Consider the following 51,980-nt stretch of genomic DNA (forward strand, 5'->3'; position numbering starts at 1 on the left):
GTGCTGATGGGCACCTTCGGCGTGCTCGCCGCGTTCGGCTACTCGATCAACACCCTGACCATGTTCGCGATGGTGCTGGCGATCGGCCTGCTGGTCGACGACGCCATCGTGGTGGTGGAGAACGTGGAGCGGGTGATGGGCCAGGAAGGCCTGCCGCCGAAGGAAGCCACGCTGCGCTCGATGCAGCAGATCGGCGGCGCGCTGGTCGGCATCGTGCTGGTGCTGACCGCGGTGTTCGTGCCGATGGCGTTCTTCAACGGCGTCACCGGCGTGATCTACCGGCAGTTCTCGATCACCATCGCCGCATCGATGATCCTGTCGGTGCTGGTGGCGATGACCCTGACCCCGGCGCTGTGCGTGACCATCCTCAAGCCGCTGCACCAGGGCGAGGCGCCGATCGGCTCGCACGGGCGCCTGGGCTGGTTCTTCATCTGGTTCAACACCCGCTTCCGGCACCTGTCCGAGCGCTACCGCACGCTGGTCGAGCGGGTGCTGGGCAAGCGCGCGCTGGGCCTGGTCGCCTATGCGCTGCTGATCGCGGTCACCGGCCTGCTGCTGTGGCGCCTGCCCGGCGCGTTCCTGCCCGACGAGGACGAAGGCATGCTCAACGTGCTGGTCAAGCTGCCGGCCGGCTCCACCCTGGAGCAGACCCTGGCGGTGACCGACCGGCTGACCAAGGCCGCGCTGAAGGATCCGGGCGTGCGCTCGGTGCTGTCCTCGGCCGGCTTCAGCGTCACCGGCGCCGGCCAGAACGTCGGCATGGCCTTCGTGCGGCTGAAGGACTGGGACGACCGCGACGACGATGCCGCGACCATCGCCGACCATCTGAACAAGGCGCTGGCCGACGTGCCCGACGCGGAACTGTTCGTGACCTCGCCGCCGGCGATCACCGGCCTGGGCGACGCCTCCGGTTTCACCTTCGAACTGATGGACTACGAAGGCGCCGGCCATGCCGCCCTGGTCGCCGCGCGCGACAAGCTGCTGCGGCTGGCCCAGCACGATCCCAAGCTGATGAACGTGCGCTACGCCAGCCTGGAAGACGCACCGGTGTACGCGGTCAAGATCGACGACGCCAAGGCGCAGGCGCTGGGCGTGGACCCGGGCGACATCAACGCCACGCTCAACAGCGCGCTCGGCGGCGACTTCGTCAACAACTTCATCTACAAGGGCCGCATCAAGAAGGTCTACGTGCAGGGCGATGCCGACGCACGCATGGCGCCGCAGGACCTGGACCGCTGGACCGTGCGCAATAGCGGCGGCGACATGGTGCCGATGTCCGCGTTCACCCGCTCGCACTGGACCAGCGCGCCGGCCGCGCTGGAACGCTACAACGGCGTGTCGGCGATGGAACTGACCGGCCAGGCGGTGCCCGGGGTCAGCTCCGGCGCGGCGATGGACGCGATGGCCGAACTGAGCAAGCAACTGCCGCACGGCTTCGGCTACGCGTGGTCGGACATGGCCTACCAGGAAAAGCTGTCGGCCAACCAGGCGCCGGCGCTGTACGCGATCTCGCTGCTGTTCGTGTTCCTGTGCCTGGTGGCGCTGTACGAGAGCTGGTCGATCCCGTTCGCGGTGATGCTGGCGGTGCCGGTGGGCGTGTTCGGTGCGGTGCTGCTGATGACCTTGCGCGGCCTGGAGAACGACGTCTACTTCCAGGTCGGCCTGCTGACCACGGTGGGCCTGGCGGCGAAGAACGGCATCCTCATCGTCGAGTTCGCGCGCGACCTCGAGCACCGCGGCGAAAGCCTGCTCGCCGCGACCCTGCACGCAGTGCAGATGCGTCTGCGGCCGATCCTGATGACCTCGCTGGCGTTCCTGCTCGGCGTGCTGCCGCTGGTGTTCAGCAAGGGCGCCGGTTCGGCCGCGCGCCACTCGCTGGGCACCGGCGTCACCGGCGGCACCCTGGCCTCGATCACCCTGGGCCTGTTCTTCGTGCCGCTGTTCTACGTGATCGTGCGCCGCCTGTTCCCTGGACCGGCGGTGGCCAAGTCGGAGGCGCAGGCATGAGCGCGATCTCTCGGATGAGTGTGGCGGTGACCACGCTGCTGGCCCTGTCCGGCTGCACCCTGGCGCCGACCTACGTGCGCCCGGCGGCGCCGGTGCCGGCGGACTTGGCGGCGGTCGACGCGGCACCCGCCGCGGGCACCGCCACCGATACGCTGGCGATGCCGGACTGGCAGCAGGTGTTCCTGGATCCGCGGCTGCGCCAGACCATCGCGCTGGCCTTGCAGAACAACCGCGACCTGCGCGTGGCGGTGCTGTCCATCGACAAGGCGCGTGCGCAGTACCGAATCCAGCGCGCCGCGCAGTTGCCCTCGTTCGATGCCAACGCCAGCATGAGCCGCGGCCGCAGCAGCGCCGCCAGCAACGACGACGGCGTCTCCCAGGTCAGCACCAGCGACACCCTGCAGGTTGGGCTGAGCAGCTGGCAGCTGGATCTGTTCGGGCAACTGCGCAGTCTCAAGCAGGAAGCCCTGCAGAACTGGCTGTCCAGTGCGGAAAACCAGCGTAACGTGCGCCTGACCCTGGTCGCCCAGGTCGCCGCGGCGTGGCTGACCGTGGGCGCCGACCAGGCGCAACTGGATCTGGCGCAGCAGACCCTGGACAGCCAGGCGCAGACCCTGCAACTGACCGAACGCCGCCACAGCATCGGCAGCGCGTCCGGGCTGGATCTGGCGCAGCAGCAGACCAGCGTGGAGTCGGCGCGCGTGGCCGTCGCCAGCGCCGCCACCCAGCTGGCGCAGGCGCGCGATGCGCTGCAATTGCTGGTCGGCGCGCCGGTGGAGGCGGCGCTGCTGCCCACCGCGCAGGCGATGCAGGACAGCGTGGCGCTGGCGCCGCTGCCGGCGCACCTGTCCTCGACGGTGTTGCTGCAGCGTCCGGACGTGCTCGCCGCCGAGCACAGCCTGCAGGCGGCCAATGCCGACATCGGCGCCGCGCGCGCGGCGTTCTTCCCGTCGCTGAGCCTCACCGCGTCCACCGGGCGCAGCAGCGATGCATTGTCCACGCTATTCTCCGCCGGCAGCCGCACCTGGTCGTTCGTGCCCAGCATCACCGCGCCGATCTTCCACGCGGGCGCGCTGAAGGCCTCGCTGGACGCCTCCAAGCTCGGCAAGGACATCGCCGTGGCGCAGTACGAGAAGGCGATCCAGTCGGCCTTCGCCGAAGTGGCCGACGCCCTGGCCACGCGCGACCACCTGCAGGCGCAGCTGACCGCGCAGCAGGCCCTGGTCGACGCCAGCCAGCGCAGCTACACCCTGGCCGAGGCGCGCTACCGCGCCGGCCTGGACGGCCACCTGCCGGTGCTGGATGCGCAGCGTTCGCTGTTCGCCGCGCAACAGGCGCTGATCGCACTGCGCCTGCAGGACGCCAGCAACCGCGTCACCCTGTACCAGGTGCTCGGCGGCGGCGCCGACGCCCAGGCCCAGGCTCAGGCCGCTACCGCGCCCTGAACCGCGATCGAGGCAGGCCCCAGGGCGGGCCTGCGGCGAGCGCGAAGCAGGCCTGTGCGAGCCTGAGCGAGCAGGAGCGTCGCCACGCACGACGCTTCTCTTGTGGGAGGGACTTCAGTCCCGACGCGACGGCAATCGAACGCCTATCCAACCCCATACACCCAGGCAACGCCGCGCGCGCCCTCGCCGCACACAACACGACAGCCCTGCGCCACCGTCTCGATAGCTGAACGCGGCGATGCACCCCGGCGGACGTCGTAGACAAATGCCGGATGCCGCCGCGCCGCCGATCGTTCGTCGCACACGCCGCAGGCCGCGCCGGACGCATCTTCAGCGCATTGGCGACACCCTCGACGCCACAGCGGCATGCCGGGCACTGCACCAGGCTTGGGCCATAATCGCGGCGACTCACTCCAGGTATGCCGCACCCGATGAAGATTCCCCCGAGCCTGCAGCCGCTGATCGACGATGGCGTCATCGACGGCGTGCTGCGCCCGCTCAAGAGCGGCAAGGAGGCCGCGGTCTACGTGGTCCAGGCCGGCGACGACGTGCTCTGCGCCAAGGTCTACAAGGACATGGCACAGCGCAGTTTCCAGGCGCGCGTGCAGTACCAGGAAGGGCGCAAGGTGCGCGGCAGCCGCCAGGCGCGGGCGATCGGCAAGGCCAGCAAGTTCGGCCGCCGCGAGCAGGAAGCGGCGTGGAAGGACACCGAGGCCAACACCCTGTACCAGCTGGTGGACGCCGGCGTGCACGTGCCGCAACCGCGCGGCTACTTCCACGGCGTGCTGCTGATGGACCTGGTCACCGACGGCGATGGGCAGAGCGCGCCGCGGCTCAGCGAAGTCGAACTGGAGCCGGCGCAGGCGCAGGCCTTCCACGCGCAACTGGTCGGCGACGTGGTCAGGATGCTGTGCCTGGGCCTGGTCCACGGCGACCTGTCCGAATACAACGTGCTGGTCGGCGCCGATGGTCCGGTGGTGATCGACTTCCCGCAGGTGGTCAGCGCCGCCGGCAACAACGCCGCCCGCAGCATGCTGCTGCGCGACGTGCACAACCTGCGCGACTGCCTGGGCCGCTTCGCGCCCGAGCTCAATGCCACCCACTACGGCGAGGAGATGTGGGCGCTGTACGAGAAGGGCACGCTGCGCCCGGACAGCGTGCTCACCGGCCGCTTCACCTTCGACAGCCGTCGCGCCGACGTGCGCGCCGTGCGCGCCTCGATCGAGAACGCGCGGCAGGAAGCCATCATCCGCCAGCAGGGCCGCGAAGCCGCCGCGCAGGACGACTGAGCCGCGTTCCGCCACGCAGCGCGCAAGTCCATGCTGCGCCGCAATGTGGCGGCACCGCGTGCGCGCCCGCCGCCAGCGTGTGCCCCAAGCCGCGCAATGCCTCGCCACGCCTGCATCGCACGCGCATCCGCGCCGCGACGATCGGCCGCCTGTCGCTGATCCGCCGCTGGCGCGCACGGGCGTCCCGGTTCGCTTATTTGCGAAAATGGTTATTGAAAATAACAATCTGCCCGACGCCGCTTGCGTAGCCGCCCCGGGAGGGCCACCCATGTATTTCGATCCAGACGTCGTGCGTTTCTTCGCCCAGGCCCAGCAGTCCGGGCAGCCGCCGATGGAGGAACTGCCCTTGCCCCAGGCGCGGGCGATGATGCGCGGCGTCGCCGCGCAGTTCGGTTTCCCGCGCGTGGAGATGGCCGAGCTGCGCGACCTGCAGGCACCGGGCCCGGCCGCCCCGATTCCGCTACGCCTGTACCGCCCGCACGGCCTCGACACGGGGCCGGCGCCGACCTGCCTCTACGCGCACGGCGGCGGTGGCGTGGTCGGCGACCTCGATTCGCACGACGACGTGTGCAGGCAACTGGCTGCGCGTGCCGGTTGCCAGGTGCTGGCGGTGGACTACCGGCTGGCGCCCGAGCATCCGGCGCCGGCTGCTATCGAGGACGTGATCGCGGTGGTGCAGTGGCTGGCCGCGCACCCAGGCGAGGTCGGCGCCGATCCGCAGCGCTTGGCCATCGCCGGCGACAGCATGGGCGGCGCCCTGGCGGCCAGCGCCGCAGTGGCCGCACGCGATGCCGGCATCGCCCTGCGCTGCCAGATCCTGATCTATCCGCTGACCAACCTGCGTGCGGACAATCCCTTCCCCTCGCGCGTGCACAACGCCGGCATCCCGCCGTTGACCGAAGCGGCGATGCGCTTCTTCGACCGTCAGTACCTGCCCGACCCGTCGCTGGGGTCGGACTGGCGCATCTCGCCGGTGGTCGCGCCGGACGTGGCCGGCGTCGCCCCGGCGCTGGTGGTGCTCGCCGAGCGCGACGCGCTGCACGACGAAGGCCTGCACTACGCGCAGCGCCTGCGCGAGGCCGGCGTGGAAACCCTGGTGCGCGTCCACCCCGGCATGATCCACGGCTTCATCAACATGGGCAGCGTGATGCGCGTGGCCGGCGAAACCCTGGACCTGGCCGCGCTGCTGCTGCGCCAGCGGCTGCTGCCGGTGGCCACGTAGGACTGAGCCTCACCGCAGCGCGTACCACCTCCCGGCAATCGCCGCCGGTGCTGGCACGCGCTGCCTCGCCTGGAGCCATGTGCCAGTCGCGCGGATGCGTCGGCTTCCGTAGTCAAAGCCCCTCTCCCCCCGGGAGAGGGGTTGGGGTGAGGGTCCGGGAGCGCAGCGCCGCTCCGGACCTTAGTGCACCATCCGTACCCTCATCCGCCCCTTCGGGGCACCTTCTCCCGAGGGGAGAAGGGAAAAACAAAGGAGCGGCTGGCCGCTTGGTGACATCGGCAGCCCGCAGCGCGGATGCCGTTGATTTGCACGGTGACGCGCGGCCGGTCTGCCGCGCCGCACTCAGCGCGGAGTGATGCCCAGCAGTTGCCGGAACGCCTCGTCCAGCTCGCGCTGGTCGCCGCTGCCCGCCGGCAGCGGCGGTGCGCTGGCCTCCATCCGCTGCAACTCCGCGTCCAGGAAATCGCTGATCGCCGGAATCCGCGGGCCGTCCTCGACCTCGGCCGATGCGCGTTTCTTGTCCAGCAAGGCGTCGATCGCCTCGCGCAGGGCACCGGACGGAACCAGGGCATCCAGCAGGGAGGCGAAGGCCATCGGCGGCATGCCGTGCCCACGTTCGATCCATTGGCAGGCCAGCACGGGCCGCAACACGTAAAGGTACTTCTTGGTGCGGATGCGCTCGCCGCGCAGATAGCCGCGGTAGTTGCCCTTGGCCATGCTGAAGTAATGCCACCAGGTCGCCAGCGGCGAATAGAAGCGTTCGGCCATCTCCCGCAGCGTCGCCACGGCCGCGGCGTCCTGCCGGTACACCACCGGCGACTGCAGCCACTCCAGCAAGGTCGGGTTGGATTTGGACACCAAGCGCAAGGCCTTGCGCAGGTCCCAACCGCTGACATCCAGGTCGCTGTCGATCGGCAGCTCGATCACGTCGCGCTGTGGCTCGCCCGGCCCGGTCCGTTCGTTGACGGTGAGGTACCAGTCCGGCTGATGCACATAGACGAAGCGCGCGTCGTAGTCGCTGTCGGGCGAGGAAAAGCCCCAGCCGCGGCTGCCGGATTCGCAGGCCAGCAGGATGCGGACATCGTGGCGCTGTTCGATGTCCTGCAGCGCGGTGAGCACGGCAGCGCGCTTGTCGGCGGCGATCGGGTGGATCGCCATGTCGGGCGAGGCGGAGGGCGCGGGCGCTGCAACGTCGATCGAAGGCGCCATCACGCCACCCGGCTACGCCGCGCGCGTTCCAGATGCACCAGCAGCAGTGAGATCGCCGCCGGGGTCATGCCGGGGATGCGCTGCGCCTGGCCCACGGTCTGCGGGCGCACGCGCTCGAGCTTCTGCTGCACTTCGGCCGACAGCCCGCGCACCTGCGCGTAGTCGAAGGCGGCCGGGATCGGGGTGTCCTCGTGGCGCTGCTGGCGCGCGATCTCCTCGCGCTGGCGGTCCAGGTAGCCGGCGTACTTGATGCCGATCTCCACCTGTTCGGCCACCTGCGCGTCGGCCACGCCGGGACCCAGCGACGGCACCCGCATCAGCGCGGCGTAGTCCAGCTCCGGGCGCTTGATCAGGTCCAGCACGGTGGTCTCGCGGCTCACCGCCACGCCCAGCGTGGCCGCGACCTCGCGGCCCAGCGCGTTGCCCGGCGTGGCCCACAGCGCACGCAGACGCTCGTTCTCGCGCGCCACCGCCTCCTGCTTGGCCTGGAACCGCGCCCAGCGCGTCTCGTCCACGATGCCCAGGTCGTGGCCGATGCCGGTCAGGCGCGCGTCGGCGTTGTCCTCGCGCAACTGCAGCCGGTATTCGGCGCGGCTGGTGAACATGCGGTACGGCTCGCTGGTGCCATGGGTGATCAGGTCGTCGATCAGCACGCCGATGTAGGCCTGGTCGCGACGCGGCGACCACGGCTCCAGACCGCGCACCTGGCGCGCGGCGTTGAGGCCGGCGATCAGGCCCTGCGCGGCGGCTTCCTCGTAGCCGGTGGTGCCGTTGATCTGCCCGGCGAAGAACAGCCCGGGCATGGCCTTGGTCTCCAGCGAGGCCTTGAGCCCGCGCGGGTCGAAGAAGTCGTATTCGATGGCGTAGCCGGGGCGGGTGATGTGCGCGCGCTCGAAGCCGCGGATCGAGCGCACCAACTCCAGTTGCACATCGAACGGCAGCGAGGTGGAGATGCCGTTGGGATAGATCTCGACCACGTCCAGGCCTTCCGGCTCGACGAAGATCTGGTGGCTGGCCTTCTCGGCGAAGCGCACGACCTTGTCCTCGATCGAGGGGCAGTAGCGCGGGCCGATGCCTTCGATCTGGCCGGTGTACAGCGGCGAGCGGTCCAGCGCGCCGCGGATGATGGCGTGGGTGCGCTCGGTGGTGTGGGTGATCCAGCACGAGACCTGGCGCGGGTGCTGCGCCACCTCGCCCAGGAACGACATCACCGGCAGCGGATCGTCGCCGGGCTGTTCCTCCATCGCCGCGTAGTCCAGGCTGCGCCCGTCGATGCGCGGCGGGGTGCCGGTCTTGAGCCGGTCCACGCCGAAGCGGCCGTCGCGCAGCGCCTGCGCCAGCGCGGTGGCCGGCGGATCGCCGGCGCGGCCGCCGGCGTACTGGGTCTGGCCGATGTGGATCTTGCCGGCCAGGAAGGTGCCGGCGGTCAACACCACCGCGGCCGCCTCGAAACGCAGCCCGGTCTGGGTCAGCACGCCGCGCACGCGCTCGCCGTCCATCACGAGGTCGTCCACCGCGGCCTGGAACACGGTCAGGTTCGGCTGCGCATCGACCAGGCGCCGGATCGCGCTGCGGTACAGGCTGCGGTCGGCCTGGCAGCGGGTCGCGCGCACCGCCGGGCCCTTGGACGCGTTGAGGGTGCGCCATTGGATGCCGGCCAGGTCCGCGGCGTGGGCCATCGCCCCGCCCAGCGCATCGATCTCCTTGACCAGGTGGCCCTTGCCGATGCCGCCGATGGCCGGGTTGCAGCTCATCGCCCCCACCGTCTCCACGTTGTGGGTCAGCAGCAGGGTGCGGGCGCCGGCGCGCGCGGACGCCAGCGCCGCCTCGGTGCCGGCATGGCCGCCGCCGATCACGATCACGTCATGGCGGTAGAAAGAGTCGCTCATCGGGGTTCTCGTCGGCCGGCGCGGGGCCGGCGGCAGGGGGCGGCACGGCGGGTCGCCCAGGGTGTGAACAGGAATTTTAGCGGTTGCATCACAAATTGCAGATCCGGGCCTCAAGTTGGCACGCAATCTGCAGATATTCCCACTGCACCCAACGTGGCAATGCGTCAGGGGCGTATGACTGGAATTGGAACAGGGGCCAGTCACGCGCACGTTGGGGGAGCTGGGGGCCGGTAGTCGGGGGACTACCGGCCCTTTTTTATGCCCGTTTTTCGCCGGTTGCCGGCGCCGCGCCAGCAACGGCAAGGCCCCAACGCGAAAAGCCCCGGCGGACCGGGGCTTTTCGTTGTGAGGCGCCGACGCCCGACAGGGCCGGAACAGGGGGGATCCAGATTTCCCTGTCGGACATCGACATAGACGGTGGGGTCAACCCCTTCGGGTCATAAAGCGACGCAGGCGGTCACCCCGTAGGACGTAGATTGCGTGCTGGGACAGGCGAACGCAAGCCCTTTCTCAGGGTTCGAGTGTGCGACGTGTCCCATTGCTGCGACCCATATTGCCGGGCCGCGGTGCGGGCGGCCGCTGAACCCCCTCGGGACGCTGCATCGCCGGGCGCGGCGGCTGCATCGACTGCGGCCGCGGCGTCGAATTGAGCGCGTCCGGACGGCGCAGGCGGTCCAGGTTGCGCCAGGGCGACGGCACCCGGCCGCCGACACTGGGTGGCGGCGGCGGTGCCGACCCACCGTCGTCCGGCCGCGGACGCGGCGGCGGGCGGTGGCGCGGGCCGTCGTAGCCGCGATAGTAGTAATACGGCACGCCGTAACCGTAGTAGCCGTAGTAGGCCGGGCCGTAACCGTAGTAGGGCACGGCGCCGTACGGCGAGTAGTACTCGGAGTAACCGGGCGGATACCGGTATTCGACCGAGGGCGCGCCACGGTAGTAGCCACCCTCGCCGCCTCCGGCGTAGTCGTAGGTGGCACAGCCGCCCAGTGCGGCCAGCAGTCCAGCGGCGCAGATCAGGCGCAGTTTCATGGCGTTTGCCCTCCAGCAGGCTGGCTGACAGGTTCGGTCCGTTGCATTGAATCCCCCCTTAACTTCCCGCGATGCGCTTGAACGCTTAAGTCGCGCGCAACGGCGGCGAATCTGCGCCGGTTGCGGACGCTGCAGTTTGGCGACGATACGCTACCCTTTCGCGCATGGTCTCACGTTTTCTGCCCGAGTTCGGCGACGTCCTGGCGGCCGCCGCACGCATTGCCGCGCACGCGCGGCCGACCCCGGTGCTGCGTTCGCGGGCGCTGGATGCCGCCACCGGCGCGCAGCTGTACTTCAAGGCCGAACACCTGCAGCGCGGCGGCGCGTTCAAGTTCCGCGGCGCCTGCAACGCGGTGTGGGCGCTGGATCCGGAACAGGCGGCCCGCGGGGTGGTCACCCACTCCTCGGGCAACCACGGCGCGGCCCTGGCTCAGGCCGCGCGCACCCGCGGCATCGGCTGCCACGTGGTGGTGCCGGAAGGGGCGGTCGCCGCCAAGCTCGCCAACATCGCCCGCCATGGCGCCACCCTGTGGCGCTGCGCGCCGAGCATCGCCGCACGCGAGGCGCTGTGCGCGCAGGTGCAGCACGACACCGGCGCGACCCTGGTGCATCCCTATGCCGATCCGGCGGTGATCGCGGGGCAGGGCACCGCCGCGCTGGAACTGCTGGACGCCAGCGGCGGGCTGGACCTGCTGGTGGTGCCGGTGGGCGGCGGTGGCCTGGCCGCGGGCAGCCGCTTGGCCCTGTCGGCGATGGCGCCGCAGGCGCAGCTGCTGCTGGCCGAGCCGGCCGGCGCCGCCGACACCGCGCGCTCGCTGGCCGCCGGCGAGCGCCGCGTGGACATGGTCCCGGACACGCTCTGCGACGGCCTGCGCGGCACCCTCGGCGAACCCAACTTCGCCCTGCTCCACGGCCATGCCGAGGTGCTGGTGGTCGAGGACGCGGCCACCGTGGCGGCGATGCGGCTGCTGTGGCAGGTGATCAAGCAGGTGGTGGAGCCGTCCTCGGCGATCGCCCTGGCGGCGGTGCTGGCGCAGCCGGCGCGCTTCGCCGGGCGGCGGGTGGGAGTGATCCTGTCCGGCGGCAATGTCGACCTGGACGCCCTGCCGTGGGGCGTGGCATGAACGCGCGGCGCGGCTTCCGCTGGCTGCGCTTTCTGCTGCGCCTGGCGGCGCTGCTGGGGCTGTGGCTGCTGGGCGTGGCGATCTACATCGTCTGGGTCGGCGACCGCGACCAGGCGGCGCCGGCGGACGCGATCATCGTGCTCGGCGCGGCGGCCTACGACGCCAAGCCCTCGCCGGTGTTCGAGGAGCGCATCCGCCACGGCCTGGACCTGTACCAGCGCGGCTACGCGCCGACCCTGATCTTCACCGGCGGCTTCGGCAACGGCGCGCGCTTCGCCGAGTCGCAGGTGGCCCGGCGCTACGCGCTGCGCCACGACGTGCCGGCCGACGCGATCCTGATCGAGACGGTCTCGCGCACCACCCGGCAGAACCTGATCGAGGCGCGCCGGCTGATGCGCGAGCACGGCCTGCACCGGGCCATCGTGGTCAGCGATCCGCTGCACATGGCGCGGGCGCTGCGGCTGTGCGAGGAGCTGCAGATCGACGCGCTGGCCTCGTCGACGCCGAGCAGCCGCTTCCGCAGCTTCCAGACCCGCTGGCGCTTCCTGCTGCAGGAGCTGTACTTCTTCCATCGCGACCTGCTGGAGCGGGGCGTCGAGCACGGCGGCGAGACCGTATGATGGGCCTTTCTTCGGCCGGAGGGCGGCAGCCATGAGCAACCACGGAGTTCCTGCGCAGGACCAGGCCATCGCCCTGGTCCAGGCCTATTACGCCGCGTTCAACCGCGGCGACTGGGACGGCATGCTGGGCATGCTCAGCGACGACGTCGCCCATGATCTCAACCAGGGCGCGCGCGAGACCGGCAAGGACGCGTTCGCCGCCTTCCTGCAGCGCATGAACGCCAGCTACCGCGAGCAGCTGCACGACATCGTGGTGCTGGCCGCGCAGGACGGCCGCCGCGCCGCCGCCGAGTACGTGGTGCATGGCGAATACCACCACACCGACACCGGCCTGCCGGAGGCGCGCGGCCAGCGCTACGTGCTGCCGGGCGGGGCGTTCTTCGACATCCGCGACGGCAGGATCGCCCGGGTGAGCAACTACTACAACCTGGAAGACTGGATCGCGCAGGTCTCCGCCTGAGCCGCGCGCCGGCCTGAGGCCGGGCGCGTTCGGCGCTGTCGCAAAACTGTCCGCCGGCCGTCATCTGCGGCCGCAGGCGCGGTGACTATGGTCGCCGCGTCGACCGAGAGGACTGCCGATGCGCGCGCTGCTTCGTTCCCCGGCCGTCGCGGTGGCGCTGCTGGCCTGCACGCTCGCGCTGGCCCTGCTCGGCGCCCGCGGCATCTGGGATGCCGACGAGGGCCGCTACTCCAATGTCGCGCTGAACATGCTGCACAGTGGCGACTGGCTCACGCCCCGGCGCAGCGAGGACGTGGCGCACTGGACCAAGCCGCCGTTGACCTACTGGGCGATCGCCGCCAGCGTCGCCGTGTTCGGGCCGTCGCCCTGGGCGGCGCGGTTGCCGTCGGCCCTGTCCTACCTGCTGTGCGTGCTGCTGGTGTGGCGCCTGGCCGCGCGGCTGTTTCCCGAACGCCCTGAGCTGCCGGCGCAGGCGGCGCTGCTGTACGCGACCATGCTGGCGCCGTTCGGCGCGGCGCAATGGATTTCCACCGACTTCCTGCTCGCCGCCTGCGAGACCCTGGCGGTGTGGGCCTTCGTCGAAGCGCGGGCGCATCCGCCCGGACAGGGCAAGCGCTGGATCGCGGCGATGTGGGCCGGTTTCGCCCTGGCGTTCATGACCAAGGGGCCGCCGGGTCTGTTGCCGTTGCCGGCGCTGCTGCTGTTCAACGCGGTGACGCCGGGGCCGCCGCGGCGCGCGCTGCAGCTCTCCGGCATCGTCCTGTTCGTGGTGCTGGCGCTGCCCTGGTACCTGGCGGTGATCCGCGGCCATCCGGGATTGCTGCAGTACTTCGTCGGCGACGAGGTGGTCAAGCGCGTGGCCAGCGATGCGTTCGGGCGCAACGCGCAGTGGTACGGCTGGGCGGTGGCGTATGCGCCGATCCTGGTCCTGGGCACGCTGCCGTGGACGCCGGCGCTAGCGCGCTGGGCCTGGCAGTTGCCGCGGCAACTGCGGCAATGGTGGCGCACGCCGGCGCTGCGCCTGCAGCAGGCTGCACCGCTGCTGCTGACGCTGTGGCTGCTGCTGCCGCTGCTGGTGCTGTGCCTGTCGCGCTCGCGGTTGCCGCTGTACGTGCTGCCGCTGTTCGTGCCGCTGGCGTTGCTGGCGGCGTGGCAGCGCGCGCAGGAGGGCCGGGTGCCGTGGCGCTGGCCGTGGTTGCTGGCGTGGTGCGGGTTGCTGCTGGCGCTCGAACTGGCCGTGGCGCTGCTGCCCACGCACAAGGATGCCGGCGCCTGGGCGCAGGCGATCGCCAAGCGTGCAGATGCGCCGGTGCGCGAGGTGGTGTTCGTCGAGGACATGGCGCGCTACGGCCTGCGGTTGGAACTGGGCGCGCAGGTGCGCAAGATCCGCCTGGACCCGTTGTCGGACACGCCGCGCTTCGGTCCTGAATACGACGCCGACCTGCTCACGGTGTTGCGGCAACCGCGCGCCGGGCGCGTGTGGGTGTGCAAGCAGGAGGCGTGGCCGCAGGTGGCCGCACGCCTCGCCGCGCAGGGGGCGCAGGCGCAGGTGTTGGGCACGCCCTACCAGGGCCGGGTGATGTTCCGGGTGTTGCCCGACTCAGTCGCCGCGGCGGCGGATCGGGATCGCTGACAGCGGCACCGCAGCGATCTCGCTGCCGCCTTCGCGGATCGGCGCGCCCGGCGGTGGCGCCCAGGCGTGTGCGTAGATCACTTCCCAGGTGCTGGGCAGGGTGCCGTCGGCGCCACGCAGCGGCTCGTAGGCGGCAGTGGCGGCGGCGAACCGGCCGCGCCCGGTGAGGGTGTGGCGGCGCGCCTGCAGCGCGTTGGTAGCGCCGATCGCACGCAGTTCGCGCATCAGCGCGGCAAGGTCCGGATAGGTGAGGTTGAACACGTCGCGGTCCAGCACCGGATCGCGGAAGCCGGACAGCATCAGCGCATCGCCGAACTGCGCGATCGGCGCGAAGCGGCTCACGTGCGGCGTGGTCCGGTCGGCCTGGGCAAAAGCCTCGCGCAGCTCGATCAGGGTGTCCGGGCCGAAGCTGGAGCACAGCAACAGGCCGCCGGGGCGCAGCACGCGGCGGAACCCGGCGAACACCGCCGGCAGGTCCTCGACCCACTGCAGGCACAGATTGCTGAAGATCACATCGACGCTGTGCTCGGCCAGCGGCAGCGCGCGCGCGTCGGCGCAGACGCGGCCGAACGGCTTCCACCAGCCGGCCTGGCGCTTGGCCTGCTGCAGCATCGGCAGGGCCTGGTCGAGCGCGATCACCTGCGCGCGGGGCCAGCGCTTCTTCATCGCCGCGGCGGCATGCGCCGGACCGCTGCCCACGTCCAGCACCACCTGCGGCACGCGGTCGCCGAGGTAATCCAGCGATTCCAGCAAGCGCCCCTGCACCTCGCGCTGCAGCGCCGCGGCGGCGTCGTAACTGGCGGCCGCACGCGCGAAGGCGCGGCGGATGTGCTGGGAGTCGAACGCGGAAGGATCCATCCGCGCATTATCGCCGCCGGCGTCGCGCCGCGGCCAGGGGTGGCGCGGATCACCGCGTTGCGCACTTCGCGCCGATCCAGCGGCGCGAAAGCCGCTACGTCCTCCCGATGCCGAATCCAGCCGGTTCCTTATCGCCGCCTTTCCCTCGCGGCCAGCGTGGTCCGCAGATCATCATGTTCAGCACCTCGCACCGACCAGGCGGCGCGACCGCGGCTGTGCATCCCCACTCCCGAATCCCCAATCCCGGCTCTTCAGAATGTCCCCGGATAGCTGCCGCCATCCAGCAACAGGTTCTGCCCGCTCAGGTAGCCGGCCTGCGCGCTGCACAGGAAGGCGCAGGCCGCGCCGAACTCTTCCGCGGTGCCGAAGCGCCCGGCCGGGATCTGCCGGCGCTTGCGTTCGGCCAGGTCGGTGGGGTCGATGCCCTCGCGCTGCGCGGCGTGGGCGATGTTGCCGCGCAGGCGGTCGGTGTCGAACTGCCCCGGCAGCAGGTTGTTGATGGTGACGTTGTGCGCCACCGTGCGTCGCGCCAGCCCGGCGACGAAGCCGGTAAGGCCCGCCCGTGCGCCGTTGGACAGGCCCAGGCTGTCGATCGGCGCCTTCACCGCGGCGGAGGTGATGTTGACGATGCGGCCGAAGCCGCGCGCCTGCATCGCATCGACGGTGGCGCGGATCAGTGCGATCGGCGCCAGCATGTTGGCGTCGAGCGCGCGCAGCCAGTCCTCGCGCTCCCACTCGCGAAAATCGCCCGGCGGAGGCCCGCCGGCATTGTTGATCAGGATGTCGACCTGCGGGCAGGCGGCCAGTGCGGCGGCGCGTCCGGCCTCGGTGGCGATGTCCGCGGCCACCGCGACCACCTCGCCACCGCCGTCGAGCGCGCGCAACTGCGTCGCGGCCGCATCGAGCCCGGCCTGGCCGCGCGCCACGATCGCCACGTGCACGCCCTCGCGCGCCAAGGCCTGCGCGCAACCCAGTCCCAGCCCCTTGCTCGCGGCGCACACCAGCGCCCACTTGCCGGCGATTCCCAGGTCCATGCTTGCACTCCGGTTCGATGGAACCGCGATGATCGGACATCGGCCCGGTGGCGGCCAGCGTCACATCGCGACGTTGAGGACACGGAGTACGCACGGCAGGTGCAGGAGCGGCTTCGGTGCGCAGCGTTTTGCTGCCATGCGTCGCGACTGAAGTCGCTCCCACAGGGGGGCATCCTTGTGGGAGGGACTTCAGTCCCGACGCCGGAGGCTGTCAGTCGGCTTTCGGCGGCGCTTGTCGCGGCTGCACGACAGTTGAGTCCCAAGGTGGAGCCGCTTGCGTGTTTCTGACGTCGGTGCGGGTCGCGTGATGCAATGTGGGAGTCAACTATCATGCAGCGCACGACGCGCGAAGTGGTGTGCGCTTTCCGATGGCGCAATGCGTCGGGACTGAAGTCCCTCCCACAGTGCACCCGGCGGGCTCGCCGCAAGCGCCTGTAGGAGCGGCTTCAGCCGCGACCAGATGCAGCAGGCGTGTCGCGGCTGAAGCCGCTCCTACGACAGCTTCGTGGAACACGCGGCGCGACGCCGCTAGTCGAGCGTTGCCAGGAATCCGCGCAGTGCTTCGGCCACGGTGTCGGCATGACCGAGGAACGGGGCGTGGCCGCCGCCGGCGACGATCAGTGCGCGCGCGTTCGGCGCCAGCGCCGCGGCGGCCTCCATGCCTGCGGGCGGGACCAGGCGGTCGCGCTGGCCGCCGATCCACAGGCTGGGCACGCGCAGGCCGGGCAGGGCGCGGCGCAGGTCGGTGCGTTCCAGCAGGGTCAGGCCGTCCTGCAGCACGTGCGGATCGGGTGCGCCGCGGGCGTCGAGCGCCTCGCGCAGGGTGCGCAGTTCGGCGCGCGCGTGCGCCGAACCGAGGGTGTCCAGCGCCAGGAAGCGATCGAGGGTGCCGCGGTAGTCCTCGGCCAGATCGCGGCCGAACTGGGCGAACACCTGCGGTTCCACGGCGTGCGGCCAATCGCTGCCGCGCACGAAGCGCGGCGTCGCCGCGAGCATCGCCAGCCCGCGCACCTGCGGCTGCGTGGCGGCGGCATGCAGCGCGAACAGCCCGCCCAGCGACCAGCCCAGCCACACCGCCGGCGGCGTGGCTGCGGCGATCGCGCTGACCACGTGCGGCAGCGCCAGCGGCGTGTCGTCGACGCGGCTGTGGCCGTGCCCGGGCAGGTCCACCAGATGCAGGCGGTACTGCGCCGACAGGCGCTCGACCAATGGCGCGAAGATGCCGCCGTTCAACGCCCAGCCGTGCAGCAGGACCAGATCGGGGCCCTGCCCCAGGGTGTCGATATGCATCGTCGTCTATCGTCGCGAAGGAACAGGAAAGGCCGCGTCGGCCACCGCGTCAGTGCGCCGCGCGCTGCGCCAGCACCTGCGGCAGCAGCAGGCGCCACTGTCGGCGCGGATAGTCGCGGGTGCGCCAGGCGGATACGCGATGCGCACCGCGACGCTGCTCGATCGCCGCGCTCAGCCAGTCGCCGTCGATGCCCTGCCAGGCGCCGGCCGGCGTCAGCAGGTTCGGCGCCAGCCGCGGATGCACGTCCTCGCGCAGCATCTGCCACAGCGCGTCGGTGGCGAACGGCGAGGCGGCGAGTACCGCAGCGATCTGCGCATGCCGCGCGTCGACCGCATCGTCCAGGTACAGCTCGGCCAGCGCATCCCACACCGCGCGTCGCGCGGCGAGGTCGGTTGCGCTCACGCCGGCACGCCGGGCGGGTGCGCGGCCACGCGATCGCGGGCCAGCGCCAGCGCATCCAGCAGCGCCTGCACCTGCGCTGGGGTGTGCAGCGCCGACAGGGTCACGCGCAGCCGCGACTTGCCTTCCGGCACGGTCGGCGGGCGAATCGCCGAGACCAGGTAGCCGGCCTGTTCCAGCGCCGCCGACCACGCCAGCGCGGTGCGCTCCTCGCCGCACAGCAGCGGCTGGATCGGCGTGTCCGAGGCCATCAGCTCCAGGCCGTGACGGCGGGCGCCGCCGCGGAACAGGGCGATCAGCTCGACCAGGCGTTCGCGCCGCCATTGGTCGCGCCGCGCCAGCTTGACCGCGGCCAGCGACGCGGCGGCCTGCGCCGGCGGCAGCGCGGTGGTGTACAGATACGGCCGCGCGGTTTCGGCCAGGTGCCGGATCAGCGTGGCATCGCCGACCACCGCGGCGCCGTAGCCGCCCAGCGCCTTGCCCAGGGTCACCAGTTGCAGCGGAACGTCGTCGACGCCCAGGCCGGCCTCGGCGACGCTGCCGCGCCCCTGCGGGCCGACCACGCCGACGCCGTGCGCATCGTCCACGTACAGCAGCGCCTGTTGCGTGCGCGCCACCAGCGCCAGCGAGCGCAGCGGGGCGACGTCGCCGTCCATGCTGAACACGCCATCGGTGGCCAGCATCGCCGCACCGTCGGCGGCGTGCTTGAGCTGGCGCATCGCGCCTTCGGCATCCAGGTGCGGATAGCGGCGCAGGCGGCAGCCGGCCAGCCGGCTGGCGTCGAGCAGGCTGGCGTGGTTGAGCCGGTCCTGCACGCACACGTCCTCTTCCTCGCTCAGCAGCGCCTGCTGCACCGCCAGGTTGGCGATGAAGCCGCTGCCGAACAGCAGCGCCTGCGGGTAGCCGAGCCAGTCGGCGACTTCGCGTTCCAGCGCCTCGTGCAGCGCGTGGTGGCCGCACACCAGGTGCGAGGCGGTGGCGCCGGCGCCTTCGCGCGCGGCGGCGTCCTGCAGGGCCGCGACCACTTCGAACTGCTGCGCCAGGCCCAGGTAGTCGTTGCTGCAGAAGCCGGTCAGCCAGCGCCCGTCGACTTCCAGGCGCACGCCGTCGCGGCGGCCGATGCTGCGGCGCACGCGCAGGCGCCCCTGCGCTTCGCGCAAGGCGCGCGCGGACTGGATGCGGTCGTGCAGGTCGGGACGGGCCATGGGCGCGGGACGGGCATCTGGCGGGCTAGCGTAGCGCGTCCCCGGCCGGGCCGGACGCCGCCGGCGATGGACGGCCGGATCGGCGGACGGACGCGCGGCGTCAGACCAGGGCGGCGGCGATCGCTGGCGGGGTGGTGATGTCGGCGTGCACGGTGCCGGGATGGTCGTGCGCGTCGGCATCGACCATCACCTGCATCGGCCGCAGCCCCAGGCGTGCGAACAGCGCCTGGTCGCGCTCGGTGTCCGGGTTGCCGGTGGTCAGCAGTTTCTCGCCGTAGAAGATCGAGTTGGCGCCGGCGCAGAAGCACAGTGCCTGCAGTTCGTCGCTCATGCTCTCGCGCCCCGCCGACAGCCGCACCATCGCCCGCGGCATCGCGATGCGCGCAACGGCGATCGTGCGCACGAACTCGAACGGATCCAGCTCGACCGTTCCGTGCAGCGGGGTGCCGGCGACCTGCACCAGGCGGTTGATCGGCACCGAATCCGGATGCACCGGCAGGTTGGCCAGCGCCTGCAGCAGACCGGCGCGCTGGTCGCGCGACTCGCCCATGCCGACGATGCCGCCGCAGCAGGTCTTCAGGCCGGCGTCGCGCACGTGGGTGAGCGTGTCCAGGCGGTCCTGGTACTGGCGGGTGTGGATGATCGAATCGTAGAAATCCGGCGCGGTGTCCAGATTGTGGTTGTAGTAGTCCAGCCCGGCCGCCTTCAGCGCCTGCGCCTGGTTGCCGTCGAGCATGCCCAGGGTGGCGCAGGTCTCCAGGCCCAGCGCCTTCACCTCGCGGATCATCTCCGCCACCTTCGGGATGTCGCGGTCCTTGGGCGAGCGCCAGGCCGCGCCCATGCAGAACCGCGAGGCGCCGGCCGCCTTGGCCTGGCGCGCCTTGTCCAGCACCGCCTCGGTGCTCATCAGCTTCTGCGCCTCCACGCCGGTGGCGTAGCGCTGCGCCTGCGGGCAGTACGCGCAGTCCTCCGGGCAACCGCCGGTCTTCACCGACAGCAGCGTGGACACCTGCACCTGCGCCGGATCGAAGTGTTCGCGGTGCACCGCGGCGGCGCGGTGCAGCAGTTCCGGGAACGGCAGATCGAACAGGACGAGCAATTCCTGGCGTTGCCAGTCGTGTCGGACGACAGCGGACATGGGGGTTTCCTGACGGTCAGCGGCTGGGAAAGCGGGCAGTCTGGTGAGCATGCAAAGTCCTGTCAACTTCATGAGGGCTGGTTTGGTTGACGGAGGCTGGCGCTGGCTGCAGCGCCGCCTGTTGCCGGAACGCTGCCTGGTGTGCGGGGAGCCCGGCGTGCCGGGCCTGGACCTGTGTGCCGCCTGTCGCGACGGCGTGCCCTGGAACGCGGCGGCCTGTTGCCGCTGTGCGCTGCCGCTGCCGGCGCTGGATGCCGAGCAGGTCTGTGGCGGGTGCCAGCGTCGGCCGCCGTTGCTGGAGCGGGTCGCCAGCGCCTGCGTGTACGCCGCGCCGGTCGATGGCCTGTTGCGCCGCTTCAAGTTCCACCAGGACCTGGCGGCCGGGCGCCTGCTCGCCGCATTGATGCAGACACGCTGCGCGGCCTTGTCGCGGCCGCAGGCGCTGCTGCCGGTGCCGCTGCATCCTGCGCGCTTGCGCCAGCGCGGCTACGACCAGGCGCTGGAACTGGCGAAGCCGCTGGCGCGCGCGCTGGACGTGCCGCTGTGCCTGGAGTTGCAGCGGGTGCGGGCGACCGCGGCGCAATCCGAACTGGACGCCCGCGCGCGCCGGCGCAATCTGCGTGGTGCGTTCGCGGTGCCGGCCTCGGCAGTATTGCCGGCACATGTGACGCTGATCGATGACGTGATGACCACCGGCGCGACCCTGCACGCTGCGGCAAAGGCGCTGCGCCGTGCCGGCGTGGAACGAGTCGATGCCTGGGTGGTGGCGCGGGTGCCGTGAGCGTGGTGCGTCTGTCGCACGCGCTGGCACAGGGGGCTCGGCAGCAAAGGACGTGCGGCGCGGCACATTGTCTGTCGTGAGCGCCGACCGCGACGCACTGCGCCGCGCGCATCGGCCGAGGTGCCGCAGGGGTGATCTCTGCCAGAGCGCCGACGCCTTGGCGCATGAACGGTCGGCAGACACGCGCGGCTTTATGCTGGTGAACAGGCCAACAACGAAAGGAGCGTGCGATGCGCTGGAAGGCTTTGGCTCTGTGGACGGCGCTGTGCGTCTTCGGTGTCGCCGGGTGTGGGGCTGGCAAGGCGCCGGACGCCGCCGCTGCCAGCGAGGTCAAGGCGAAGATCGAATGGCGCCTGGCCAGCCATACGCCTATCCACGCCTATGTCCAGGCCGACGACCACGGACAGCCGGTGTACCTGGCACCACAGGCGCTGTTGGTCGTGGAAGAGGCGGCGACCGTCGCGTCCGCCGACAACGGCGATGGCCAGCCTGCGCTGGATCTGCGCTTTCCTGGGCACGGCCAACGGCTGACCCAGGCCACCGCGCAGAACGTCGGCAAGCCGGTCGCCCTGCTCGCCGATGGCCAGGTGCTGACCGTGGCCACGATCATGGCGCCGTTGCCGGGCGACAGCCTGCGGCTCAGCGGATTGCATGACACGCAGGAACAGCAGCGGATATTGGCGCTGTTGACCCGCGCGCCTGCCGCGACCGTGCCGGCACCGGCCGCCAAACGCTAGAACGCATCGGTGCGAGGAGCCGCGGCGGGGGGGCGCGCTGGCTCATCTCGGCGAGCGCCGGAGCAGCGGCCTTTGCGAGGACTTGAAGTTGGTTCCAGCGCATGACGCGCGCTGCGCGTGAGCCCGACAGCTGCTAGGCGGCGCGCAACGCCAGCGCCGTGGCGATGCCGGCGAAGATCGCCAGGCCGACCCAGTTGTTGTGCAGGAAGGCGCGGAAGCAGGCTGCGCGTTCGCGGTGCCGGGCCATGCGGAACTCGGCGGCGACCAGCAGCGCCGCCACGCCCAGCCCGGCCCAGTACCACACGCCCAGGTCCGCGCGGTGGCCGACGAAGGCGAGGGCGACGAACATCAGCGCGTACAGCACGCCCTGGATGACCAGGTCCAGTTCGCCGAACAGGATTGCGGTGGACTTGGAGCCGGCGCGCAGGTCGTCTTCGCGATCGACCATCGCATACCAGGTGTCGTAGGCGGTGGCCCACAGGATATTGACCGCGTACAGCAGCCAGCCCAGCGCAGGCACCTCGCCGCGCACCGCGGCGAAGGCCATCGGGATGCCCCAGCCGAAGGCCATGCCCAGGTAGACCTGCGGCAGGTAGGTGTAGCGCTTGAGGTAGGGATAGCTGGCGGCCAGGAACAGCCCGACCACGCTCAGGCCGATGGTCAGCGCGTTCATCGTCAGCACCAGTGCGAACGCCACCAGCATCAGCACCGCGAACACCGCCAGCGCCTCGCGGCCGCTGACCGCACCGGTGGCCAGCGGCCGGCTGCGGGTACGCTCGACCTGCGGGTCCAGCCAGCGGTCGGCGTAGTCGTTGATCACGCAGCCGGCCGAGCGGGTCAGCCAGACCCCGGCGGTGAACACGAACAGGGTCCACAGCGGCGGTACCCCGTCGGCAGCCAGCCACAGCGCCCACCAGGTCGGCCACAGCAGCAGCAGCACGCCGATCGGCCGGTCGCCGCGCAGCAGTTTCCAGTACTGGCCCAGGCGCGCGCGCGGCGGCAGCGCGGCAGGCGTTTCGTAGCGTTCGTAACCCATCGCGCAAGGGTAGCAGCCGGGTGGTGTGGGCGGCAGCACGCGGTGCTGGGGCGGCTGGCCTGCGCGGTGCACCGGGCGATTGTGACGCCATGGCGCGTGGGCGCGTGGATGGATGCGGGGATGGCCTGCGTGACGCGCTGTTCTGGCCGGCGTCGCGGATCGGGAACGCCCGGTTGGTCGGCATCGGCGTCGCCGGCACGCCCGCCGCGAATCGGGTTGGAGCGGCCGCGACGGAAGCCGCCTGCTTCTTGGGTCGCGCATGTCGCCCTGGTATCGCCGATGGGGGAGACGCGGCCGACGAATGCCGTTAGAATGCGCGTCCGTTGCGCCCGTAGCTCAGCCGGATAGAGTAGTGGCTTCCGAAGCCATTGGTCGGGGGTTCGAATCCCTCCGGGCGCGCCATCCAGTCCTGCCCCTGCGTCCTTCGCATCGCCTTTTCCGACGAGCGCGTGCTCGGTCAACAGGCCCACAGGCGCCGCAGCGCGCATGCCGGCGACGCGGCTATCGTATGCGCATGCCAGCGCTCATCGTTCCCATTCCTGCTCTTGTGCCTGCCCATCCTGCCGCCTGTTGCGCCGCAGATGCCGGCATCGTCGGCCCGTGCCTGCGCATCCGGCGCACCGCGCAGGTTTGCGCTCTGACATGACCATTCCGCGTACCGTCAGTCCGCGCACCGCGTTGCCCAAGCCCGCGGTGCGCAGGTTGGGTGCGGACGATGCGCTGGCCTATCTGCGGGTAGGCGAGGGCGCACCAGTGTTTCTGGTGCACGGGGCGCTGTGCGACTACCGCTACTGGGCGCCGCAGGTGCGCGGACTGGCCGACCGCTTCCAGCTCAGCGCGCTGAGCCTGGGCCAGTACTACCCGCGGCTGCCGTCGGCGTCGCGGCATGCATTCGGCTGGCGCTGGCATGCGCAGCAGCTCGCCGCCTTCATCGCCGAGGAGGCGCGGCCGGTACACCTGGTCGGCCATTCTCGCGGCGCGGCCGTCGCCTGGCAGGCGGCATTGCTGCGTCCGGACGCCATCGCCAGCCTGACCCTGTTCGATCCCGGCGGCACGCAACCGCAGGGCCTGCCGGCCGCGGTGCAGGCGGTCCGCGCGCAGGCGATCGCGTTGCTGCAGGGCGGCCAGGTCGAGGCCGGCCTGGAATGCTTCGTCGATTCGGTCAGCCAGCCCGGCGCCTGGGCGCGCAGCAGCGCGAGCTTCCGGCAGATGGTGCGCGACAACGCGCAGACCCTGGTGCCGCAGATCGCGGATGCACTACCGGCGTACCGACCCGAGCAGGCCGCCACCCTGACGATGCCGGTGTTGTTGGTCGCCGGCGAACGCAGCCCGGCGCAGTACCGCGACAACGCCGCCGCGCTGGCGGCCCGGCTGCCGCGGGCGCGCCATGAGGTGCTGGCCGGTGCGTCGCATGGCATGACCTTCACCCATGCCAGGCGGTGCAATGCCTTGCTCGCCGAGTGGGTGAACGCTGCCAGCGGGTAGGCGCGTATGGCAGGAGATGCGCTCGTCCATCGCTGCCGGGTGCCGAAGAGCGGGACACACCGGCCCGCTGCGGCTTCTTCAACCGACCAGGCGGCGTGCCACGGGTGACGTCGGACCCACGGCGCTCGCCGTCGGCTCGCCCCGGTCCAACTGCCGGTACGCGATGGCCTCGGTCAGGTGCGCGGTGGCGATGGCGTCGCTGGCGTCCAGGTCGGCGATGGTGCGGGCCACGCGCAGGATCCGTTGCAGCGAGCGTGCCGACAGCCGCAGGCGCTCGATGGCCTGTTCCAGCAGCGCCTCGTCGCGCGGTTGCAGGCGGCAGTCGCGCAGCGTTTCGCTGTGGCCGAGCTGGCCGTTGGGCCGGCCGGCGCGGGCCTGCTGGCGTTGCCGCGCCTGCTCCACCCGCGCGCGCACCGCGGCACTGGATTCGCCGGGTGGCGCATCGGCGCGCAGCGCCTGCGGCGGCAGCCGCGGCACCTCCACGTGCAGATCGATGCGGTCCAGCAGCGGCCCGGAGATGCGTGCGCGATAGCGCCGCACCGCGTCCTCGCTGCAGCGACAGCGGCCGCTGGGGTCGCCGGCCCAACCGCAGGGGCAGGGGTTCATCGCCGCCACCAACTGGAAGCGCGCAGGGAACTCGGCGCTGCGCGCCGCGCGCGACACGGTCACCTGGCCCGATTCCAGCGGCTCGCGCAGCACTTCCAGCGCATGCCGGTTCCACTCGGGCAGCTCGTCCAGGAACAGCACGCCATGGTGCGCGAGCGAGATCTCGCCGGGACGCGGATGGCTGCCGCCACCGACCAGCGACACCGCGCTGGCGGTGTGGTGCGGTGCGCGGTACGGGCGTTGCCGCCAGCGCGCCGGATCCACGCCGCGGCCGCTGACCGAGGCGATGGCCGCGCTCTCAAGCGCCTCGGCTTCGCTGGCTTCGGGCAGGATCCCGGGCAGGCGCGAGGCCAGCAGGGTTTTGCCGCAGCCGGGACTGCCGATCAGCAAGAGGTGGTGATGCCCCGCCGCGGCGATCTCCAGGGCGCGCCGCGCCTGCGCCTGGCCGCGGACGTCGCTCAGGTCGGGAAAGGGCGCGGCGACCGCCGGCGGCGCCGCCGCCGCAGGCAGGGTCTTGCTGCCGTTGAGCAATCCGCAGACCTCCAGCAGGGTGCGCGCGGTGAAGGCTTGCACGTGTTGCGCCAGTGCCGCCTCGGCGCCGTTGTCGGCGGGGACGATCAGGGTGCGCCCGGCCTCGGCGGCGGCCAGCGCGGCCGGCAGGACCCCGTCGACCGGGCGCAGTTCGCCGGTCAAGGCCAGTTCGCCGAGGAATTCGTACTGGCCGAGCACCTGCGGGTCGAGCTGGCCGGCGGCGGCGAGGATGCCCAGCGCGATCGGCAGATCGAAGCGGCCGCCCTCCTTGGGCAGGTCGGCCGGGGCCAGGTTGACGGTGATCCGCCGTGCCGGGAACTCGTACTGCGCGCAGAGCAGGGCGGCGCGGACGCGATCGCGCGACTCGCGCACCGCGGCTTCGGGCAGGCCGACGATCTGGGTGGTCGGCAGGCCGCCGGACAGATGGACTTCGACCCGAACCGGAGGCGCAAGCACCCCCGCGCGGGCACGGCTGTGCACCAGCGCCAGGCTCATGGTGGCGGGTGGATCAGGCGTTGGGGCTGGGCGTGGGCCCGCTGCGCACCGCTTCCAGCGCGGCGACGCTGCGCTCCAGCGCTTCGAGCTTTTCGCGGGTGCGCAGCAGCACCGCACGCTGCACTTCGAATTCCTCGCGGGTGACCAGGTCGAGCTTGCCCAGCCCGGCCTGCAGCGCACTCTTGAAGGTGCTCTGCAGCTCGTCGCGGGATTGGCGCAGACCCGGCGGCACCAGGTCGCTGAGGCGGCGGGCGAGGTCGTCGAGATGGTTGAGGTCGATCATGGCTGTGCTCCGGCAGGTGGCGTCAGAGTGCGGCACCGGGAAGGTCGGGACCATCGGGATCGGACGCGGCGCGCTGTCGGAAAATTCCGGCGTTGGGGGCGCGCGGCCATTGAACCCGACGGCCGCCGATCGCGCAACCGCGCTATCCTGAGGCCATTGTGATTGGAGAACGCCGCATGAAGATGATCATGGCCGTGATCAAGCCGTTCAAGCTCGACGACGTGCGCGAAGCGCTCGCCGCGCAGGGCGTGGCCGGCATCACCGTCACCGAAGTCAAGGGCTTCGGCCGGCAGAAGGGCCACACCGAGCTGTACCGCGGCGCCGAGTACGTGGTCGATTTCCTGCCCAAGGTGAAGCTGGAAGTGGCGGTCAGCGAGGACCAGGTGGAGCGCGTGGTCGAGGCCATCGTCAAGGCTGCCGCCACCGGCAAGATCGGCGATGGCAAGGTCTTCGTCTACGACCTGGGCACGGTGGTGCGGATCCGCACCGGCGAACTGGACGCGGACGCGCTGTAACGCAGTCACCGCGCCTGCATCGGCGTGGCATGGACGCGCGGTAGGAGCGGCTTCAGCCGCGAGGGCGCGTTCCTGGTAAAGCCTGTCGCGGCTGAAGCCGTGACTACCGGCGTAGGTTTCGCGCCAGCCGGATAGGCCAGGCACGCTCGCGCCAGGCGTCGGCTCAGACGCCGCCGTGGCCGCGGCGAATGAGGTGATACGGGAATAGTCGAGCGTCGAGCACCGGGGCAGCGCCTGCGATCCGTGGCATCGGCGCACGTCGAGCGCGCGCCGATGCCGAAGAGGGTCGGGGCTTAGCCGCCCAGCGCCTCGGCCACGAACGGCGGCAGCACCTGGGTGCCGGTGTGCAGGTGCGCGCTGTAGTAACGCGTGGCGAACGGCTTGGCCGCGGCGTCGTCCTGGCGGAAGTCGAAGCTGCCCTGCTTGCGCGCCATGGTCACGCTCCACCAGCCGGTCGGGTAGCACGGCTGCGGGAACGGCACGGTGTGGAAGCTGGCGAAGCCGGCCTTGCCCATCTCCGCGCGCATTTCCTTGATCAGGTCCAGCAGCGCCAGCGGCGATTCGGACTGCTGCACCAGGATGCCGTCGTCCTTCAGCGCCTTGAAGCAGCTCTCGTAGAAGGCCTTGTTGAACAGGCCTTCGGCCGGGCCGACCGGGTCGGTGGAGTCGACGATGACGATGTCCACGCTGCCGGCCGGGCAGTTGGCCATGTAGGCCACGCCGTCGTCGAACAGCAGTTCGGCGCGCGGGTCGTTGTTGGAGTCGCACAGCTCCGGGAAGTACTTCTCGGCCATGCGCGTGACCTGCTCGTCGATGTCGCACTGGGTGGCGCTTTCCACGCCCGGGTGCTTGAGCACTTCGCGCAGGGTGCCGCAGTCGCCGCCGCCGATGATCACAACGCGCTTGGGCGCGGCGTGGGTGAACAGCGCCGGGTGGCTGATCATCTCGTGGTAGAAGAAGTTGTCGCGCGTGGTCAGCATCACCGCGCCGTCGATCACCATCAGCTTGCCCCAGTCGGTGGTGTCGTAGATCTCGATCTTCTGGAACGGCGACTGCACCTCGTCCAGCTTGCCGGTGATGCGATAGCCGATGGCCGAGCCGGTGGGCTGGAAGTGTTCGATGTACCAGTTGTCGTTGGCGCTCATGGAATGTCCTAGGAAAGCAAAAAGAATGCAGCGTTTCCTTCTCCCCCCGGGAGAAGGTGGCGCGAAGCGCCGGATGAGGGTCGGGCGCAGCCTCGCGCATCCAGCCCGCACCACGCGCCCACGAACCCGGCACGGCTCCACCAGGAGCCGAGGGCATCGGAACGGCGCGGATTGTAACGGACCCCACGCGTAGCAGGGGTTACAATCCACGCCCTTTTTCCGTCAGCCGAGCCGCCACGATGAGCGATTGGTCCCTCGACCAAGCCCGCAAGACCTACTCGATCCCGCACTGGGCCGACGGGTACTTCGACGTGGACGCGGCCGGCCGGGTGGTGGTGCGGCCGCAGGGCGCCGACGGCGTGGCGATCGCGCTGCCGGAGGTGGTGGACGCCGCGCGCGCGGCCGGCGCCAAGCTGCCGATGCTGGTGCGCTTCCCCGACATCCTCGGCGAGCGCCTGGGCAAGCTGCAGGCCGCCTTCGCCCAGGCCCAGGCCGACTGGGACTACACCGGCGGCTACACCGCGGTGTACCCGATCAAGGTCAACCAGCACCGCGGCGTGGCCGGCACCCTGGCCAGCCACCAGGGCGAGGGCTTCGGCCTGGAGGCCGGCAGCAAGCCGGAACTGATGGCGGTGTTGGCGCTGTCGCGGCCGGGCGGGCTGATCGTCTGCAACGGCTACAAGGACCGCGAATACATCCGTCTCGCGCTGATCGGGCGCAAGCTCGGCCTGCAGACCTTCATCGTCATCGAGAAGCCGTCGGAGCTGAAGCTGGTGCTGGAGGAGGCGCGCGCGCTGGACGTGAAGCCGGGCCTGGGCGTGCGCATGCGCCTGGCCTCGTTGGGCGCGGGCAAGTGGCAGAACAGCGGCGGCGACAAGGCCAAGTTCGGGCTGTCGCCGCGGCAGGTGCTGGACCTGTGGAAGACCCTGCGCGACACCGAGTACGCCGACGCGCTGAACCTGCTGCACTTCCACATGGGCTCGCAGATCTCCAACGTGCGCGACATCGCCAACGGCATGCGCGAGGCCACCCGCTACTTCGTCGAGCTGTCCAAGCTGGGCGCGAAGATCAGCCACGTCGACGTCGGCGGCGGCCTGGGGATCGACTACGAAGGCACCCGCTCGCGCAGCTATTGCTCGATCAACTACGGCCTGCATTCCTACGCCAGCAACATCGTGCAGCCGCTGGCCAGCGCCTGCGAGGAGCACGGCCTGGCGCCGCCGCGCATCGTCACCGAGTGCGGGCGCGCGATGACCGCGCACCACGCGGTGCTGATCGCCAACGTGTCCGAGGTGGAGCAGGCGCCGGAAGGCCGCGTGCCGGATGCGCACGACGACGAACCGGCGGCGATCCGCCACCTGCGCGAGATCCATGCCGAACTGGACCAGCGTCCGGCGGTGGAGCTGTTCCAGGAGGCGCAGCATTTCCATGCCGAAGGCCTCAGTGGCTACGCCCTGGGCCAGATCGACCTGACCCACCGCGCGCGCATCGACGACCTGTTCTACGCCATCGCCCACGGCGTGCGCGCGCGGCTGAGTCACGAGGAAAAGAGCCACCGCCCGGTGCTGGACGAGCTCAACGAGCGCCTGGTCGACAAGTACTTCGTCAACTTCAGCGTGTTCGAATCGATTCCCGACGTGTGGGCGATCGACCAGGTGTTCCCGATCGTGCCGATCGAGCGCCTGAACGAGGCGCCGGCGCGGCGCGGCGTGGTCTGCGACATGACCTGCGATTCGGACGGCATGGTCAAGACCTACGTCGAGAACGAAAGCCTGGACAGCTCGCTGCCGCTGCACGCGCTGCGCCCGGGCGAGAGCTACCGCATCGGCTTCTTCCTGGTCGGCGCCTACCAGGAGATCCTCGGCGACATCCACAACCTGTTCGGCGATACCGACGCGGTGGAAGTGGCGGTGGACGGCGACGGCTACCGCATCGCCCAGCAGCGCCGCGGCGACACCACCGACGTGATGCTGGACTACGTTGGCTACCGCCTGGACGACCTGCGCGCCGCCTACGCCGAACGCGTGGCCGCCGCGCAGTTGCCGGCCGCGCAGGCGACGGAACTGGCCGACGCGCTCGAGGCCGGCCTGACCGGCTACACCTACTTGTCCGACGAACCGCTGGGCTGACAGCGGCGACCCACGCAAGCCCCTCTCCCCCCGGGAGAGGGGTTGGGGTGAGGGTACGCCCGTGCACGCAATCTTGGGGCTGGCCGCCTGGCGCCGCGACTGCATCTTCCAGGCGCGATCGCTTGGGCGTCGGTAGACGGCTGCTGCCGCAACCGGCGATGCAGCCAGTAAGCTGCTCGCTCCCCACCGCCAACCTCCTACGATGCGCTATCCCGGCCTCGACCTGCTGCGCGCCACCGCCATCGTCTGGGTGATGTTGTTCCACTCCTTCGTGGTCGGTGGGCTGGGCCCGGATTGGGAGTGGCTGTCGCGCTATGGCTGGATGGGCGTGGACCTGTTCTTCGTGCTCAGCGGCTTTTTGATCGGCGGCCAGGTACTGGCGCCGCTGGCCCGCGGCGAGCCGCTGCGCTACGGCGAGTTCTACCGGCGCCGCGCCTACCGCATCCTGCCGGCGTACGCGGTGGTGCTGACGCTGTATCTGGCCTGGCCCGGTTTTCGCGAGGCGCCCGGGATCGCGCCGTGGTGGCTGTTTGCCAGTTTTACCCTCAACCTGGGGATCGACTACGCCAACCAGCAGGCGTTCTCGCATGCCTGGTCGCTGTGCGTGGAAGAGCACTTCTACCTGGTGTTCCCGCTGCTGGCGGCGTGGCTGCTGCGGCGGCCGTCCGCGCCGCGTTTCGTGGCGCTGTGCGTGACCGTGGTGCTGGCCGGCATCGCCCTGCGCAGCGCCATCTGGCTGCATGACAGCGCACTGGATCGCATCGGTGCCGGGCTGCAGCGCAACTGGTTCATCGAGGATCTCTACTACCCGACCTGGAACCGCCTGGACGGCCTGCTGGCCGGCGTGGCGTTGGCGGTCCTGAAGACCTTCCGGCCTCAGCAGTGGCAGCGCCTCCAGCGCCATGCCAGCGCCGTGGCGCTTGCCGGGATCGTGGTCTGCGCGCTGGCGATGTGGCTGTTCCGCGATCGCACCGGCCTGCTCGGCAATGCGATCGGCTGGCCGGTGCTGTCGTTGGGGCTGGCGTTGCTGGTCGGCGCTGGCGCCTCCACGCAGGGATGGTGGGGGCGTTGCCGGGTGCCGGGTGCGGCCTGGCTGGCCGCGGTGTCCTATAGCCTGTACCTGAGCCACAAGGCCGCGTTCCATCTGACCCAGGTGTGGTTCGGCGCGCAACTGGACGGCCGCGGCCTGCTCGCCTTCGCCGCCTATGCCGGCATGGCACTGCTGTTCGCGGCTGTCCTGCACTACGCGGTGGAACGGCCGTTCCTGCGCCTGCGCGAGCGACGCAGCGTTCCCGCCCCGCTCGCGCTGTCCGGCAGCTGACACCCTGCGACGGTGCTCATCCGCGCTCTGCCAGCGCCGCATGTGCCGCCTGCAGGCGCTGTTGCACGATCTCCGCCAGCCGTGTCACCGCCGGCGGCGGCGTGGCGACCGCGCGGTGCAGGGTCAGTCCCAGTGCCGGCAGTGTCGGTAGGCCACCGGCGCCGGGCGCCAGCAGGGTCAGTCCGGCCGGCACGCCGGCCGGGGTGCGCAGGGTGATGCCCAATCCGGCGCGGACCGCCGCCCACACCCCGCCAAGGCTGGCGCTGGTGAAGGCGATGCGCCACGGGATGCCGGCGCGGTCCAGGGCGGTGGTCGCGGCCGTCCGCAGCAGACACGGTGCTTCCAGCATCACCAGCGGCAGCGGCGCGTCGCCGCTCCAGGTGGCCGTCGTGGGCAGGCTGCTGCGGTCGTCTGCGGCGATCCAGCGCAGCGGCCACGCCGCTTGCGCCTGCCGATGCGGCGAGGCGGCGCCGGACTCCCAGGCCAGGGCCAGGTCCAGGTGCCCCGCCTCCACCCGCGCCAGCAGTTCCTGGTGGCGGGCGATGCGCGCTTCGATCCGCACCTGCGGGTGGGCGCGGGCGAAGCGCCCCAGCACGTCCGGCAGCATGTGCTCGCCGAAGTCCTCCTGCAGCCCCAGCCGCACCCAGCCCTGCAGCGCCGTGTCCTGCAGGGCCACGACGGCCTCGTCGTTGAGCTCGAGCAGCCGCCGCGCGTAGCCCAGCAAGGCTTCGCCGGCCTCGGTCAGGGCCAGGCCGCGGCCCTGGCGGCGCAGCACCGGCTGCCCGGCCTGCTCCTCCAGCTTTTTCAACTGCGCGCTGATCGCCGAGGTGGAGCGCCCACGGCGGTCGGCTGCCTTGGCGAAGCTGCCCAGTTCCACGCCGGCGACGAAGCTGCGCAGCGCGTCGAGGTCGAAGGTGATGGGGCGCATCTGTCGATCCTGATTTTCCGGATGGTCGTTTCGATATTTTCCGATTTTTCGGAAGGTTGTGCGCGACTAGGCTGTGTCCGTTCCCACGCGAGGCCTGCCCGATGTCCGACCCAGCCATGCCGTTTCCTTCCCCGCAGGCCGCGTTCGGCGACATCGCGCCGGCCTTCGCCCGCCTGACCGACGAGGTGCTGTTCGCCGAGGTGTGGCAGCACCCGGGCCTGTCGCCGCGCGAACGCAGCCTGATCACGGTGGCCACGCTGATCGCGCTGTATCGGCTGGAGCAGCTGCCGTTTCACCTGGCACGCGCGCTAGACAACGGCCTGGACCGCGAGGCCCTGGCCGAAGCCATCACCCACTTGGCGTTCTACGCCGGCTGGCCGTGCGCGGCATCGGCGTTGCCGTTGCTGCGCGCCGCCGACGCGGCGAAGCCGGCCACGATGGAGGCGCGCTGATGCCGTACGCCCGCATCTCGCTACTGCGCGGTCATCCGCCTGCCTACCTGCGCGCGCTGTCGGCCAGCCTCTACCAGGCCATGCACGAGGCCTTCGACGTGCCGGCTGGCGACTGCTTCCAGGTCATCCACCAGCACGACCCGGACGAACTGGTGTTCGACCGCCACTACCTGGGCGGGCCGCGCTCGGATGGCTTCGTGCTGATCGCCATCACCGCCGGTCGCGAACGCAGCGACGCCTGCAAGCAGGCGTTCTACCGGCGGCTGGTCGAATTGCTGGCGATCGCGCCGGGCATCGCCCCGGAGGACGTGATGGTCACCATCGTCACCACCGCGGCGCAGGACTGGTCCTTCGGCGGCGGCCGCGCCGGCATTGCCGCCAGCGGAGCACCGGCATGATCGCCATGCAGTACAGCATCGCGCTGCCGGCGGACTACGACATGGCGATCATCCGCCGCCGCATCGCCGACAAGGGGCCGTTGCTCGATACGCTGCCGGGGCTATTGTTCAAGGCTTACCTGGTCGCAGATCGCGGCGATCCGCTCCTGCACGCCCGGCAGAACCTGTATGCGCCGTTCTATCTGTGGCGCGATGCGGCAGCGATGCATGCGTTTCTCGCCGGTCCCGCGTTCGCCGCACTGTGCGAGGCCTTCGGCCGCCCGCCAGTGCAGTCGTGGATGGTCGGCACGGCATGGACGTCCGCGGCGCTGCGCACGGCGCGCTACGCCACCCGCGTACTTCAGGCACCAGCGCCTGCCTTGGAAAACGACAGCGACGACGACATGCACGCGCCTGACGAACGCGTGCTGGCCACGGTGCACGGTTACGAACCGCAGGGATGGACACGGCTGCGGTTTCATCTGTGGCGCGACCTGCCGCCGGCGGACGACGATGCGCACTGCTATGCGGTGCATCACCTCAGCGCGCCCGACGCGATCGACGCAGACGGGTGAACCGGCGGCGTTGCGCGCTCAGTACATGTTCTTCTTGTAGTCGGCCTGCAGTCCTTTGCGGACCATGCCGGGCACCGAGACCGCCGCGCGCAGCAGCGTGGCCTGGGCGCCGCGCGCGCCGCTGCGCCTGACGTGGTCGCGGAAGATCGTCGGCGGGTCCAGGTCGTGTGCGATGGCAGTGGGCGGCCAGTGGTCGAAGCGGCGCAGCGCAGGACTGTGGATGTCTTCGAGCACTGCCGGCAGCACCCGCACCGCAAGATGCGGAACGCGTCCATCGACCGCGAGCGCGCTGCGGATCGCTGCATCGGTGCTGGGACGGGCGAGCCCTTCGATGCGCACGCAGCGCGCGCTGCCGGGGCGCAGCGCCAGCAGCGCGATCTGCGGCCGCGCCAGCAGATTGCCCAGGCTGTCGACGCGGCGATTGCCTGGGCGGTCGGCGAACCACCAGGCGTCGCGGTGGGCTTGCAGCAAGGCGCCGGCGCGATCGCCGCGCGGGCTGACATCGACGCGGCCTTCGGCATCGGCGGTGGCCAGCACCAGCAGCCGGCAACTTCCCAGAAATCCATCCGGCGTCTGCGGTGGCGCTTCGTCGGTGGATTCCGCGACCTGCCACCAGTCGGCACGGAGCAGGGCCTTGGCGCAGTGCAGATAGCATTCCTCGACGGCAACGAACAGGCGCGTGCCGTCGTCGCCGGCGATGCGGCCATTGATGCGCAGGGTCTCGCCCAGGCCGGGCACCAGGAACAGCGAGCCGAAGCCGGCGCCGACAGGCGTGTGGGCCGCATCCAGCGCCTGCAGCGGGATCGACAGCAGGTGCGGGGTGTCCCCGCGCGCAAAGCCGGGCGCACCGCTGCCCACGCTCAGCGCCAGTCGCTGAGCCGCGACGCCAGCGAACAGCAGCGGGCTGGCGGCCAGCCAGCGCAGCGCGTGCGCGTCCAGATGGTCGATCACCTTCATGTCGCGCGGACCAGGCAGACGGCCCACGCAATCCTGCAGCTGTGCCGCGTCTGTAATGAAGTCGGTCATCGTCGCGGCCCCTGCGAGAAAAGGACGGCGCGGTCGAACGGAGAGGGAGAGAGCATCGCAAAGCACTCCGGTGAACGGGCGGAAGGCTTGCGCGAAGGCTGGCGACGCCGGAACCGTACCACATGCGGCGAGGACGTCGCATCCGACGACTGCGCCGCTATCCTTGCCCAGGCAAACACCGCTGCCGGGCACCTCTCACCCCGGGACGTGCCCCATCGGCGCGGTTTCTTCAGACGCGATGGTGGCGTTCGCGGTGAAGCCCGTCGCGGCTGAAGCCGCTCCTGCGCAGCACGCTGTGGCGGATGCAGGTGATGCGAGTTGCCCTACAGCCGCAGTTCGAAACCGAGATAGGCAGAACGTCCGGGCGCTGGCGAAAACATCGGCTGGTCGTTGCCGCCCCAGAAGAAGTTGTCGTACCAGACGTAGGCATAGCGCGCGTCGGTGAGGTTCTTCATCTGCAGGTCGAGGCTTGCGCGCGGGCTGAGCTGGTAACGCACGCTGGCATCGACCACGCGGAAGCCGCCGTACTTGCCCTGCGTGTTGCGTTCGTCGATGTAGTAGTCGCCCTGCGCGCGCGCCTGCACGCCGAACTTCCAGCGCGCGTCGGGCCGGTAGTCGAGGCCGACGTTGCTGATGTAGCGCGGCGTGGAGAACACCTCGCGTCCGCGCAGCGACTCGCCGGCGGCGGTGTAGGCGCTGACCACCTTGGCTTCCTGCAGCGCGTGCGAGATCCACGCCGTCCAGCGTTCGCCCAGTTGTGTGCTCAGTTGCAGGTCCACGCCTTGCCGACGGGTCTGGCCGAGGCCGACCGTGGTGCCGGTGCTGGGCATGTTCGCCACTTCGTCGGTGGCGTTCTGGCGCCAGACCGCCACGCGCGCCTCGGTGCCGGCCACCGGCTGCAGTTTCAGGCCCAGCTCCTTGCCGGTGTTGATCGAGGGCCGGAACGCCGGCTGGCCCGGGGTGAGATAGGCCGGCGCGGTAGAGCCGGTGAGGATCTGGAAGGTGCGGCCCCAATTGGCGTACACGCTCAGCTGCGGCGTCAGCGCGTAGATCACGCTGAGCTTGGGCTGGTCGATCCAGCCGTAGCGCTGCAGCGGCGCGTGGATGCCGCCAGGCAGCGCGGTCTCACCGGAGAAGCGGTCGGCACGGAATGCGGGGACGATCTTCAGCGCATCGCTCGGTTGGATTACCGCCTGCAGGTACAGGCCGAGGTTGTCCAGGCTGTAGCGGTCGTCGTTCTGCACGCGTGCCGGGGCGCGATCGAAATCGGTCGGCACGCTGTAGGCGTAGCGCGAGCGTCGGTAGCGGTTGTCCTGGTGCTCGGCGTTGACGCCGGCTTCCACGCTGAGCAGGTCGCTGGCCTGCCAGGTGACGGTGCTGAGCAGGCCGGTCTGGGTTTCGTCCCACTGCCGACGCTGCCGCGGCGCATTGCCCACCGGGTAATTGGTGAAGGTGACGCGGCGGTCGTCTTCATAACGGTTGAAGTACAGCGTATTGCGCAGGTGCAGGCCGTCGCCGAGTTTGAAGTCGGCATGCACGCTGGCCTGGCGCATGTCGCGGTCGTCGCCGTCGTTGGCGTTCTTCGGCGGCGACTGTTCGCGGCCCTCGGCCAACTCGGTGGCAGTGAGGAAGCCCGGTTCGTCGGCGTCGTGATGGTAGGCGCGGGCGATCAGGCCGATGCGGGCGGCATCGTCGTCTTCGCCATAGAACCATTTGCCGCCCAGGGTGTACTTGCGCGAGCTGTCGTGTTGGCGATAGCCATGCGCGGCCTGCGCGCCGACGAAATAGTTCTGCGCCAGGCCATCGGCCTCATGGCCGACGGCGTACTGCAGTTCGCGGGTGGCGAAGCTGCCATAGCGCAGCCGCAGGTCCTGGTAGTCGCCGCCCTGGCGGGTGGCGATGTTGAAGTTGCCGCCGATGTTGTGCAGGCCGTAACGCGGATCGTTGGTGCCGCGCACCACCTCGATGTAGGCGATCTCCAGCGGGAAGATCATGTCGATGAAGCGTTGGTTGCCGCTGTTGACGTTGCTCGGCACGCCGTCGATCAGCACCTTGATGCCGTTGATGTAGCCCTCGCCGTTGAAAGCGCGGAAGGTGACCTTGCCGGACTCGGCACCCTGGCGGGTTTCGGTGAGCTGCATGCCGGGCATCTGCCCGAGCAGCTCCCAGCTGTTCATGACGGCCTTGTCGCCGATCTGTTCGCTGCCGAGCACGTCGACCGAGCTGAGGATGTTGCGCGTGGACAGCGAGGCGGCGCTGTGGCGCCGCGCTTCCACGGTGCCGAGCGTGGTGGTGGTGTCGGGCGACGTCTGCGCGGCGCCGTCGCCGGCCGCGAGCCCGGCCAGCACGGCGAGGGCATGGGTGTAGGTCTTCATGGTGGCTTTGGACGAAGCGGAGGGGAGGCTGGCGGCAGCGGCGGGCTGCAGGCGAGCAAGTGGTGCGCCGCCCGATACCGGGCATGGCTCCATGAAAGATATGTTATATCATTTCGTTAAGGCATTGTCGGAATTGTCATCCGACCGGCGCAATCGATGAGCGTCGCTGCCGCGTGGCGGTAGAGGGGCTCCGCCGCGTGAGCGAGAAAAGACGCGTCGCGGCCCCGCGGCCGTTCAGGCCGGTTGCCGCGCGACCTGGAAGCCGGCGAAGGACTGCGTCACCGGCATGATTTCCAGCCGATTGATGTTCAGGTGCGGCGGCAGCGTCGCCACCCAGAAGATCTGTTCGGCGATGTCCTCGGCGGTCATCGGCTGCGCGCCCTGGTAGAGCGTGTCCGAAGCCTTCTGGTCGCCATGGGTGCGGACCAGGGTGAACTCGGTTTCGGCCATGCCCGGTTCGATCGCGGTCACGCGCACGCCGGTGCCATGCAGGTCCGAGCGCAGGCCCAGCGAGAACTGGCTGACGAAGGCCTTGGTGCCGCCGTAGGTGTTGCCGCCGGGATAGGGATACAGCGCGGCGACCGAACTGATGTTGATGATCGCGCCGCGGCGCTGGATCAGCGTCGGCAGCAGGCGATGGGTCAGCGTCACCAGCGCGGTGACGTTGGTGTCGATCATCGTGCGCCAGTCGTCCAGTTGCGCGGCCTGCGCCGGCGCGGTGCCCTGGGCCAGGCCGGCATTGTTGACCAGCAGGTCGATGCCGCGGAACGCCTCGGGCAGCGCCGCCAGCATCGCGTCCAGCGCGTCGGTATCGCGGATGTCGAAGGCGGCGATGTGCACGCGTTCGGCGCCGAAGGCGTCCAGCAGCGGCTGCAGGCGCTCGGCACGGCGGCCGGTGGCGATCACGCGCCAGCCCGCGTCGACGAAGCGGCGCACGGCGGCGGCGCCAAAACCGGAGGTGGCACCGGTGATCAGGGCAGTCTGGGTCATTGGGGGGCCGGGAATGGGGAGGGGGGAATCGGGAATGGTAAAAGCAAATGCGGTGGCAGGGCGTCACGCCGCCTTGCGCACGCGGAGGATCACCGCACGCGCGCGATCAGCGCCGCCGCCGCGGCGTCGCAGACAACCCAGCATTCTGTCCCGTAGCCACAGGTCTCAGGGAACGGGCGAGCACGCGCTCTTCCCATTCCCGATTCCCGGCACTACTGCGCCCTGATCGATCGCCGGCAGCCCGCGGCCATTGAACTGCATCGCCGCGTCAGCGTCGACGCGTCATTGGCGACGCGGCATGCATGCACGCGAAGACGAAAACGACACGGAACCCGCTTCTCCGAATCCCGATTCCCGATTCCCCAATCCCGGCTTCACTGCGCCTTGATCGCGATCGCCGACAGCCCGCTGCCGTTCAACTTCTGCTTGGCCTCGGCCAGTTCGCTGGCGGTGCCATAGGGCCCCATGCGCACGCGGTACACGGTCTTGCCGCTGATCTGCGCCGATTCCACGCGCGCCGACAGGCCCAGCATCGCCAGCTTGGCCTTGGTCGACTCGGCATCGCCGGAGGCGCCGAACGAGCCGGCCTGCAGGATGTAGCGTGCGGTGTCGGGGGCCGCAGTCGCCGCGGCAGCCGCCGGTGCGGTGGTCGCGGCCGGCGTTGCCGCCGCGGCCGCTGGCCTGGAGGCGGCCGGCGTGGCGCTGGCCGCGGTGCTCGGCGTTTCCGGCAGCGGGGTCGGATTGGCGGCCGTCGCGGTCGGCGCAGTGGCGGCCGCGGCCGGAGTGGTGCCGGCGGCCGCCGTGCCTGCGGCGGCCTGCGCCTTGGCCTGGCGAATGGCCTCGGCGCGCGCGCTGGCGGCCAGTTCGGCGTCGGACATCTGCACTTCCTTGCCGGGTAGCAGGGTGTAGAAGTCGTACTGGGTCTGCGCGTCCTTCTTCGCCTCCGGCTTGGTGCTGCCGGCCGCGTTGGCGGCGGGCTTGGGCAGCTCCGGGGCCGCATCGACGTCGGCATCGGCCACCGGTGCGGGCTGCGCGTCCGGATTGGCGCGCGGGCCGCCCACGCGCAGGAAGTCGCCGTCCTTCTTGAACAGGCCCGGCGCGCCGAGGAACACCACCGCGGCGATCGCCGCGCCGGCGATCAGCCACACCCATCCGGGCGTGCCGTTGCCGGTGTTGCGCCGGGCCTGGGTCTTACCGCGTCGTGCTGCCATTTACCGCTTCTCCACTCACATTTTTTCCGGGGCCGAGACGCCCAGGAGATTCAGACCGTTCGCCAGTACCTGCTGCGCCGCCACCGCCAGGGTCAGCTTGGCGTTGCGTTCGCCGGCGTCGTCCACCAGCACTGGGGTGCCGTGGTACCAGGTGTGGAAGGCCGTGGCCAGTTCGCGCAGGTATTGCGCGATCAGGTGCGGCTCCAGCGCATGTCCCGCATTCTCCACCACTTCCGGGTAGCGCGAGAGTTCCTGCATCAGTTCCAGCGAGGTCGCGTCGCTGAGCCGGTTCAGTTGCGCCTGGCCGTCGGCCTGGTCGTAGTCCAGCTTCTTCTCCTGCGCCTGGCGCAGCAGGCTGCACACGCGGGCATGCGCGTACTGCACGTAGAACACCGGGTTGTCGTTGCTCTGCTGGCGCGCCAGGTCGATGTCGAAGGTGAGCTGGGAATCGGGCTTGCGCGCGATCAGGAACCAGCGCGTGGCATCGCGGCCGGCTTCCTCGATCAGGTCGCGCAGGGTCAGGTAGCTGCCGGCGCGCTTGGACAACTTCACTTCCTCGCCGCCGCGCATCACCGTGACCATCTGGTGCAGCACGTATTCCGGCCAGCCCTTGGGGATGCCCAGGTCCATCGCCTGCAGGCCGGCGCGCACGCGCGCCAGCGAGCCGTGATGGTCGGCGCCCAGTTCGGTGATGGCGCGCACGTAGCCGCGCTGCCACTTGCTCAGGTGGTAGGCCACGTCCGGCACGAAGTAGGTATAGGTGCCGTCGGACTTGCGCATCACGCGGTCCTTGTCGTCGCCGAAATCGGTGGATTTCAGCCACAGCGCGCCACCGTCCTCGTAGGTGTGGCCGGAGGCGACCAGCTTCTGCACCGCTTCCTCGACCTTGCCGTCGCGGTACAGCGAGCTTTCCAGGAAGTAGATGTCGAAATCCACGCCGAACGCGGCCAGGTCGTGGTTCTGCTCGTTGCGCAGATAGGCCACGGCGAAGCGGCGGATCGCGTCCAGGTCCTGCGGGTCCTTGGCGCCGGTGACCACGTGGCCCTCCAGGTCGACTGCAGCGCCGGCCATGTAGGCCTCGGCCACGTCCTGGATGTAGTCGCCGCGGTAGCCTTCTTCCGGCCAGTCCGGGCTGTCCGGGGTCTTGCCCAGGGCGCGCGCCTGCACCGACCGCGCCAGGTTCTCGATCTGGTTGCCGCCGTCGTTGTAGTAGAACTCGCGCTTGGCATTCCAGCCGTTGGCCTCGAGCAGGCGCGCCAGGCAGTCGCCGATGGCCGCGGCGCGGCCGTGGCCGACGTGCAGCGGCCCGGTCGGGTTGGCCGAGACGTATTCCACGCCCACGGTGCGGCCGTTGCCGACCAGGCTGCGGCCGTAGTCCTCGCCCTGCTTGAGCACCGCCAGCACCTCGCGCTGGTAGGCGCCGGGGCCGAGGTGGAAATTGATGAAGCCGGGGCCGGCGATCTCGACCTTGCTGACATCGTCGTTGGCCGGCAGCGCGTCCACCAATTGCTGGGCGAGGGCGCGCGGATTGGTGCGCGCGGCCTTGGCCAGCAGCATTGCCGCGTTGGTGGCGAAGTCGCCGTGCTCGCGGGTCTTGGGGCGCTCGACCACGAAGTCCGGCGGCAGGGTGTCGGCCGGCAGGGTGCCATTGGCGCGCAAGGCTTCGATGCCTTGACCGATCAGGGCGCGGAGTTGGGATTTCACGAGATCTCTGCTTGAAGCGCGGAACCGGCGATTTTACCCGACCCGCCGCCTCCCGGCCCGTCCCGGGTTCAGCCCGACCTCAGCCGTGGCGCCGTGACCGGGCGCAGGCCTGCGCCCCGGGCCTGCTGCGCGCCCGCCGGGCTGGGGTCGCCTTGCGGGGCGCGCGCGCCACCCCGGCCCAGCCCGCCACGCGCACCGGTTCAGGCCCAGCCGCGCGAGGCCATCGAGACCGGGACGCCGTCGCCGACGATGAAGTGGTCGAGCAGGCGCACGTCGATCAGGTCCAGCGCCTGTTTCAGCCGGTCGGTGACGGCGCGGTCGGCGGGCGAGGGTTCCGGGTTCCCGGACGGGTGGTTGTGGCCGATGATCACGGCGGCGGCATTGAGCGTGAGCGCACGCCGGACCACCTCGCGCGGATGCACCTCGGCGCCGTCCACGGTGCCCTGGAACAGTTCCTCGAAGGCCAGCCAGCGGTGCCGGGTGTCCAGGAACAAGGCGGCGAAGACCTCGTACGGCCGCGCCCGCAGGCGTTGCGCGAAGTAGCGGCCGGCGGTGACCGGGTTGCTGAGGGTGTCGCCGCGCTGCAGTTCCGCGGCCAGGTGGCGCTGGCCCAGTTCCAGCGCCGCCGACAGCTGGCAGGCCCGCGCCGGCCCCAGCCCGGGCAGGCGCACCAGGTCGCCGGGCGACCGGTCCAGCAGCGTGCGCAACGGCCCGTGCCGGTGCAGCAGGTCGCGCGAGGTGCGTACCGCGTCGCTGCCGGGCAGGCCGGAGCCGAGAAAGATCGCCAGCAGTTCGGCGTCGGAAAGGGCCCGGGGACCGCGCGCCAGCAGCTTTTCCCGGGGACGTTCTTCGCAGGGCCAGTCGGAGATGTGCATATCGCCAGGGTGCCGGCCGACATGGCGCAACGGTATCAGGCCGCCAAAAGCCATCGGGTAAGCTAATCGTCCTTGTATGGGTAGGACATTCCCGACGTGACCGCGATTTTCGAGAGGCCCCTGCCGGGGCGACGTGTGCTGTTGTGCGTCGGCGGGGGAATCGCCGCCTACAAGGCGCTGGAACTGGTGCGGCGGCTGCGCGATGCCGGCGCCGAGGTCCAGGTGGCGATGACCGCCGGCGCGCAGCAGTTCGTCACCCCGCTGAGCTTCCAGGCGCTGTCCGGCCATCTCACCCGCACCACGTTGTGGGACAGCGGCGCGGAACAGGCGATGGGCCATCTGGAACTGGCCCGCTGGGCCGAACACATCGTGGTGGCGCCGGCCACCGCCGACCTGCTGGCGCGCCTGGCGCACGGGCTGGCCGACGACCTGGTCGGCACGCTGTGCCTGGCCAGCACCGCCCCGCTGACCGTGTGTCCGGCAATGAACCACCGCATGTGGCTGCACCCGGCCACCCAGGCCAACATCGCCACCCTGCGCCAGCGTGGCGCACAGGTGGTCGGCCCCAACGACGGCCCGCTGGCCGAAGGCGAGTCCGGCCCCGGCCGCCTGGCCGAGCCCGGGCAGATCGTCGCGGCGCTGGCTGGGCGCACGGACCAGGGCGCCGCGTCGGCCACGCCGGCCGCCGCCACCGCCGTCCCGTCGCGTTCCGGCACTGGCGCCACCGGCGCCCTGCGCGGCCTGCGCCTGCTGATCAGCGCCGGTCCCACCTACGAAGACCTGGATCCGGTGCGCTACCTGGGCAACCGCAGCAGCGGCAAGATGGGCTACGCGCTGGCCGCGGCCGCGGCCCGGCAGGGCGCCGAGGTGGTGCTGGTCAGCGGTCCGGTGCATTTGTCTACGCCCGATGGCGTGCAGCGCATCGACGTGCGCTCGGCCGCGCAGATGCGCGAGGCGGTGCTGGGCGCACTGCCGGCGGACATCTACATCGGCACTGCCGCGGTCGCCGATTACACGCCAAAACACGTGGCGGCGCAGAAGATCAAGAAGAGCGGCGAGACCCTGACCCTGGAGCTGACCCGGACCCCGGACATCCTGGCCGAGGTCGCCGCGCAGACCCAGGCGCTGAAGCTGGTGGTCGGTTTCGCCGCCGAAACCCACGACATCGAGCGCTATGCCCGTGGCAAACTCGCCGACAAGCACCTGGACCTGATCGTGGCCAACCGGGTGGGGGTGGCCGGCAACGGCTTCGAGAGCGACCAGAACGCGGCCACCGCCTATTGGCAGGACGGCGAACGCGACTTCCCGGCGGTCTCCAAGACGCAGCTGGCCGAACAACTGCTGGACCTGATCGCGCAGAGGCTGCACGCATGAGCACTCCCACGCCCCATCCGCTGCAGGTGAAGCTGCTGGATCCGCGCTTCGGCGACAGTTGGCCGCTGCCCGACTACGCCACCGAAGCCAGCGCCGGGCTCGACCTGCGCGCGGCCACCGAGGCGCCGCTGACCCTGGCCCCGGGCGACACCGCGCTGATCCCCAGCGGCCTGTCCATCTACATCGCCGATCCGCAGCTGTGCGCAGTGGTGCTGCCGCGTTCGGGCCTGGGCCACCGCCACGGCATCGTGCTCGGCAACGGCACCGGCCTGATCGATGCCGACTACCAGGGACCGCTGCTGATCAGCGTCTGGAACCGCGGCCGCGAGGACTTCACCATCGCCCCCGGCGACCGCATCGCGCAACTGGTGGTGATGCCGGTCGTGCGTGTTGCCCTGCAGGTGGTGGATACTTTCGCCGACAGCGCCAGGGGAACGGGTGGATTCGGCCATACCGGAGTGCGCTGACAGGGGATCGTCTGCATGAGCGAGGCAACACAAGCGCGGCCGGTGCCGCAGGGTTTGCGCAAGGTGGCGCCTCTGCTGACGGTGCTGCTGGTGCTGATGGTCGTCTGGTTCGGCTGGAGCGGGGTCGAGCAATGGCGCGCCGAACAGGCCGCCACCACCCTGGAGCAGGCGCGCGATGCCGCGGTGACGCAGACCCAGCAGGCGCTGGCGGGCGTGGGCAAACGCCTGTCCGAGCGCCTGCAGCAGCCGGCCGTGCAGGCGGCCCTGAGCCGCGGCGACGCCGCGGCCGCGGCCCAGGCGCTGCGCGCGGACTGGGCGCAGGCCGAGGACGCGCAGGTACTGCCGGCCGACCTGGAGCCGGGCTATACCGATGCGGCGCGCTTCGGCTACGGCCGCCTGGCGCTGCTGGAAAAGACCCTGCTGAGCGACAAGATCGCCAGTGCGGTGATTCGCGACGGCGGCGGCCCGCGGCTCGGGCTGGCCGCGCCGGTATCGCTGGGCGGCACCCCCGCGGTGGTCTACCTGCGCCTGCCGCTGGCGCTGTTGACCGACCCGGTCGCGCAGGCGCCGGTGCCGGGCAGCGGCTATCTGGCGCTGCGCCAGGGCAACTACGACGTGATTGCCGCCGGCAACAATGCGCTGCACGACCGTGCCGACGCGCTGTCGCGCCCGGTCGGCGACAGCGGCCTGCGCATGGTCGCCTCGCTGCCGGATAGCGAAGCCGGTCCGCTGGGGCTGGGGGCGATGCCCTGCCTGCTGGTTGCCGGCCTCTGCCTGGTGCTGGGCGCACTGCTGTTGCTGGCCGCGCGCGGGCGCCTGCCGCAGCCGCGGGTACGCCGCGCCGACGCCGCGGCCACCGAAGAACACACCCTGCAGCAGAGCCTGCAGCGCCAGGAGCCGCCCCCGCCGCCGCCCTCGGCCGCCGAGGAGGCCGCGCCGGCCAAGCCGGTGCCGGCGTTAGCAGTGGCGCCGGAGATCTTCCGCGCCTACGACATCCGCGGCGTGGTCGGCCGCGACCTCAGCCCGCAGGTCGCGGCGCTGATCGGCCAGGCGATCGGCGCGGTGATGAAGGAGCAGGGACTCAACGAGGTGGTGGTCGGCCGCGATGGCCGCCTGTCCGGGCCGGAACTGTCGGCCGCGCTGATCGAAGGCCTGCGCCGCGCCGGCTGCCATGTCACCGACATCGGCCTGGCGCCGACCCCGGTGGTCTACTTCGCCGCCTATCACCTGCGCGCCGGCAGCTGCGTGGCGGTCACCGGCAGCCACAACCCGGCCGACTACAACGGCTTCAAGATCGTGGTCGGCGGCGAGACGCTGTCCGGCGCGGCCATCGCCGACCTGTACGCGCGGATCAGCGCCGGCCGCCTGCCCACGGCCGAGGAGCCGGGCCGGCTGCAGCAGCGCGACGTCGGCGACGACTACATCCAGCGCATCGCCGACGACGTGCAGCTGGACCGCCCGCTCAAGGTCGTGGCCGATGCCGGCAACGGCGTCGGCGGCGAATTGGCGCCGCGGCTGCTGGAAGCGATCGGCGCCGAGGTCGTGCCGCTGTACTGCGACGTCGACGGCACCTTCCCCAACCACCATCCCGATCCCAGCGAGCCGCACAACCTCGAGGATCTGGTGCAGACCGTGCGGCGCTTCGACGCCGACCTGGGCGTGGCCTTCGACGGCGACGCCGACCGCCTCGGCGTGGTCACCAAGGAAGGCACGGTGATCTACCCGGACCGCCTGCTGATGCTGTTCGCCGCCGACGTGCTGCAACGCAACCCCGGCGCGCTGGTGATCTACGACGTCAAGTGCACCGGCAAGCTGTCCGACTACGTGCTGCGCAACGGCGGCAGCCCGCTGGTGTGGAAGACCGGGCACTCGCTGATCAAGGCGAAGATGCGCGAGACCGACGCCGAACTGGCCGGTGAGATGAGCGGCCATTTCTTCTTCAAGGAGCGCTGGTACGGCTTCGACGACGGCCTGTACGCGGCGGCGCGATTGCTGGAGATCCTGGCCCAGCGCGAGGAATCGCCGTCGGAGGTGCTGGCCGAACTGCCCGACAGCGTGGCCACGCCGGAGATCAAGCTGCCGGTGGACGGGCAGGATGCGCACGCGCTGGTCGCCGACCTGGTCGCCCAGGCCCAGCAGGAGGGCTCGCCGTTTGCCGGCGCGCGGCTGCTGACCATCGACGGCCTGCGCGTCGACTTCCCGGATGGCTGGGGGCTGGTCCGCGCGTCCAACACCACGCCGGTGCTGGTGCTGCGCTTCGAGGCCGACAACGCGGCGGCGCTGGAGCGGATCAAGGCGCTGTTCCGCGCCCAGGTGCAGGCGGTGCTGCCGGGCCTGGCGCCGACCTTCTGAGCCAACGGCACGCGCCCGGGCTGGTCCGGGCGCCGGGCGCCACGGCGGCTCAGCCGCCGGCGGTGGTCGCGGTCGCTGCCGGGCCGCCGCCGCGGGCCGCCCGATAACGCTGCAGCACGTCCTCGATTTCCTGGTCCAGGCCGAGCCGCTGCTGTTCGAAGTTCTTCTGCATGCGCAGTTGCCACAGCAGGGCGCGGTGCCGTTGCTGCACGTCGTCGGCGATCTTGGCGGGCACGCTCTGCCCGGCCAGTTCGCGCGCGCCGGCGCCGGACAGCAGGCCGATCAGCCCCTGGCGCAGGCTGTCGACGTTGTAGCGGGCGGTGTTGATGTTGTTGTCGACGATGCCGATGCGCTCGGCGAACACCCGGCGCAGTTCGTCCTCGGTCTGGTACGACAGCAGCATCGCCTGGTCGGTACGCTTGCGCGTCTCCAGCGCGGCCTGGTCGGCGCGCTGCTGCGCGGCATCGGCCGCGGCCGCGGCGCGTTCGTCGGCGTTGAGCGCACGCCCGACCTCGGCGCTGCGCATGCCGCTGGTGGCGTTGAACTCGTCACGTGCCTGGTTCACCGCTTCCGGCGGCAGCGCATCGCTGCAGGTGCGTTGGCCGCCCTGGTTCCAGCAATACAGTTTCTTGGACGGTGCCGACGCCTGTTGCGCGGCGGCCGGCAAGGCCAGCAGCGCCAACACGGCCGGCAGGACGCGGTTGCGTGGTCGGATCGGCATCGTGGCAGCCCCCTGCTGTCAGCCAGACGAAGCGCAACCGTAGCGGGCCCGGTAGGCCAGCAGCGGTTCGCGGAAGCCGACAAGGTCTGCGTTTCCGTCGATGAATGCAAGCAGGTCGCCTAGATGCGCGACCGACACCACAGGAACGCCGGCTTCGGCGGCCACCGCCTGCGCCGCCGAGCGGCGGTCGTCCTCGGCAGCGATCTCCTGGCGGTCCAGCGCGACCAGGATCGCGGCCGGCTCGCCACCGGCGGCACGGATGATGCCCAGCGCCTCGCGGATCGCGGTGCCGGCGGTGATCACATCGTCCACGATCAGCACCCGGCGGCCGGCCAGCGGCGCGCCGATCAGGCTGCCGCCTTCGCCATGCGCCTTGGCTTCCTTGCGGTTGAACGCCAGCGGCAGGTCGCGCCCGCGCCGCGCGTATTCGCAGGCCACCGCCGTCGCCAGCGGGATGCCCTTGTAGGCCGGGCCGAACAGCAGGTCGAAGTCGAGCCCGGCCGCGTCGGCCGCATCGGCGTAGCACGCCGCCAGCCGCGCCATGCTGGCACCGGAGTCGAAGCGCCCGGCGTTGAAGAAATAGGGGCTGAGGCGCCCGGACTTCAGCGTGAACTCGCCGAAGCGCAGCGCCTCCACGTCCAGGGCCAGTTGCAGGAAACGGTGCCGGTAGTCGGTCATTGGGGGGCCGGGAATGGAGAAACGGGAATAGGGAATCGATAAAGCGTACCCCAGCAGGACCGCGAAGACGGAACAACCGCTATGCTTTTCACCATTCCCTATTCCCCTTTCCCCATTCCCGGCTCTTCCATGCGCATCATCAGCTTCAACGCCAACGGCCTGCGGTCGGCCGCCACCAAGGGCTTTTTCGAGTGGTTCGCCACCCAGCAGGCGGATGTGCTGTGCGTGCAGGAGACCAAGGCGCAGGAGCATCAACTGGCCGGGCCGGCGTTCCTGCCGGACGGCTACCGGGTCTGGTTCCGCGACGCCAGCACCAAGAAGGGCTACAGCGGCGTGGCCATCTACAGCAAGCGTGAACCCGACGAGGTGCGCACCGCGCTGGGCTGGCCGGAGTTCGACGAGGAAGGCCGCTACATCGAGGCGCGCTTCGGCAACCTGAGCGTGGTGTCCTTCTACATTCCCTCCGGGTCGTCCGGCGAGCTGCGCCAGGGCTACAAGTTCCAGGTCATGGACTGGCTGCGGCCGATCCTGGTGGAGTGGCTGCACAGCGGCCGCGACTACGTGCTGTGCGGCGACTGGAACATCGTGCGCTCGGCGCTGGACATCAAGAACTGGAAGTCGAACCAGAAGAACTCCGGCTGCCTGCCGGCCGAGCGCGACTGGCTCAACGGCCTGTGCGCCGACCGTGCCGACGAGGCCGACCCGGCCAGCGGCCGCGGCTGGGTGGATGCCTACCGCGCGCTGCATCCGGACGGCCAGGACTACACCTGGTGGAGCAACCGCGGCGCGGCGCGCGCCAACGACGTGGGTTGGCGTATCGACTACCAGTTCGTCACCCCGACCCTGCGCGAGCGCCTGCAAGGCTGTTCCATCTATACCGCGCAGCGCTTCTCCGACCATGCGCCGTTCACGGTGGACTACCGCGAATGAGCGGCGGCACCTCCGCGGCGCCGGTGTCCTACAAGGGCTGGGCCGGGATCAAGCGCGCCTTCGCCACGCCGTCGGCGGCGACGATGGCGCTGCTGGGCTTCGGCAGCGGCCTGCCGTTCCTGCTGATCGCCTCGCAGACCCTGTCCACGCGCCTGCGCGACGTCGGCCTGGACCTGGGCAGCATCGGCCTGATCAGCCTGGCCAGCTTCTTCTACCTGCTCAAGTTCCTGTGGGCGCCGCTGCTGGACCGCTATCGCTTCCCGCTGTTCGGCTTCCTTGGCCGGCGCCGTTCCTGGCTGCTGGTCGCGCAGCTCGGCGTGGCCATCGGCCTGGTGGCGCTGGCCTTCACCCGCCCGGAATTGAGCGTGGGCGCGCTGGTGCTGTGGGTGCTGATCGCCTCCTTCGCCGGCGCCACCCAGGATTCGGTGGTGGACGCCTATCGCATCGAGATCGCGCCGTCCTCGGCGCAGGCCGCACTCGCTGCGACCTACACCTTCGGCTACCGCATCGGCCTGATCCTGTCCGGCGCCGGTGCGCTGTATCTGGCGCAGTTCGGCAACTGGACCTTGGCCTATCTGGTCATGGCCGGGCTGATGCTGCTGCCGATCGTGACCACCCTGGTGTGCCGCGAACCGGAGGTGCCGGCCTCGACGGTGGTGCGCAGGATCGACGTGGTCGGTGCGTTCTGGCAGCCGATCTCCAGCTTCTTCTCCAGCAACGGCCTGGCGCTGGGCCTGGCGCTGCTGCTGTTCGTGGGTCTGTTCAAGTTCCCGGACCAGGTGATCGGGGTGATGTCCGGCCCGTTCTACCTGGACTCGGGCTTCGACAAGGCCGACATCGCCACCGTCTCCAAGCTGTTCGGGGTCTGGATGGGGATTGCCGGCGCCTTCGCCGGCGGCCTGGCGGTGGCCGCCTTCGGCTTCCGACGCATGCTGCTCGTCGCCGCGCTGGGCGTGGCGCTGTCCAACCTGGCGTTCCTGCTGATGGCGCACAACCCTGGCCAACTCTGGTCGTTCTACGCCGCGCTTAGCGCCGACAACCTGTTCCAGGGCTTCGCCGGCACCGTGCTGGTCGCCTTCATGTCCTCGCTGACCGACCGCAACTTCACCGCCACCCAGTACGCGCTGCTGGTGTCGCTGGCCAACCTGCCGGGCAAGTTCGTCGGCGGCGTCTCCGGCTACATCGTCGAAGCCACCTCCTACAGCACCTTCTTCGTGCTGAGCGCCTTCACCGTGATCCCGACCCTGTTGCTGCTGGCCTGGCTGTGGCCGCGGATCCGCGAACAGACGCCACAGGCGGCCGCCTCCAGCGATTGAAAGGCCGTCCCCGGGCAGGGATGATGGGCAGCGGCGCATGCGTGCGCCGCCGTCCGGGAGTCCGCATGAGCGACCTTGTGTTGCGCGATATCGACCCGTTCCTGCTCGAACGCATCCGCCGCATCGCCGTCGCGCGCGGCTGGACCCAGCGCCAGGCGGTGCTGGCGCTGATCGAGCAGGGCCTGTTCTCCAGCGAGTACGACGTACGCAGCGGGTTCGAGCACCGCGAAGTGGATGTGCTGTCGGAGGCGATCGCGGCGTTGCGCGCGCTGCCGGCCGGCAGCGGTTTCTGAATCCCGACGCCTCGCTTACGCGGGATGAATCGCGCCAAGGATGCGCGGCCCGCGCGCGCCGCTGACCGACGGCAGGTTGCCCGGCAATCCGGCCAGGGTCTGCCGCGCCAGCCAGGCGAAGCCCATCGCTTCGATGTAGTCCGGGTCCAGGCCCTGTGCCTGGGTCGACTGCACCTGCACCCCCGGCAAGCGCGCCTGCAGCCGCGCCAGCAGCAGCGGGTTGTGCACGCCGCCGCCGCACACCAGCAACTGCCTGGTCGCAGGCTGCTGCGCCAGCAATGCATCGGCGACGGTGGCCGCGGTCAGTTCCAGCAGCGTCGCCTGCACGCTGGCCGGCGCGGGCGCCGGGGTGTCCAGGCAGGCCTCCAGCCAGCGCAGGTGGAACTGCTCGCGCCCGGTGCTCTTGGGCGGCGGCAGCGCGAACCACGGATCGGCCAGCAGGCGCTGCAGCAGGTCGGCGTCGACCGCGCCGCTGGCGGCGAAGGCGCCGCCCGCATCGTAGGGCTGGCCGCGATGGCGCTGGCACCAGGCATCGAGCAGCGCATTGGCCGGCCCGGTGTCGAAACCGCGCACGGCACCGTGCGCCGGCAACAGGGTCAGGTTGCCGATGCCGCCGAGGTTGAGCACCGCCCGGTCCTCGTGCGCCGCGCCCAGCATCGCCGCGTGGAAGGCCGGCATCAGCGGCGCGCCGTGGCCGCCGGCGGCGACGTCGCGGCGGCGGAAATCGCAGACCGTGGCGATGCCGGTCAGTTCGGCGATGCGGTTGCCGTCGCCGAGCTGCCAGGTGAAGGCCGGGTTCGCCAGCGGGCGATGGCGCACGGTCTGCCCGTGCGACCCGATCGCGCGCACCGCGGCCGGCGCGACCCCGGCATCGTCGAGCAGGCGCAGCGCCGCCTCGGCGAAGGCGATCGCGACCTCGGCGTCGAGTTGCCCCAGCGCGTCCAGCGAGGCGATGTCGCCGCCTTCGCCCAGCGCGATCAGCGCCGCGCGCTGCTGCGGTGCCCAGGCATAGGTGCGGCCCAACTGCAGCTGCGGGTTGCCGTCGTGGCCGAAGCGCACCAGCGCGGCATCGATGCCGTCGGCGCTGGTGCCGGACATCAGGCCCAGGAACAGGGCGTCGTCGGAAACAGCGGAAGAAGACATGCTAGGCACCAGGCGGCGGTCGGCGCCGCAGCGTGTGCCAGGCGCCGCCGCCCGTCAATGCGCGGCGCGGCGGGAGCGGACGCCAGGGCTCAGCCGGCGTCGTGCGAGGCGGCGGCCTTGGACGAGGCGACGACCTTCTTCTTCTTCGCCCCCGGCTCGTCGGCATCGGCGTAGATCAGCTTTTCCACGCGCTGGATGCGCGCCAGCGCCGGCGAGGTCTGCGCACGGAATGCGGCCAGTTCGGCCCCGGCCAGCGGGGTCGGCGGCGGCATCGTCACCGAGGCCGGATTGCGCTGCACGCCGTCCACGCGGAATTCGTAGTGCAGGTGCGGACCGGTGGCCATGCCGGTCATGCCGACGTAGCCGATCACCGTGCCCTGGTTGATGCGCTGGCCGGCCTTGATCCCGCCGAAGCGCGACATGTGCCCGTACAGCGTGCTGTAGCCCTTGCCGTGATCCAGGATGACGACGTTGCCGTAGCCGCGCTGGGTGCCGACGAACTGCACCCGCGCATCGCCGGCGGCCATGATCGGGGTGCCGGTCGGCGCCGCGTAGTCGATGCCCTTGTGCATGCGCATGGTGCCCAGCACCGGGTGCTTGCGCGCGCCGAAGGTGGAGCTGATGCGGCTGTAGGACACCGGCATGCGGATGAAGCTCTTCTTCAGCGGCCGCCCGGTCACGTCGAAGTACTCGGCCGGCTTGCCGCCGCGCTCGAAGCGGAAGCCGCTGTAGGTCTTGCCGCGGGTGGTGAAGGTCGCCGCCAGGATCTTGCTGGTATCGATGCGCTCGCCTTCGCGCCAGGTCTCGTCCATGACCACACTGAAGCGGTCGCCCGGCTGCAGGTCCTTGTCGAAGTCGATGTCGTACTTGAAGATCTCGTCGGTCATCGTCGCGATCGCCGACGGCGACAGCCCGGCCTTGCGTGCGGCCACGTACAGCGAACTGGTGATCTCGCCGCTGGTGACCACGGTGCGCGTGCTGGTCTCGCGCTCGATCACCTTTTCCTTGATGTCGTCGCCCAACAGCGACAGCTCCACCCGGTGGGTGGCATCGCGGTCGAAGCGCAGGGCGCGCAGATCGCCGGTCGTCGCCAGGTCGAAGCCGATCTCGGCGCCCGGACGCAGCTTGGTCAGCGCGTCGTGCGTGCCCGGATGGTCCAGTACCCGCTGCATCACCGTGGCGGGGATGCCGAGCTTCTCGAACACCGAGCCCAGGGTCTGCCCGGACTCGATCCGCACCACCTGCCAGTTGTCGGTGATCGCCGCCTGCTGTTGCTG

Annotated in this window: 47 protein-coding genes and 1 tRNA gene (2 of these 48 only partly in view); 24 read left to right on the forward strand and 24 right to left on the reverse strand. The window is 70.7% G+C overall.

Going from position 1 to position 51,980, the window contains the following annotated elements; all coding sequences use genetic code 11:
* From AC1PLR_RS02065 to AC1PLR_RS02080, 4 genes are all read left to right on the forward strand, one after another.
* Positions 1-2,007: the 3' portion of a multidrug efflux RND transporter permease subunit gene (locus tag AC1PLR_RS02065; protein WP_420008704.1), read on the forward strand. Its footprint begins 1,122 nt before the window's first position; only the last 2,007 of its 3,129 coding nucleotides appear in the window; the start codon falls outside the window, past its left edge; the stop codon is at positions 2,005-2,007.
* Positions 2,004-3,452 (forward strand): efflux transporter outer membrane subunit, encoded by a 1,449-nt coding sequence (locus AC1PLR_RS02070; RefSeq protein WP_420008705.1) that lies wholly within the window; start codon positions 2,004-2,006, stop codon positions 3,450-3,452. Before AC1PLR_RS02065 ends, AC1PLR_RS02070 begins: the two co-directional genes overlap by 4 nt.
* Positions 3,453-3,883: 431 nt before the next feature.
* Complete coding sequence (locus AC1PLR_RS02075; RefSeq protein ID WP_481102503.1) at positions 3,884-4,741, forward strand: PA4780 family RIO1-like protein kinase; 858 nt, start codon at positions 3,884-3,886, stop codon at positions 4,739-4,741.
* Between the two features lie 268 nt (positions 4,742-5,009).
* Positions 5,010-5,963 (forward strand): alpha/beta hydrolase, encoded by a 954-nt coding sequence (locus tag AC1PLR_RS02080; RefSeq protein ID WP_010341879.1) that lies wholly within the window; start codon positions 5,010-5,012, stop codon positions 5,961-5,963.
* Positions 5,964-6,305: 342 nt separating this feature from the next.
* Here the strand turns inward: AC1PLR_RS02080 and AC1PLR_RS02085 are convergent, their stop codons facing one another.
* The 3 genes from AC1PLR_RS02085 to AC1PLR_RS02095 form a co-directional block, all read right to left on the reverse strand.
* Complete coding sequence (locus AC1PLR_RS02085; RefSeq protein ID WP_420008708.1) at positions 6,306-7,172, reverse strand: nucleotidyltransferase domain-containing protein; 867 nt, start codon at positions 7,170-7,172, stop codon at positions 6,306-6,308.
* Entirely contained in the window at positions 7,172-9,061 is a 1,890-nt protein-coding gene (mnmG, locus tag AC1PLR_RS02090; RefSeq protein WP_420008709.1) for a tRNA uridine-5-carboxymethylaminomethyl(34) synthesis enzyme MnmG, read from the reverse strand. Before mnmG ends, AC1PLR_RS02085 begins: the two co-directional genes overlap by 1 nt.
* Positions 9,062-9,571: 510 nt before the next feature.
* Positions 9,572-10,090: a hypothetical protein gene (locus AC1PLR_RS02095; protein ID WP_481102504.1), complete on the reverse strand. Its 519-nt coding sequence runs from the start codon at positions 10,088-10,090 to the stop codon at positions 9,572-9,574.
* Between the two features lie 164 nt (positions 10,091-10,254).
* On the opposite strand from AC1PLR_RS02095, the gene AC1PLR_RS02100 reads away from it, so the two are divergent.
* The 4 genes from AC1PLR_RS02100 (at position 10,255) to AC1PLR_RS02115 (ending at position 13,927) form a co-directional block, all read left to right on the forward strand.
* Positions 10,255-11,214, forward strand: coding sequence for a pyridoxal-phosphate dependent enzyme (locus AC1PLR_RS02100; RefSeq protein WP_481102505.1), 960 nt, complete (start codon positions 10,255-10,257; stop codon positions 11,212-11,214).
* Positions 11,199-11,834: a YdcF family protein gene (locus AC1PLR_RS02105; protein ID WP_481102506.1), complete on the forward strand. Its 636-nt coding sequence runs from the start codon at positions 11,199-11,201 to the stop codon at positions 11,832-11,834. The genes AC1PLR_RS02100 and AC1PLR_RS02105 overlap by 16 nt, the downstream gene beginning before the upstream one ends.
* 31 nt (positions 11,835-11,865) lie before the next feature.
* Positions 11,866-12,294, forward strand: coding sequence for a ketosteroid isomerase-related protein (locus tag AC1PLR_RS02110; protein ID WP_010341872.1), 429 nt, complete (start codon positions 11,866-11,868; stop codon positions 12,292-12,294).
* A gap of 118 nt (positions 12,295-12,412) precedes the next feature.
* The gene (locus AC1PLR_RS02115) at positions 12,413-13,927 is read left to right on the forward strand and encodes an ArnT family glycosyltransferase (protein ID WP_481102507.1); all 1,515 of its coding nucleotides are present in this window, start codon (positions 12,413-12,415) and stop codon (positions 13,925-13,927) included.
* On the opposite strand, the gene bioC is transcribed toward AC1PLR_RS02115, so the two are convergent.
* From bioC to bioB, 6 genes are all read right to left on the reverse strand, one after another.
* Complete coding sequence (gene bioC / locus AC1PLR_RS02120; protein WP_481102508.1) at positions 13,895-14,785, reverse strand: malonyl-ACP O-methyltransferase BioC; 891 nt, start codon at positions 14,783-14,785, stop codon at positions 13,895-13,897. The genes AC1PLR_RS02115 and bioC overlap by 33 nt on opposite strands.
* A gap of 251 nt (positions 14,786-15,036) precedes the next feature.
* Positions 15,037-15,819: an SDR family oxidoreductase gene (locus tag AC1PLR_RS02125; protein ID WP_481102509.1), complete on the reverse strand. Its 783-nt coding sequence runs from the start codon at positions 15,817-15,819 to the stop codon at positions 15,037-15,039.
* 528 nt (positions 15,820-16,347) lie between these two features.
* Complete coding sequence (bioH, locus tag AC1PLR_RS02130; RefSeq protein WP_371181086.1) at positions 16,348-17,109, reverse strand: pimeloyl-ACP methyl ester esterase BioH; 762 nt, start codon at positions 17,107-17,109, stop codon at positions 16,348-16,350.
* A gap of 49 nt (positions 17,110-17,158) precedes the next feature.
* Positions 17,159-17,512 (reverse strand): DUF7079 family protein, encoded by a 354-nt coding sequence (locus AC1PLR_RS02135; protein WP_371181087.1) that lies wholly within the window; start codon positions 17,510-17,512, stop codon positions 17,159-17,161.
* Positions 17,509-18,714, reverse strand: a complete 1,206-nt coding sequence (bioF, locus tag AC1PLR_RS02140) for an 8-amino-7-oxononanoate synthase (RefSeq protein ID WP_481102510.1) — start codon at positions 18,712-18,714, stop codon at positions 17,509-17,511. Before bioF ends, AC1PLR_RS02135 begins: the two co-directional genes overlap by 4 nt.
* A 100-nt stretch (positions 18,715-18,814) precedes the next feature.
* Positions 18,815-19,852 carry a biotin synthase BioB gene (gene bioB / locus AC1PLR_RS02145; protein ID WP_481102511.1) on the reverse strand — a complete coding sequence of 346 codons (1,038 nt, stop codon included), beginning with the start codon at positions 19,850-19,852 and terminating at the stop codon, positions 18,815-18,817.
* A gap of 49 nt (positions 19,853-19,901) precedes the next feature.
* Here bioB and AC1PLR_RS02150 point away from each other — a divergent pair, with 49 nt between their 5' ends.
* Entirely contained in the window at positions 19,902-20,633 is a 732-nt protein-coding gene (locus AC1PLR_RS02150) for a ComF family protein (protein ID WP_481102512.1), read from the forward strand.
* 230 nt (positions 20,634-20,863) lie between these two features.
* On the forward strand, positions 20,864-21,370 hold the full coding sequence (locus AC1PLR_RS02155) for a SecDF P1 head subdomain-containing protein (RefSeq protein WP_371181091.1): 507 nt from the start codon (positions 20,864-20,866) through the stop codon (positions 21,368-21,370).
* 133 nt (positions 21,371-21,503) lie between these two features.
* On the opposite strand, the gene ubiA is transcribed toward AC1PLR_RS02155, so the two are convergent.
* Entirely contained in the window at positions 21,504-22,406 is a 903-nt protein-coding gene (ubiA, locus tag AC1PLR_RS02160; protein ID WP_371181092.1) for a 4-hydroxybenzoate octaprenyltransferase, read from the reverse strand.
* 325 nt (positions 22,407-22,731) lie between these two features.
* Between ubiA and AC1PLR_RS02165 the strand changes: the two genes are divergently transcribed.
* Together AC1PLR_RS02165 and AC1PLR_RS02170 are read left to right on the forward strand one after the other, a co-directional pair.
* A tRNA-Arg gene (locus AC1PLR_RS02165) sits at positions 22,732-22,808 on the forward strand.
* A gap of 240 nt (positions 22,809-23,048) precedes the next feature.
* Complete coding sequence (locus AC1PLR_RS02170; protein WP_371181093.1) at positions 23,049-23,891, forward strand: alpha/beta fold hydrolase; 843 nt, start codon at positions 23,049-23,051, stop codon at positions 23,889-23,891.
* A 78-nt stretch (positions 23,892-23,969) separates the two neighbouring features.
* On the opposite strand, the gene AC1PLR_RS02175 is transcribed toward AC1PLR_RS02170, so the two are convergent.
* Together AC1PLR_RS02175 and ubiK are read right to left on the reverse strand one after the other, a co-directional pair.
* Positions 23,970-25,523, reverse strand: a complete 1,554-nt coding sequence (locus AC1PLR_RS02175; RefSeq protein WP_481102513.1) for a YifB family Mg chelatase-like AAA ATPase — start codon at positions 25,521-25,523, stop codon at positions 23,970-23,972.
* A gap of 13 nt (positions 25,524-25,536) precedes the next feature.
* Complete coding sequence (gene ubiK / locus AC1PLR_RS02180) at positions 25,537-25,806, reverse strand: ubiquinone biosynthesis accessory factor UbiK (protein WP_481102514.1); 270 nt, start codon at positions 25,804-25,806, stop codon at positions 25,537-25,539.
* 176 nt (positions 25,807-25,982) lie between these two features.
* Here ubiK and AC1PLR_RS02185 point away from each other — a divergent pair, with 176 nt between their 5' ends.
* Positions 25,983-26,321 carry a P-II family nitrogen regulator gene (locus AC1PLR_RS02185; protein WP_010341856.1) on the forward strand — a complete coding sequence of 113 codons (339 nt, stop codon included), beginning with the start codon at positions 25,983-25,985 and terminating at the stop codon, positions 26,319-26,321.
* Positions 26,322-26,614: 293 nt separating this feature from the next.
* On the opposite strand, the gene speE is transcribed toward AC1PLR_RS02185, so the two are convergent.
* Positions 26,615-27,466, reverse strand: coding sequence for a polyamine aminopropyltransferase (speE, locus tag AC1PLR_RS02190; RefSeq protein ID WP_481102515.1), 852 nt, complete (start codon positions 27,464-27,466; stop codon positions 26,615-26,617).
* 239 nt (positions 27,467-27,705) lie between these two features.
* On the opposite strand from speE, the gene speA reads away from it, so the two are divergent.
* Entirely contained in the window at positions 27,706-29,595 is a 1,890-nt protein-coding gene (speA, locus tag AC1PLR_RS02195; RefSeq protein ID WP_267093388.1) for an arginine decarboxylase, read from the forward strand.
* 202 nt (positions 29,596-29,797) lie between these two features.
* Positions 29,798-30,916, forward strand: coding sequence for an acyltransferase family protein (locus AC1PLR_RS02200; RefSeq protein WP_481102516.1), 1,119 nt, complete (start codon positions 29,798-29,800; stop codon positions 30,914-30,916).
* 16 nt (positions 30,917-30,932) lie between these two features.
* Here AC1PLR_RS02200 and AC1PLR_RS02205 read toward each other — a convergent pair whose 3' ends face one another.
* On the reverse strand, positions 30,933-31,844 hold the full coding sequence (locus AC1PLR_RS02205; protein ID WP_481102517.1) for a LysR substrate-binding domain-containing protein: 912 nt from the start codon (positions 31,842-31,844) through the stop codon (positions 30,933-30,935).
* 101 nt (positions 31,845-31,945) lie between these two features.
* Between AC1PLR_RS02205 and AC1PLR_RS02210 the strand changes: the two genes are divergently transcribed.
* From AC1PLR_RS02210 to AC1PLR_RS02220, 3 genes are read left to right on the forward strand one after another with little or no spacing between them, the layout of a single operon-like run.
* Positions 31,946-32,296 (forward strand): carboxymuconolactone decarboxylase family protein, encoded by a 351-nt coding sequence (locus tag AC1PLR_RS02210; RefSeq protein WP_481102518.1) that lies wholly within the window; start codon positions 31,946-31,948, stop codon positions 32,294-32,296.
* On the forward strand, positions 32,296-32,694 hold the full coding sequence (locus tag AC1PLR_RS02215) for a tautomerase family protein (protein WP_481099722.1): 399 nt from the start codon (positions 32,296-32,298) through the stop codon (positions 32,692-32,694). The genes AC1PLR_RS02210 and AC1PLR_RS02215 overlap by 1 nt, the downstream gene beginning before the upstream one ends.
* Positions 32,691-33,248, forward strand: coding sequence for a DUF4865 family protein (locus AC1PLR_RS02220; RefSeq protein ID WP_481102519.1), 558 nt, complete (start codon positions 32,691-32,693; stop codon positions 33,246-33,248). Before AC1PLR_RS02215 ends, AC1PLR_RS02220 begins: the two co-directional genes overlap by 4 nt.
* Positions 33,249-33,266: 18 nt before the next feature.
* On the opposite strand, the gene AC1PLR_RS02225 is transcribed toward AC1PLR_RS02220, so the two are convergent.
* From AC1PLR_RS02225 to radC, 6 genes are all read right to left on the reverse strand, one after another.
* Entirely contained in the window at positions 33,267-34,466 is a 1,200-nt protein-coding gene (locus AC1PLR_RS02225; protein WP_481102520.1) for a pyridoxamine 5'-phosphate oxidase family protein, read from the reverse strand.
* Positions 34,467-34,597: 131 nt separating this feature from the next.
* Complete coding sequence (locus AC1PLR_RS02230; protein ID WP_481102521.1) at positions 34,598-36,649, reverse strand: TonB-dependent receptor; 2,052 nt, start codon at positions 36,647-36,649, stop codon at positions 34,598-34,600.
* Between the two features lie 234 nt (positions 36,650-36,883).
* Positions 36,884-37,639 carry an SDR family NAD(P)-dependent oxidoreductase gene (locus AC1PLR_RS02235; protein ID WP_010341843.1) on the reverse strand — a complete coding sequence of 252 codons (756 nt, stop codon included), beginning with the start codon at positions 37,637-37,639 and terminating at the stop codon, positions 36,884-36,886.
* A gap of 374 nt (positions 37,640-38,013) precedes the next feature.
* Positions 38,014-38,850, reverse strand: coding sequence for an SPOR domain-containing protein (locus AC1PLR_RS02240; protein WP_481102522.1), 837 nt, complete (start codon positions 38,848-38,850; stop codon positions 38,014-38,016).
* A 15-nt stretch (positions 38,851-38,865) separates the two neighbouring features.
* Positions 38,866-40,554 (reverse strand): arginine--tRNA ligase, encoded by a 1,689-nt coding sequence (gene argS, locus AC1PLR_RS02245; RefSeq protein WP_019800498.1) that lies wholly within the window; start codon positions 40,552-40,554, stop codon positions 38,866-38,868.
* A gap of 200 nt (positions 40,555-40,754) precedes the next feature.
* Positions 40,755-41,429 carry a RadC family protein gene (gene radC, locus AC1PLR_RS02250; RefSeq protein ID WP_010342061.1) on the reverse strand — a complete coding sequence of 225 codons (675 nt, stop codon included), beginning with the start codon at positions 41,427-41,429 and terminating at the stop codon, positions 40,755-40,757.
* Between the two features lie 96 nt (positions 41,430-41,525).
* Between radC and coaBC the strand changes: the two genes are divergently transcribed.
* The 3 genes from coaBC to AC1PLR_RS02265 are packed head-to-tail and all read left to right on the forward strand — an operon-like array spanning position 41,526 to position 45,622.
* Entirely contained in the window at positions 41,526-42,803 is a 1,278-nt protein-coding gene (coaBC, locus tag AC1PLR_RS02255) for a bifunctional phosphopantothenoylcysteine decarboxylase/phosphopantothenate--cysteine ligase CoaBC (protein WP_481069763.1), read from the forward strand.
* Positions 42,800-43,270: a dUTP diphosphatase gene (gene dut / locus AC1PLR_RS02260; protein ID WP_010342059.1), complete on the forward strand. Its 471-nt coding sequence runs from the start codon at positions 42,800-42,802 to the stop codon at positions 43,268-43,270. Before coaBC ends, dut begins: the two co-directional genes overlap by 4 nt.
* Before the next feature lie 15 nt (positions 43,271-43,285).
* Positions 43,286-45,622: a phosphomannomutase/phosphoglucomutase gene (locus tag AC1PLR_RS02265; protein WP_481102523.1), complete on the forward strand. Its 2,337-nt coding sequence runs from the start codon at positions 43,286-43,288 to the stop codon at positions 45,620-45,622.
* Between the two features lie 49 nt (positions 45,623-45,671).
* On the opposite strand, the gene AC1PLR_RS02270 is transcribed toward AC1PLR_RS02265, so the two are convergent.
* Both AC1PLR_RS02270 and pyrE read right to left on the reverse strand, forming a co-directional pair.
* Positions 45,672-46,343 carry a hypothetical protein gene (locus tag AC1PLR_RS02270; RefSeq protein ID WP_481102524.1) on the reverse strand — a complete coding sequence of 224 codons (672 nt, stop codon included), beginning with the start codon at positions 46,341-46,343 and terminating at the stop codon, positions 45,672-45,674.
* Positions 46,344-46,361: 18 nt separating this feature from the next.
* Complete coding sequence (gene pyrE, locus AC1PLR_RS02275; RefSeq protein WP_017907592.1) at positions 46,362-47,021, reverse strand: orotate phosphoribosyltransferase; 660 nt, start codon at positions 47,019-47,021, stop codon at positions 46,362-46,364.
* Positions 47,022-47,150: 129 nt separating this feature from the next.
* Here pyrE and AC1PLR_RS02280 point away from each other — a divergent pair, with 129 nt between their 5' ends.
* From AC1PLR_RS02280 to AC1PLR_RS02290, 3 genes are all read left to right on the forward strand, one after another.
* Entirely contained in the window at positions 47,151-47,951 is an 801-nt protein-coding gene (locus tag AC1PLR_RS02280; protein WP_010342055.1) for an exodeoxyribonuclease III, read from the forward strand.
* Positions 47,948-49,267 carry an AmpG family muropeptide MFS transporter gene (locus AC1PLR_RS02285; protein ID WP_481102525.1) on the forward strand — a complete coding sequence of 440 codons (1,320 nt, stop codon included), beginning with the start codon at positions 47,948-47,950 and terminating at the stop codon, positions 49,265-49,267. The genes AC1PLR_RS02280 and AC1PLR_RS02285 overlap by 4 nt, the downstream gene beginning before the upstream one ends.
* A gap of 65 nt (positions 49,268-49,332) precedes the next feature.
* Complete coding sequence (locus AC1PLR_RS02290) at positions 49,333-49,560, forward strand: hypothetical protein (RefSeq protein ID WP_481102526.1); 228 nt, start codon at positions 49,333-49,335, stop codon at positions 49,558-49,560.
* Positions 49,561-49,575: 15 nt separating this feature from the next.
* Here AC1PLR_RS02290 and AC1PLR_RS02295 read toward each other — a convergent pair whose 3' ends face one another.
* Complete coding sequence (locus AC1PLR_RS02295) at positions 49,576-50,703, reverse strand: anhydro-N-acetylmuramic acid kinase (protein ID WP_481102527.1); 1,128 nt, start codon at positions 50,701-50,703, stop codon at positions 49,576-49,578.
* Positions 50,704-50,792: 89 nt separating this feature from the next.
* On the reverse strand, positions 50,793-51,980 hold the 3' portion of the coding sequence (locus AC1PLR_RS02300) for a M23 family metallopeptidase (RefSeq protein WP_010342051.1). Its footprint extends 267 nt past the window's final position; the window shows 1,188 of its 1,455 coding nt (coding positions 268-1,455); its start codon lies beyond the right edge, outside the window — the gene reads right to left on this strand; the stop codon is at positions 50,793-50,795.

The organism is Xanthomonas sp. NCPPB 3570 (assembly GCF_056725115.1).

Coding starts and splice junctions, on each gene's coding strand:
- bioB (WP_481102511.1), bottom strand. CDS start 19,852: ATGTCCGCTGTCGTCCGACACGACTGGCAACGCCAGGAATTGCTCGTC.
- bioF (WP_481102510.1), bottom strand. CDS start 18,714: ATGGCCCGTCCCGACCTGCACGACCGCATCCAGTCCGCGCGCGCCTTG.
- AC1PLR_RS02125 (WP_481102509.1), bottom strand. CDS start 15,819: ATGGACCTGGGAATCGCCGGCAAGTGGGCGCTGGTGTGCGCCGCGAGC.
- AC1PLR_RS02290 (WP_481102526.1), top strand. CDS start 49,333: ATGAGCGACCTTGTGTTGCGCGATATCGACCCGTTCCTGCTCGAACGC.
- AC1PLR_RS02185 (WP_010341856.1), top strand. CDS start 25,983: ATGAAGATGATCATGGCCGTGATCAAGCCGTTCAAGCTCGACGACGTG.
- AC1PLR_RS02085 (WP_420008708.1), bottom strand. CDS start 7,172: ATGGCGCCTTCGATCGACGTTGCAGCGCCCGCGCCCTCCGCCTCGCCC.
- AC1PLR_RS02235 (WP_010341843.1), bottom strand. CDS start 37,639: ATGACCCAGACTGCCCTGATCACCGGTGCCACCTCCGGTTTTGGCGCC.
- AC1PLR_RS02100 (WP_481102505.1), top strand. CDS start 10,255: ATGGTCTCACGTTTTCTGCCCGAGTTCGGCGACGTCCTGGCGGCCGCC.
- AC1PLR_RS02205 (WP_481102517.1), bottom strand. CDS start 31,844: ATGCGCCCCATCACCTTCGACCTCGACGCGCTGCGCAGCTTCGTCGCC.
- AC1PLR_RS02170 (WP_371181093.1), top strand. CDS start 23,049: ATGACCATTCCGCGTACCGTCAGTCCGCGCACCGCGTTGCCCAAGCCC.
- AC1PLR_RS02210 (WP_481102518.1), top strand. CDS start 31,946: ATGTCCGACCCAGCCATGCCGTTTCCTTCCCCGCAGGCCGCGTTCGGC.
- AC1PLR_RS02080 (WP_010341879.1), top strand. CDS start 5,010: ATGTATTTCGATCCAGACGTCGTGCGTTTCTTCGCCCAGGCCCAGCAG.
- AC1PLR_RS02200 (WP_481102516.1), top strand. CDS start 29,798: ATGCGCTATCCCGGCCTCGACCTGCTGCGCGCCACCGCCATCGTCTGG.
- AC1PLR_RS02070 (WP_420008705.1), top strand. CDS start 2,004: ATGAGCGCGATCTCTCGGATGAGTGTGGCGGTGACCACGCTGCTGGCC.
- AC1PLR_RS02175 (WP_481102513.1), bottom strand. CDS start 25,523: ATGAGCCTGGCGCTGGTGCACAGCCGTGCCCGCGCGGGGGTGCTTGCG.
- bioH (WP_371181086.1), bottom strand. CDS start 17,109: ATGCATATCGACACCCTGGGGCAGGGCCCCGATCTGGTCCTGCTGCAC.
- dut (WP_010342059.1), top strand. CDS start 42,800: ATGAGCACTCCCACGCCCCATCCGCTGCAGGTGAAGCTGCTGGATCCG.
- AC1PLR_RS02230 (WP_481102521.1), bottom strand. CDS start 36,649: ATGAAGACCTACACCCATGCCCTCGCCGTGCTGGCCGGGCTCGCGGCC.
- AC1PLR_RS02115 (WP_481102507.1), top strand. CDS start 12,413: ATGCGCGCGCTGCTTCGTTCCCCGGCCGTCGCGGTGGCGCTGCTGGCC.
- AC1PLR_RS02155 (WP_371181091.1), top strand. CDS start 20,864: ATGCGCTGGAAGGCTTTGGCTCTGTGGACGGCGCTGTGCGTCTTCGGT.
- AC1PLR_RS02240 (WP_481102522.1), bottom strand. CDS start 38,850: ATGGCAGCACGACGCGGTAAGACCCAGGCCCGGCGCAACACCGGCAAC.
- AC1PLR_RS02215 (WP_481099722.1), top strand. CDS start 32,296: ATGCCGTACGCCCGCATCTCGCTACTGCGCGGTCATCCGCCTGCCTAC.
- speE (WP_481102515.1), bottom strand. CDS start 27,466: ATGAGCGCCAACGACAACTGGTACATCGAACACTTCCAGCCCACCGGC.
- AC1PLR_RS02095 (WP_481102504.1), bottom strand. CDS start 10,090: ATGAAACTGCGCCTGATCTGCGCCGCTGGACTGCTGGCCGCACTGGGC.
- AC1PLR_RS02295 (WP_481102527.1), bottom strand. CDS start 50,703: ATGTCTTCTTCCGCTGTTTCCGACGACGCCCTGTTCCTGGGCCTGATG.
- pyrE (WP_017907592.1), bottom strand. CDS start 47,021: ATGACCGACTACCGGCACCGTTTCCTGCAACTGGCCCTGGACGTGGAG.
- AC1PLR_RS02110 (WP_010341872.1), top strand. CDS start 11,866: ATGAGCAACCACGGAGTTCCTGCGCAGGACCAGGCCATCGCCCTGGTC.
- ubiK (WP_481102514.1), bottom strand. CDS start 25,806: ATGATCGACCTCAACCATCTCGACGACCTCGCCCGCCGCCTCAGCGAC.
- AC1PLR_RS02075 (WP_481102503.1), top strand. CDS start 3,884: ATGAAGATTCCCCCGAGCCTGCAGCCGCTGATCGACGATGGCGTCATC.
- bioC (WP_481102508.1), bottom strand. CDS start 14,785: ATGGATCCTTCCGCGTTCGACTCCCAGCACATCCGCCGCGCCTTCGCG.
- AC1PLR_RS02280 (WP_010342055.1), top strand. CDS start 47,151: ATGCGCATCATCAGCTTCAACGCCAACGGCCTGCGGTCGGCCGCCACC.
- speA (WP_267093388.1), top strand. CDS start 27,706: ATGAGCGATTGGTCCCTCGACCAAGCCCGCAAGACCTACTCGATCCCG.
- AC1PLR_RS02285 (WP_481102525.1), top strand. CDS start 47,948: ATGAGCGGCGGCACCTCCGCGGCGCCGGTGTCCTACAAGGGCTGGGCC.
- AC1PLR_RS02150 (WP_481102512.1), top strand. CDS start 19,902: ATGCAAAGTCCTGTCAACTTCATGAGGGCTGGTTTGGTTGACGGAGGC.
- AC1PLR_RS02220 (WP_481102519.1), top strand. CDS start 32,691: ATGATCGCCATGCAGTACAGCATCGCGCTGCCGGCGGACTACGACATG.
- AC1PLR_RS02265 (WP_481102523.1), top strand. CDS start 43,286: ATGAGCGAGGCAACACAAGCGCGGCCGGTGCCGCAGGGTTTGCGCAAG.
- ubiA (WP_371181092.1), bottom strand. CDS start 22,406: ATGGGTTACGAACGCTACGAAACGCCTGCCGCGCTGCCGCCGCGCGCG.
- radC (WP_010342061.1), bottom strand. CDS start 41,429: ATGCACATCTCCGACTGGCCCTGCGAAGAACGTCCCCGGGAAAAGCTG.
- mnmG (WP_420008709.1), bottom strand. CDS start 9,061: ATGAGCGACTCTTTCTACCGCCATGACGTGATCGTGATCGGCGGCGGC.
- AC1PLR_RS02270 (WP_481102524.1), bottom strand. CDS start 46,343: ATGCCGATCCGACCACGCAACCGCGTCCTGCCGGCCGTGTTGGCGCTG.